80 protein-coding genes (2 of these 80 only partly in view) are annotated in these 51198 nt (G+C 70.8%); 63 read left to right on the plus strand and 17 right to left on the minus strand.

Going from position 1 to position 51198, the window contains the following annotated elements:
- On the minus strand, positions 1-319 hold the 5' portion of the coding sequence (locus tag ACZ61C_RS24020; RefSeq protein ID WP_465310032.1) for a VOC family protein. 71 nt of this gene lie to the left of the window's left edge; only the first 319 of its 390 coding nucleotides appear in the window; it begins with the start codon at positions 317-319; its stop codon lies beyond the left edge, outside the window.
- Positions 320-377: 58 nt separating this feature from the next.
- Positions 378-1769 (minus strand): S28 family serine protease, encoded by a 1392-nt coding sequence (locus ACZ61C_RS24025; protein ID WP_465310033.1) that lies wholly within the window; start codon positions 1767-1769, stop codon positions 378-380.
- Positions 1770-2005: 236 nt separating this feature from the next.
- Between ACZ61C_RS24025 and ACZ61C_RS24030 the strand changes: the two genes are divergently transcribed.
- Positions 2006-2506 (plus strand): SRPBCC family protein, encoded by a 501-nt coding sequence (locus ACZ61C_RS24030; protein ID WP_465310034.1) that lies wholly within the window; start codon positions 2006-2008, stop codon positions 2504-2506.
- Here ACZ61C_RS24030 and ACZ61C_RS24035 read toward each other — a convergent pair.
- Genes ACZ61C_RS24035 through ACZ61C_RS24045 form a run of 3 tightly spaced genes read right to left on the minus strand, consistent with a single transcriptional unit; the run spans position 2503 to position 7053 of the window.
- A complete protein-coding gene (locus ACZ61C_RS24035) occupies positions 2503-3243 on the minus strand; it encodes an enoyl-CoA hydratase/isomerase family protein (RefSeq protein ID WP_465310035.1) in 741 nt (246 codons plus the stop codon). The two genes, ACZ61C_RS24030 and ACZ61C_RS24035, sit on opposite strands and share 4 nt — an antisense overlap.
- Before the next feature lie 19 nt (positions 3244-3262).
- Positions 3263-4186, minus strand: coding sequence for an ABC transporter permease (locus ACZ61C_RS24040; protein ID WP_465310036.1), 924 nt, complete (start codon positions 4184-4186; stop codon positions 3263-3265).
- Complete coding sequence (locus tag ACZ61C_RS24045; protein WP_465310037.1) at positions 4183-7053, minus strand: alpha/beta fold hydrolase; 2871 nt, start codon at positions 7051-7053, stop codon at positions 4183-4185. The genes ACZ61C_RS24040 and ACZ61C_RS24045 overlap by 4 nt, the downstream gene beginning before the upstream one ends.
- A gap of 57 nt (positions 7054-7110) precedes the next feature.
- Here ACZ61C_RS24045 and ACZ61C_RS24050 point away from each other — a divergent pair, with 57 nt between their 5' ends.
- Positions 7111-8619, plus strand: coding sequence for a recombinase family protein (locus tag ACZ61C_RS24050; RefSeq protein ID WP_465310038.1), 1509 nt, complete (start codon positions 7111-7113; stop codon positions 8617-8619).
- A gap of 106 nt (positions 8620-8725) precedes the next feature.
- Here the strand turns inward: ACZ61C_RS24050 and ACZ61C_RS24055 are convergent, their stop codons facing one another.
- Together ACZ61C_RS24055 and ACZ61C_RS24060 are read right to left on the minus strand one after the other, a co-directional pair.
- Positions 8726-9055: a hypothetical protein gene (locus ACZ61C_RS24055; RefSeq protein WP_465310039.1), complete on the minus strand. Its 330-nt coding sequence runs from the start codon at positions 9053-9055 to the stop codon at positions 8726-8728.
- Positions 9056-9281: 226 nt separating this feature from the next.
- The gene (locus tag ACZ61C_RS24060; protein ID WP_465310040.1) at positions 9282-9836 is read right to left on the minus strand and encodes a hypothetical protein; all 555 of its coding nucleotides are present in this window, start codon (positions 9834-9836) and stop codon (positions 9282-9284) included.
- A 190-nt stretch (positions 9837-10026) separates the two neighbouring features.
- Between ACZ61C_RS24060 and ACZ61C_RS24065 the strand changes: the two genes are divergently transcribed.
- The 36 genes from ACZ61C_RS24065 (at position 10027) to ACZ61C_RS24240 (ending at position 26067) form a co-directional block, all read left to right on the plus strand.
- Positions 10027-10377, plus strand: coding sequence for a hypothetical protein (locus tag ACZ61C_RS24065; protein WP_465310041.1), 351 nt, complete (start codon positions 10027-10029; stop codon positions 10375-10377).
- A complete protein-coding gene (locus ACZ61C_RS24070; RefSeq protein WP_465310042.1) occupies positions 10374-10538 on the plus strand; it encodes a hypothetical protein in 165 nt (54 codons plus the stop codon). The genes ACZ61C_RS24065 and ACZ61C_RS24070 overlap by 4 nt, the downstream gene beginning before the upstream one ends.
- Positions 10539-10613: 75 nt before the next feature.
- Positions 10614-11516, plus strand: a complete 903-nt coding sequence (locus ACZ61C_RS24075; RefSeq protein ID WP_465310043.1) for a hypothetical protein — start codon at positions 10614-10616, stop codon at positions 11514-11516.
- Positions 11513-11968, plus strand: a complete 456-nt coding sequence (locus ACZ61C_RS24080) for a hypothetical protein (RefSeq protein ID WP_465310044.1) — start codon at positions 11513-11515, stop codon at positions 11966-11968. The genes ACZ61C_RS24075 and ACZ61C_RS24080 overlap by 4 nt, the downstream gene beginning before the upstream one ends.
- Positions 11968-12327, plus strand: a complete 360-nt coding sequence (locus tag ACZ61C_RS24085; protein WP_465310045.1) for a hypothetical protein — start codon at positions 11968-11970, stop codon at positions 12325-12327. Before ACZ61C_RS24080 ends, ACZ61C_RS24085 begins: the two co-directional genes overlap by 1 nt.
- A complete protein-coding gene (locus ACZ61C_RS24090; protein ID WP_465310046.1) occupies positions 12324-12650 on the plus strand; it encodes a hypothetical protein in 327 nt (108 codons plus the stop codon). Before ACZ61C_RS24085 ends, ACZ61C_RS24090 begins: the two co-directional genes overlap by 4 nt.
- Positions 12647-12886, plus strand: coding sequence for a hypothetical protein (locus ACZ61C_RS24095; protein WP_465310047.1), 240 nt, complete (start codon positions 12647-12649; stop codon positions 12884-12886). Before ACZ61C_RS24090 ends, ACZ61C_RS24095 begins: the two co-directional genes overlap by 4 nt.
- Positions 12883-13617 carry a hypothetical protein gene (locus tag ACZ61C_RS24100; protein WP_465310048.1) on the plus strand — a complete coding sequence of 245 codons (735 nt, stop codon included), beginning with the start codon at positions 12883-12885 and terminating at the stop codon, positions 13615-13617. Before ACZ61C_RS24095 ends, ACZ61C_RS24100 begins: the two co-directional genes overlap by 4 nt.
- Positions 13614-14630 carry a PD-(D/E)XK nuclease family protein gene (locus ACZ61C_RS24105; RefSeq protein ID WP_465310049.1) on the plus strand — a complete coding sequence of 339 codons (1017 nt, stop codon included), beginning with the start codon at positions 13614-13616 and terminating at the stop codon, positions 14628-14630. The genes ACZ61C_RS24100 and ACZ61C_RS24105 overlap by 4 nt, the downstream gene beginning before the upstream one ends.
- Complete coding sequence (locus ACZ61C_RS24110) at positions 14627-15352, plus strand: exonuclease domain-containing protein (RefSeq protein WP_465310050.1); 726 nt, start codon at positions 14627-14629, stop codon at positions 15350-15352. The genes ACZ61C_RS24105 and ACZ61C_RS24110 overlap by 4 nt, the downstream gene beginning before the upstream one ends.
- Positions 15349-15591, plus strand: coding sequence for a hypothetical protein (locus ACZ61C_RS24115; protein WP_465310051.1), 243 nt, complete (start codon positions 15349-15351; stop codon positions 15589-15591). Before ACZ61C_RS24110 ends, ACZ61C_RS24115 begins: the two co-directional genes overlap by 4 nt.
- Before the next feature lie 100 nt (positions 15592-15691).
- A complete protein-coding gene (locus ACZ61C_RS24120; RefSeq protein WP_465310052.1) occupies positions 15692-16045 on the plus strand; it encodes a hypothetical protein in 354 nt (117 codons plus the stop codon).
- Positions 16042-16302 (plus strand): hypothetical protein, encoded by a 261-nt coding sequence (locus ACZ61C_RS24125; protein ID WP_465310053.1) that lies wholly within the window; start codon positions 16042-16044, stop codon positions 16300-16302. The genes ACZ61C_RS24120 and ACZ61C_RS24125 overlap by 4 nt, the downstream gene beginning before the upstream one ends.
- Positions 16299-17015, plus strand: coding sequence for a hypothetical protein (locus tag ACZ61C_RS24130; protein WP_465310054.1), 717 nt, complete (start codon positions 16299-16301; stop codon positions 17013-17015). The genes ACZ61C_RS24125 and ACZ61C_RS24130 overlap by 4 nt, the downstream gene beginning before the upstream one ends.
- Positions 17012-17386, plus strand: a complete 375-nt coding sequence (locus tag ACZ61C_RS24135; protein ID WP_465310055.1) for a LuxR C-terminal-related transcriptional regulator — start codon at positions 17012-17014, stop codon at positions 17384-17386. Before ACZ61C_RS24130 ends, ACZ61C_RS24135 begins: the two co-directional genes overlap by 4 nt.
- Positions 17386-18012, plus strand: coding sequence for a hypothetical protein (locus ACZ61C_RS24140; RefSeq protein ID WP_465310056.1), 627 nt, complete (start codon positions 17386-17388; stop codon positions 18010-18012). The genes ACZ61C_RS24135 and ACZ61C_RS24140 overlap by 1 nt, the downstream gene beginning before the upstream one ends.
- The gene (locus ACZ61C_RS24145) at positions 18012-18224 is read left to right on the plus strand and encodes a DUF6011 domain-containing protein (RefSeq protein ID WP_465310057.1); all 213 of its coding nucleotides are present in this window, start codon (positions 18012-18014) and stop codon (positions 18222-18224) included. Before ACZ61C_RS24140 ends, ACZ61C_RS24145 begins: the two co-directional genes overlap by 1 nt.
- Positions 18221-19327 carry a hypothetical protein gene (locus ACZ61C_RS24150; protein ID WP_465310058.1) on the plus strand — a complete coding sequence of 369 codons (1107 nt, stop codon included), beginning with the start codon at positions 18221-18223 and terminating at the stop codon, positions 19325-19327. The genes ACZ61C_RS24145 and ACZ61C_RS24150 overlap by 4 nt, the downstream gene beginning before the upstream one ends.
- A complete protein-coding gene (locus ACZ61C_RS24155; RefSeq protein ID WP_465310059.1) occupies positions 19324-19512 on the plus strand; it encodes a hypothetical protein in 189 nt (62 codons plus the stop codon). Before ACZ61C_RS24150 ends, ACZ61C_RS24155 begins: the two co-directional genes overlap by 4 nt.
- 124 nt (positions 19513-19636) lie before the next feature.
- Positions 19637-19900, plus strand: a complete 264-nt coding sequence (locus ACZ61C_RS24160) for a hypothetical protein (RefSeq protein ID WP_465310060.1) — start codon at positions 19637-19639, stop codon at positions 19898-19900.
- The gene (locus ACZ61C_RS24165; RefSeq protein WP_465310061.1) at positions 19900-20814 is read left to right on the plus strand and encodes a hypothetical protein; all 915 of its coding nucleotides are present in this window, start codon (positions 19900-19902) and stop codon (positions 20812-20814) included. Before ACZ61C_RS24160 ends, ACZ61C_RS24165 begins: the two co-directional genes overlap by 1 nt.
- On the plus strand, positions 20814-21251 hold the full coding sequence (locus tag ACZ61C_RS24170) for a hypothetical protein (protein WP_465310062.1): 438 nt from the start codon (positions 20814-20816) through the stop codon (positions 21249-21251). Before ACZ61C_RS24165 ends, ACZ61C_RS24170 begins: the two co-directional genes overlap by 1 nt.
- Positions 21248-21421 (plus strand): hypothetical protein, encoded by a 174-nt coding sequence (locus ACZ61C_RS24175; protein WP_465310063.1) that lies wholly within the window; start codon positions 21248-21250, stop codon positions 21419-21421. Before ACZ61C_RS24170 ends, ACZ61C_RS24175 begins: the two co-directional genes overlap by 4 nt.
- Positions 21422-21671: 250 nt before the next feature.
- Positions 21672-21929: a hypothetical protein gene (locus ACZ61C_RS24180; RefSeq protein WP_465310064.1), complete on the plus strand. Its 258-nt coding sequence runs from the start codon at positions 21672-21674 to the stop codon at positions 21927-21929.
- Positions 21922-22377, plus strand: a complete 456-nt coding sequence (locus ACZ61C_RS24185; RefSeq protein WP_465310065.1) for a hypothetical protein — start codon at positions 21922-21924, stop codon at positions 22375-22377. The genes ACZ61C_RS24180 and ACZ61C_RS24185 overlap by 8 nt, the downstream gene beginning before the upstream one ends.
- Positions 22370-22726 carry a hypothetical protein gene (locus ACZ61C_RS24190; RefSeq protein WP_465310066.1) on the plus strand — a complete coding sequence of 119 codons (357 nt, stop codon included), beginning with the start codon at positions 22370-22372 and terminating at the stop codon, positions 22724-22726. Before ACZ61C_RS24185 ends, ACZ61C_RS24190 begins: the two co-directional genes overlap by 8 nt.
- On the plus strand, positions 22723-22893 hold the full coding sequence (locus ACZ61C_RS24195) for a hypothetical protein (RefSeq protein ID WP_465310067.1): 171 nt from the start codon (positions 22723-22725) through the stop codon (positions 22891-22893). The genes ACZ61C_RS24190 and ACZ61C_RS24195 overlap by 4 nt, the downstream gene beginning before the upstream one ends.
- Positions 22886-23050 carry a hypothetical protein gene (locus ACZ61C_RS24200; RefSeq protein ID WP_465310068.1) on the plus strand — a complete coding sequence of 55 codons (165 nt, stop codon included), beginning with the start codon at positions 22886-22888 and terminating at the stop codon, positions 23048-23050. The genes ACZ61C_RS24195 and ACZ61C_RS24200 overlap by 8 nt, the downstream gene beginning before the upstream one ends.
- Positions 23047-23532, plus strand: coding sequence for a RusA family crossover junction endodeoxyribonuclease (locus ACZ61C_RS24205; protein WP_465310069.1), 486 nt, complete (start codon positions 23047-23049; stop codon positions 23530-23532). The genes ACZ61C_RS24200 and ACZ61C_RS24205 overlap by 4 nt, the downstream gene beginning before the upstream one ends.
- Positions 23529-23771: a hypothetical protein gene (locus ACZ61C_RS24210; RefSeq protein WP_465310070.1), complete on the plus strand. Its 243-nt coding sequence runs from the start codon at positions 23529-23531 to the stop codon at positions 23769-23771. Before ACZ61C_RS24205 ends, ACZ61C_RS24210 begins: the two co-directional genes overlap by 4 nt.
- The gene (locus ACZ61C_RS24215; protein WP_465310071.1) at positions 23768-24013 is read left to right on the plus strand and encodes a hypothetical protein; all 246 of its coding nucleotides are present in this window, start codon (positions 23768-23770) and stop codon (positions 24011-24013) included. The genes ACZ61C_RS24210 and ACZ61C_RS24215 overlap by 4 nt, the downstream gene beginning before the upstream one ends.
- Positions 24010-25128: a hypothetical protein gene (locus ACZ61C_RS24220; protein ID WP_465310072.1), complete on the plus strand. Its 1119-nt coding sequence runs from the start codon at positions 24010-24012 to the stop codon at positions 25126-25128. Before ACZ61C_RS24215 ends, ACZ61C_RS24220 begins: the two co-directional genes overlap by 4 nt.
- The gene (locus tag ACZ61C_RS24225; protein ID WP_465310073.1) at positions 25125-25373 is read left to right on the plus strand and encodes a hypothetical protein; all 249 of its coding nucleotides are present in this window, start codon (positions 25125-25127) and stop codon (positions 25371-25373) included. Before ACZ61C_RS24220 ends, ACZ61C_RS24225 begins: the two co-directional genes overlap by 4 nt.
- A complete protein-coding gene (locus ACZ61C_RS24230; protein ID WP_465310074.1) occupies positions 25370-25633 on the plus strand; it encodes a helix-turn-helix domain-containing protein in 264 nt (87 codons plus the stop codon). Before ACZ61C_RS24225 ends, ACZ61C_RS24230 begins: the two co-directional genes overlap by 4 nt.
- 13 nt (positions 25634-25646) lie before the next feature.
- The gene (locus ACZ61C_RS24235) at positions 25647-25817 is read left to right on the plus strand and encodes a hypothetical protein (RefSeq protein WP_465310075.1); all 171 of its coding nucleotides are present in this window, start codon (positions 25647-25649) and stop codon (positions 25815-25817) included.
- 37 nt (positions 25818-25854) lie between these two features.
- On the plus strand, positions 25855-26067 hold the full coding sequence (locus ACZ61C_RS24240; RefSeq protein WP_465310076.1) for a hypothetical protein: 213 nt from the start codon (positions 25855-25857) through the stop codon (positions 26065-26067).
- 64 nt (positions 26068-26131) lie between these two features.
- Here the strand turns inward: ACZ61C_RS24240 and ACZ61C_RS24245 are convergent, their stop codons facing one another.
- The 8 genes from ACZ61C_RS24245 to ACZ61C_RS24280 all read right to left on the minus strand — a co-directional run bounded on the left by ACZ61C_RS24245 (position 26132) and on the right by ACZ61C_RS24280 (position 29132).
- Positions 26132-26611 carry a hypothetical protein gene (locus ACZ61C_RS24245; RefSeq protein WP_465310077.1) on the minus strand — a complete coding sequence of 160 codons (480 nt, stop codon included), beginning with the start codon at positions 26609-26611 and terminating at the stop codon, positions 26132-26134.
- 121 nt (positions 26612-26732) lie between these two features.
- On the minus strand, positions 26733-26921 hold the full coding sequence (locus ACZ61C_RS24250; RefSeq protein ID WP_465310078.1) for a hypothetical protein: 189 nt from the start codon (positions 26919-26921) through the stop codon (positions 26733-26735).
- A gap of 11 nt (positions 26922-26932) precedes the next feature.
- Positions 26933-27331, minus strand: coding sequence for a hypothetical protein (locus ACZ61C_RS24255; RefSeq protein WP_465310079.1), 399 nt, complete (start codon positions 27329-27331; stop codon positions 26933-26935).
- Positions 27328-27459 (minus strand): hypothetical protein, encoded by a 132-nt coding sequence (locus ACZ61C_RS24260; RefSeq protein WP_465310080.1) that lies wholly within the window; start codon positions 27457-27459, stop codon positions 27328-27330. The genes ACZ61C_RS24255 and ACZ61C_RS24260 overlap by 4 nt, the downstream gene beginning before the upstream one ends.
- Before the next feature lie 90 nt (positions 27460-27549).
- On the minus strand, positions 27550-27939 hold the full coding sequence (locus ACZ61C_RS24265) for a hypothetical protein (RefSeq protein ID WP_465310081.1): 390 nt from the start codon (positions 27937-27939) through the stop codon (positions 27550-27552).
- A gap of 20 nt (positions 27940-27959) precedes the next feature.
- A complete protein-coding gene (locus tag ACZ61C_RS24270) occupies positions 27960-28298 on the minus strand; it encodes a DUF6011 domain-containing protein (protein WP_465310082.1) in 339 nt (112 codons plus the stop codon).
- Between the two features lie 93 nt (positions 28299-28391).
- Positions 28392-28754, minus strand: a complete 363-nt coding sequence (locus tag ACZ61C_RS24275; protein ID WP_465310083.1) for a RapZ C-terminal domain-containing protein — start codon at positions 28752-28754, stop codon at positions 28392-28394.
- A 57-nt stretch (positions 28755-28811) separates the two neighbouring features.
- Entirely contained in the window at positions 28812-29132 is a 321-nt protein-coding gene (locus tag ACZ61C_RS24280) for a hypothetical protein (RefSeq protein ID WP_465310084.1), read from the minus strand.
- A gap of 93 nt (positions 29133-29225) precedes the next feature.
- Between ACZ61C_RS24280 and ACZ61C_RS24285 the strand changes: the two genes are divergently transcribed.
- From ACZ61C_RS24285 to ACZ61C_RS24315, 7 genes are all read left to right on the plus strand, one after another.
- Positions 29226-29438: a helix-turn-helix domain-containing protein gene (locus ACZ61C_RS24285; RefSeq protein ID WP_465310085.1), complete on the plus strand. Its 213-nt coding sequence runs from the start codon at positions 29226-29228 to the stop codon at positions 29436-29438.
- Complete coding sequence (locus ACZ61C_RS24290) at positions 29431-29700, plus strand: hypothetical protein (RefSeq protein WP_465310086.1); 270 nt, start codon at positions 29431-29433, stop codon at positions 29698-29700. The genes ACZ61C_RS24285 and ACZ61C_RS24290 overlap by 8 nt, the downstream gene beginning before the upstream one ends.
- Before the next feature lie 134 nt (positions 29701-29834).
- Positions 29835-29972, plus strand: a complete 138-nt coding sequence (locus ACZ61C_RS24295; RefSeq protein WP_465310087.1) for a hypothetical protein — start codon at positions 29835-29837, stop codon at positions 29970-29972.
- A gap of 62 nt (positions 29973-30034) precedes the next feature.
- A complete protein-coding gene (locus tag ACZ61C_RS24300) occupies positions 30035-30217 on the plus strand; it encodes a hypothetical protein (RefSeq protein WP_465310088.1) in 183 nt (60 codons plus the stop codon).
- Between the two features lie 14 nt (positions 30218-30231).
- Positions 30232-30633 carry a hypothetical protein gene (locus ACZ61C_RS24305; protein ID WP_465310089.1) on the plus strand — a complete coding sequence of 134 codons (402 nt, stop codon included), beginning with the start codon at positions 30232-30234 and terminating at the stop codon, positions 30631-30633.
- A gap of 27 nt (positions 30634-30660) precedes the next feature.
- Positions 30661-31428 (plus strand): hypothetical protein, encoded by a 768-nt coding sequence (locus ACZ61C_RS24310; protein WP_465310090.1) that lies wholly within the window; start codon positions 30661-30663, stop codon positions 31426-31428.
- A gap of 3 nt (positions 31429-31431) precedes the next feature.
- Positions 31432-32823 (plus strand): phage terminase large subunit, encoded by a 1392-nt coding sequence (locus ACZ61C_RS24315; RefSeq protein ID WP_465310091.1) that lies wholly within the window; start codon positions 31432-31434, stop codon positions 32821-32823.
- Between the two features lie 210 nt (positions 32824-33033).
- On the opposite strand, the gene ACZ61C_RS24320 is transcribed toward ACZ61C_RS24315, so the two are convergent.
- Complete coding sequence (locus ACZ61C_RS24320) at positions 33034-33420, minus strand: hypothetical protein (RefSeq protein ID WP_465310092.1); 387 nt, start codon at positions 33418-33420, stop codon at positions 33034-33036.
- 67 nt (positions 33421-33487) lie between these two features.
- The gene (locus tag ACZ61C_RS24325) at positions 33488-33727 is read right to left on the minus strand and encodes a DNA-binding protein (protein WP_465310093.1); all 240 of its coding nucleotides are present in this window, start codon (positions 33725-33727) and stop codon (positions 33488-33490) included.
- A gap of 142 nt (positions 33728-33869) precedes the next feature.
- Here ACZ61C_RS24325 and ACZ61C_RS24330 point away from each other — a divergent pair, with 142 nt between their 5' ends.
- The 18 genes from ACZ61C_RS24330 to ACZ61C_RS24415 all read left to right on the plus strand — a co-directional run.
- Positions 33870-34097 carry a hypothetical protein gene (locus ACZ61C_RS24330; protein ID WP_465310094.1) on the plus strand — a complete coding sequence of 76 codons (228 nt, stop codon included), beginning with the start codon at positions 33870-33872 and terminating at the stop codon, positions 34095-34097.
- A complete protein-coding gene (locus tag ACZ61C_RS24335) occupies positions 34090-36237 on the plus strand; it encodes a phage portal protein (RefSeq protein ID WP_465310095.1) in 2148 nt (715 codons plus the stop codon). The genes ACZ61C_RS24330 and ACZ61C_RS24335 overlap by 8 nt, the downstream gene beginning before the upstream one ends.
- Entirely contained in the window at positions 36237-37307 is a 1071-nt protein-coding gene (locus ACZ61C_RS24340; protein WP_465310096.1) for a head maturation protease, ClpP-related, read from the plus strand. Before ACZ61C_RS24335 ends, ACZ61C_RS24340 begins: the two co-directional genes overlap by 1 nt.
- Positions 37304-38758, plus strand: a complete 1455-nt coding sequence (locus ACZ61C_RS24345) for a phage major capsid protein (RefSeq protein WP_465310097.1) — start codon at positions 37304-37306, stop codon at positions 38756-38758. The genes ACZ61C_RS24340 and ACZ61C_RS24345 overlap by 4 nt, the downstream gene beginning before the upstream one ends.
- Positions 38759-38852: 94 nt before the next feature.
- A complete protein-coding gene (locus ACZ61C_RS24350; RefSeq protein ID WP_465310098.1) occupies positions 38853-39290 on the plus strand; it encodes a hypothetical protein in 438 nt (145 codons plus the stop codon).
- Between the two features lie 2 nt (positions 39291-39292).
- Complete coding sequence (locus tag ACZ61C_RS24355; protein ID WP_465310099.1) at positions 39293-39919, plus strand: hypothetical protein; 627 nt, start codon at positions 39293-39295, stop codon at positions 39917-39919.
- 2 nt (positions 39920-39921) lie between these two features.
- Positions 39922-40230: a hypothetical protein gene (locus tag ACZ61C_RS24360; protein ID WP_465310100.1), complete on the plus strand. Its 309-nt coding sequence runs from the start codon at positions 39922-39924 to the stop codon at positions 40228-40230.
- A gap of 9 nt (positions 40231-40239) precedes the next feature.
- Positions 40240-40704 carry a hypothetical protein gene (locus tag ACZ61C_RS24365; protein WP_465310101.1) on the plus strand — a complete coding sequence of 155 codons (465 nt, stop codon included), beginning with the start codon at positions 40240-40242 and terminating at the stop codon, positions 40702-40704.
- Positions 40705-40747: 43 nt separating this feature from the next.
- Positions 40748-42589: a hypothetical protein gene (locus ACZ61C_RS24370; RefSeq protein ID WP_465310102.1), complete on the plus strand. Its 1842-nt coding sequence runs from the start codon at positions 40748-40750 to the stop codon at positions 42587-42589.
- Positions 42590-42664: 75 nt separating this feature from the next.
- Positions 42665-43702, plus strand: coding sequence for a hypothetical protein (locus ACZ61C_RS24375; RefSeq protein WP_465310103.1), 1038 nt, complete (start codon positions 42665-42667; stop codon positions 43700-43702).
- Positions 43703-43705: 3 nt separating this feature from the next.
- On the plus strand, positions 43706-44083 hold the full coding sequence (locus ACZ61C_RS24380) for a hypothetical protein (RefSeq protein ID WP_465310104.1): 378 nt from the start codon (positions 43706-43708) through the stop codon (positions 44081-44083).
- Positions 44080-44538: a hypothetical protein gene (locus ACZ61C_RS24385; RefSeq protein ID WP_465310105.1), complete on the plus strand. Its 459-nt coding sequence runs from the start codon at positions 44080-44082 to the stop codon at positions 44536-44538. Before ACZ61C_RS24380 ends, ACZ61C_RS24385 begins: the two co-directional genes overlap by 4 nt.
- Before the next feature lies 1 nt (position 44539).
- On the plus strand, positions 44540-45328 hold the full coding sequence (locus ACZ61C_RS24390; protein WP_465310106.1) for a hypothetical protein: 789 nt from the start codon (positions 44540-44542) through the stop codon (positions 45326-45328).
- Between the two features lie 14 nt (positions 45329-45342).
- Positions 45343-45768, plus strand: a complete 426-nt coding sequence (locus ACZ61C_RS24395) for a hypothetical protein (protein WP_465310107.1) — start codon at positions 45343-45345, stop codon at positions 45766-45768.
- 11 nt (positions 45769-45779) lie between these two features.
- Positions 45780-46187, plus strand: coding sequence for a hypothetical protein (locus tag ACZ61C_RS24400; RefSeq protein ID WP_465310108.1), 408 nt, complete (start codon positions 45780-45782; stop codon positions 46185-46187).
- A 22-nt stretch (positions 46188-46209) separates the two neighbouring features.
- Positions 46210-46620, plus strand: coding sequence for a hypothetical protein (locus ACZ61C_RS24405; protein WP_465310109.1), 411 nt, complete (start codon positions 46210-46212; stop codon positions 46618-46620).
- Between the two features lie 131 nt (positions 46621-46751).
- The gene (locus ACZ61C_RS24410; protein ID WP_465310110.1) at positions 46752-50783 is read left to right on the plus strand and encodes a hypothetical protein; all 4032 of its coding nucleotides are present in this window, start codon (positions 46752-46754) and stop codon (positions 50781-50783) included.
- Positions 50783-51198, plus strand: partial view of a hypothetical protein gene (locus ACZ61C_RS24415; RefSeq protein WP_465310111.1) — the 5' end (the start) only. The gene runs 2929 nt beyond the window's last position; only the first 416 of its 3345 coding nucleotides appear in the window; its start codon is at positions 50783-50785; the stop codon falls past the right edge of the window. The genes ACZ61C_RS24410 and ACZ61C_RS24415 overlap by 1 nt, the downstream gene beginning before the upstream one ends.

Consider the following 51198-nt stretch of genomic DNA (forward strand, 5'->3'; position numbering starts at 1 on the left):
ACGCCAGCCAGCCGACCCCTGGCACCGAGTTCTTCGGCAGCGCCGGCGATCCGCCCGCCTCGGTCACCGCAGCGAGGGCCTGGTCGAGGTCGGGGACGCCGATCGTGTTCACGTATCCGTGGACCGGCGCCGTCTCCTCGGGCGCCGGGCCGACGCGGGGGACGAGGCCGCCGTCGATTCCGTCGCCTTCGCCGGTCGAGATCACCCAGTACGGGACGTCGCCCCAGCGTTCGAACTTCCAGCCGAACACCGCCGTGTAGAACGCCACCGCGCGGTCGGGGTCGCCCGCGTGGATCTCGAAGTGGACGGGACGAGGCATGCCGCCTCCTCAGGCCGGGCCGTCAGGTGCCGTGAGACTACGCCCGGCCTGAGGAAAGTCACAGCGGCGGACGCTGCGCGAGGGTGAGGTCGGTGTCGAAGTCGGGGAAGCCGGCCGGGGCGCTGCGAGCCGTCAGCGCGGCCGTCGGCGGCAGGCCGGCCCAGCGCCGGACCGTCGCCGTGGCCGCCGCGGCGTCGGCCGGGGCCAGCTGCGCGATCTTCGAGCCGTGGTTGCCGCCCTGGACGTAGTACCGGTAGGAGTCCCGGCTGCCGAAGCCGAGTTCGAACGGCTCGGCGCCCCACGGGTCGTTCGAGCCGTAGACGAACAACAGCCGGGTGCCGCGGGACTTCACCCAGAAGTCCACGTCCGGCATCGCCAGGTAGTCGAACCGCGGGATCTTGACCGACGCGGGCACGAACGTCTTCGGCTGGTCGGCGCCGGGGTAGCGGAGCAGGTCGCGCAGGTACCCGTCGTACGCCTCGGGCGAGCCCAGCTGGGCCGCCGCCTGGTAGTAGTACGGGACGAACGGCTCGAGGTCCTGGTCGGAGTAGGTGTTGAGGCTCTCCACCTTCTCGTACCAGGCGTAGACCTCCGCCGCCGGCGCGCCCGCGGCCGGCACCGTCGCGCAGTCCGCCTGCGTCTGGTACTGCCAGAAGGCGAAGTACGAGTCGATCACCGAGATCTCGAGGGACTTGTCGGCCGAGCCGACGATCGAGAACGTCAGCCCGCGTTTGGCCGCGTCCACCGCCGCGATCGCGCCCAGCTCGTCACGCCGCTTCAGCGCGTCTCGCTGGATCGCCTTCAGGGCGTCGCGGCAGCCCGGGTCGTTGCCGACGCGGGAGAGGAACCGGTTGTAGACGTCGAGCGGGTCGATGACGTCGTTGGGCGCGACGTAGGGGACCGTGCCGTCGACGTCGTCGGGGAAGAAGCGCCGGAAGTACGTTGCCGTCATCCCGCCCTTGCTGCCGCCGGTGGCCAGCCACTTGCCCGGGTAGATCGCCTTGAACGCCTGCACCGCGCGGTGCTCGTCCGCCGCGGCCTGCCAGATCGTCAGCTGCTTCGCCCAGTTCTCCGGCTCCGGCCGTGACGGCTTGAAGTACCGGTACTCCATCGAGAGCTGGTTGCCGTTGACGATCTGCGTCGGCTCCGAGCGGTTCGGGGCGGTGCTGACGTTGTAACCGCTGGTGAAGGCGACGGTCGGCGCGGTGAAGTCGCGGTGCAGCAGGGTGAAGCGCTGCTGGAAGGTGCCCGCCTCGGGGTGCCGGTGGTCGGCGGGCTGGGTGTAGGTGAGCTGGAAGAACCGGTAGCCGGCCGGCGCCGGGTTCTCCGCCACGACCGTCAGCCCCGGGATCTTCTGCAGGGCCGCCTTGATGTCGGGGGCGGCGCTGACGGCGGGCGCCAGCCCGGCGAACGCCAGCACGACCGCCGCGGCGGTGAACAGTCTGCGCATGGAAGCACCCTCCCCGGCTCCGGAACCCACCGTGGGACCCTCACAGAATCGGCCCCGGTCGGCAATCGGCTGTCCGGGCGCAGAATCGGTGAGGACCCGACTTTCGGCGGGTGGCGCGGGCGCCGGGTGACGTCCACCGGCCTCCGCGGCCACGCGCATCGTGCGAGTTGTCGCCGTGACCGGCGCCACGTTACGGTCCGAAGCCGTAGGCACCGTCATCGAGCGAGGGGTCCGCCATGAAGGTTTCCGACTGTCCCACGACCCAGGTCGAGGTCCGCATCGACGCGCGGCCGGCCGAGGTCTGGTCCTGGCTGCTGGACGTCGACCTGCCCGCCCGGTTCTCCAGCGAGTACCAGGGCGGCGGCTGGGTCGAAGGGTCCGAGCCCGGTCTCGGCGCGCAGTTCCGCGGCCGCAACTCGCACCCGGTCGCCGGGGAGTGGGAGACGGTCTCGACGGTCACCGGCTACGAGCCCGGGCGGCTCTTCGCGTGGTCGGTGATGGACGTGACCAACCCGGCCGCGTCGTGGAAGTTCGAGCTCGTCCCGGACGGCGACGGCACGCTCCTGCGCCAGTGGGCCCAGATCGGCCCCGGCCCGTCCAACCTCACCACGATCATCGCCTCGATGCCCGAGCACGAGGACGAGATCGTCGCGATGCGGCTGGGTGAGCTGCAGGACAACATGCAGAAGACGGTCGAGGGCATCAAGGCCCTCGCCGAAACCGGGGTGCGCGCCTAACGCAGCACCCGGTCCACATAGGACTTGACGGCGGCCAGCGCCGCGGGTGCCCGCCACAGCCGCTCGACCTCGGGGTCGTCGGCGTGGCGGTACTCGGCGATCCGCTCGTGGTAGGGCTGCCGGATCTGGGCCTTGGTGTGCGCGAACGCCTCGGCCGGCAGCTCGCCGAGCCGCGTCGCGACGGCGAGGGCCCGCTCGAGCACCTCCTCCGGCGGAGCCAGCTCGTCGACCAGACCCGCGGCCAGCGCGTCCTCGCCGCCGCGGGTTTCGCCCGAGTAGGTGAGCGACGGCAGCGGGGCCGTGCCGTAGGCGCAGCGCAGGATTTCCAGCGCGGCCAGCGGGAACGGCACCCCGACCAGCAGCTCGGTCACGCCGATCGTGCCGGCGCCGAGCACGCGGTGGTCGCACGCGGCGGCCAGCACCGCGCCGCCGGCGACGGCGTGCCCGTTCAGCGCCGCGACCACCGGACGCGGGCAGCCGAACACGGCCAGCAGCGCGTCCGACAGCAGCGGCAGGAACTCGGACACGTAGGACGCGCCGCCGTCGTCGATCCGCTTGAGGTCGACGCCTGCGGAGAAGACGCGCCCGGTGCCGGTGAGCACGACCGCGCGGGCCTGGTCGACCTCCTCCAGCCGCAGCACGAGCTCGCGGCACGAATCCGTGTCGAGGGTGTTGCCGCCGCCGTGGTCGATCCGCAGCACGGCGATGTCGTGGTGGCTCTCCAGCGTGATCGGCACGCGCCCGACCGTACCGGCTTCAGCTGGTGATGTCCTTCCGGGCGAACCGCCGCCCGGCGTAGAGGACGAACACCGTTCCGTAGATCGCCGCCGAGAGCAGCCCGCTCGCCAGGTTGGTCCAGTCGACGTCGGTCGAGATCAGGTCCATCCACGAGAACGCGTAGTGCGTCGGCAGGTAGTTGCGCAGGCCCTCCAGCGCCGTGATCTGGTCGAGGATCTGCGACAGGATCGCCACCAGCACCGCGCCGCCGACCGCGCCGAGCGGGGCGTCGGTCGTCACGCTCAGCGCGAGCGCGAGCCCGGCCACCCAGGCCAGCTGCAGGATGATGTACACAGTGGACAGTGCGATGGCCAGCATGCTGTCGCCGAAGGAAACCGCGTCGCCGGTCGGGCTGATCGCGTCACCGGCGCCGTACCAGATCAGCCCGACGATCAGGGACATCACCGGCAGCAGCACCAGCGCCGCCGCCGACAGCAGCCCCGACACGATCGCCTTCTGCCGCAGCACCCGCTGCCGCGGCACCGGGATCGCCAGCAGGTACTTCAGGCTCGACCACGACGCCTCGCTCGCGATGGTGTCGCCGAAGAACAGCGCGACGATCATCGGGAGCAGGAACGTCCCGGACACGAACAGCGCCAGCACGACGAAGTTCGGCGCCGAAGCCGTGGCCAGGTCGACGAACCCGCCGCTGCGCCGGTTCGGGTTCGACTGCCCGGCCTCGAACGCGATCACCAGGATGAACGGCAGGATCGCGACGAACCCGAGCAGGAACTGCGTGCGCCGCCGCTTGAGCTGGCGCCGCAGCTCGACGCCGAGCCGCAGCGTCCGCCCGGCGCGGTAGCCCTCGACGGCGCCGTCCGGCCCGACGCCGGCGTGCTCGGCCGACGCGAGGTCGCTCAGCTCGTCCAGCGCGTGCGGGTCGGTGTGCACACCCTCGCTCATGATTCCTCTCCGACCAGTTGCAGGAACGCGTCTTCCAGCCGGCGCCGGGGCCCGGCCTGCTCCACCGCGACGCCGGCGCGCACCAGCGCGGCCACGCCTTCGGCCCGCGGCAGCTCGCCGAGGTTGGCGTGCACCAGCTCGCCGTCGACGTCGACGTCGGAGACACCGCTGAGCGCCTTCAGCGCCGCCGCGGACGCGGCCGGGTCGTCGACCCGGAACGTCGCCTCGCCGCCGGCCGCGGCCAGCTCGCCGACCTCGCCCGCGGCGACCAGCGCGCCGCGGTGCATGACCACGACGTGCGTGCAGGTCTGCTCGACCTCGGCCAGCAGGTGGCTGGACACCACCACGGTGCGGCCGGTCGCGGCGTAGCGCTGCAGCACCTCGCGCATCTGGTGGATCTGGGGCGGGTCGAGCCCGTTGGTCGGCTCGTCGAGCACCATCAGCTCCGGCAGGCCGAGCATCGCCTGGGCGATCGCCAGCCGCTGCCGCATGCCCTGGCTGTAGGTGCGCACCCGGCGCTCGACCGCCGCGCCGAGCCCGGCGATCTCCAGCGCCTCGCCGAAGTGCGCCTTGTCCGCCGGCCGGCCGGTGGCCGCCCAGTACAGCTCGAGGTTCGCCCGGCCGGACAGGTGCGGCAGGAAACCGGAGCCTTCCACGAACGACCCGATGCGCGAGAGCACCGGGGCGCCCGCGGTGATCTTGTGCCCGAAGACCCGGATGTGGCCCTTCGTCGGCGTGATCAGGCCCATCAGCATCCGCAGCGTGGTCGTCTTGCCCGCGCCGTTCGGCCCGAGCAGGCCGAGCACCTGGCCCGGTTCGACGCGGAAGGACAGGTCGTTCACCGCGACGAACCCGCCCGGGTACTCCTTGCGCAGCCCCTCGATGACGAGCGGGGTGGTGGCGAGCTCCGGGTCGATGTCGGTGGCCCGGCGGCGGCGCAGCGCGGCGAAGAGCACCACGGCCACACCGATCGCGAGCGTCACACCGATGCCGACCAGCTGCCCGGCCGGGGCCGGGGAGCCGACGGACGTCCCGGGCACGACCGGCACGGCCAGCGCGGTCCCGCCGGCGAGCGCGACCCGGAACACCGCGGGCGCGGCCGGCGAGGCGAACGCCTGGTCGGTGGTGCCGACGACCAGCCGCAGCGAGTGGCCGCCCTCGATCGGGCGGACGATGCCCGGGAGCGTCACGGTCACCTCGACCGGCGTGCCGTCGGCGGGCAGCCCGCTCACCCGGAACGGCGCGATGGCGTTCGACGGCAGCACGCGCGAGCCGTCCTGCCCGACGTCGTAGAGCTTCGCGAACAGCACCGCGTCCGGCTGGGGGTGCGCCGGGTCCGCGGCGACCTGCAGCCGCACGGTGGACGAGCCGCTGACGACGACCTGCGAGTCCACCGGGGTCGTGGTGAACTGCGCGGACTGGCCGGGCGGGTCGTTGCTGAACAGCGCGCCGAGCCGCGACGAGCTGCTCGCGACGCCGTTGAGGCCGGGGATCCCGCTCACCGCCGACGGGTTCGCGCCTGCCGGGCGCACGACCGACTGCGCGGGACCGGCCATCGGCAGCAGCCGGCGTTCGGTGGCCGGGCCGGTCAGCCCCGGGTAGGTGTCGGCGGTGACAGTGCGGACCGACGGCGTCCCGTTGGCGCGCAACGTGCCCTGGACGTCGTAGCTGAAGCCGGTGCCGGGGTCGCCGCCGTTGACGGCGTCCCAGAGGAAGTCGCCGATCTTCGTGCGCAGCTGCGGTCCGGGCTTCCCGCCGTCGTGGCCGCCGGTGTACCAGATCGTGCGGACCTTGCCGCCCGCCGCGGTGATCTGCCGGGCGGTGGCGTCGGACTGGTCGAGGCCGAAGAGCGTGTCGCTCTCACCTTGGACCAGCAGGGTCGGCACGGTGATCTTGCCCGTCACCGAGACCGGCGACACGCGGCGCAGCAGGTCGACGCTCGCCTGGCTGGTCTCCCCGGTCGTGCCGAGCTCGGTGTAGGCGCGGCAGACCGCGGCCGTGAAGCGCCCGCAGGGGTCGGCCGCGGCGCCGCCACGGGGCCCGCCCCCGCCGGTCGGCGCGGCCGGGACGGCGGCCGCCGCGGCGCCCGCCCCGGTCGCGGCGGTGGACCCGCTGTCGGTCTCCTGCCCGGCTTCGGGCGCTTCGGCCGACGGCGAGCCGCTCGCCGCCGCGCCGGACCCGGCCGAGAAGAAGATGCCCGCCCAGCTCTTCTTGAACACGCCGTCGGTCGCGAACGCGCCGGCGGCCGGGGTGCCCGAGGGCCGGAGCGCGGGGGTGGCGGCGTTCGGGACCAGGCCCTGGGCGAGGTCGTTGTAGGTGATCACCGGGGCGATCGCGTCGACGCGCTTGTCCGTGCCGGCCAGCAGCAGCGAGAGCGCGCCGCCGTAGGAGGCGCCGGTGACCGCGACCTTCGGGTCGCCGCCGGCGTCGGTGGTGACCTGGCGCTGCGCGACGAGCCGGTCGATCAGGCGGCTCGCGTCGGCGACCTCGCCGTCCGGGTCGTTCAGCCCGATCTTGCCGGTGCTCTTCCCGAACCCGCGCGCGGACCACGTCATCACGACGAAGCCCTTCCGCGCGAGCTCGCGGGCGTCGTCGGCGACGCTGGACTTGTCCCCGCCGAAGCCGTGCGCGAGCAGCACCGCCGGCGCGGGCACGGTGGCGGGCAGGTAGGTGGTCGTGTCGATCTTGACCTGCTCCGCCGAGCCGGGCGCGGCGGGCATGTCGACCAACGCGTCCTGCGTGGGCACGGGCGGGGGCGCCGCGGGCCGCGTGATCCAGAAGACCGCGCCGGCGGCCAGGACCACGACAACGGCGGCGAGCGCGGTGAGGCGGGCTCCGCGGGTGCGTGGGAGCGGGAGTCGGGGCACGGGGTGACCGTATGTGAAGTTTCCTGAGAGTCGCCTCAGTAGGGGTACTCTACGCACGTGCCGCCCTTCGAATCAAGCCCGCTCCCGGTCTGTGACCTGCTGAGAGTCTCCAAAGACCGCCAAGGCCGAGAGAAGTCACCCGAGGACCAGCACGAGCTCAACCAGCGTACGTGCACCCGCGAAAACTGGACCATCGTCCGCACCTACAGCGACGTCGGCAGCGCCTCCGAATTCGCCCGCAAGACCCGCGACAGCTTCGAACGCCTCATCGCCGACCTCAAAGCCGACACCTTCCCCGGCCAGCTGCTCCTCATGTACGAGAACAGCCGCGGCTCCCGACAGGAAGACGAGTGGATCGGCCTGATCAACCTCGCCAAGCAGCGCGGCATCAAGTTCTGGATCGAAGTCCGCGGCCGCGTCATGGACCCCGCCGACCCCCACGACCGCCGCGACCTCGTCCACGCCGCCGCCGACGCCGCCTTCGAAACCGGCCTCCTCTCCCTCCGCGTCACCCGCGGCACCCAAAGCGCCGCCGTCGACGGCCTCCCCCACGGCCAAGTCCCCTACGGCTTCCGCCGCCGCTACGACGAACGCACCAAGAACCTGCTCGAGCAGGAGCACCACCCCGACGAAGCACCGATCGTGCTAGAGCTGTTCGCCCGGGTCGCCGAGGGCCAGTCGATCTACCGCATCGCCGCCGACCTCGAGCAGCGCGGGATCGAGAAGCGCTCCGGCGGCCCCTTCAGCCAGTCCCACCTTCGGTCGATGCTGACCACCGCGGCCTACGCGGGCCGGCGCGTCCACAACCCGGACTGGCGGACCCACTCCCGGCCGGGCGCGACCGCGCGCCACACCGACGCCGTATGGGACCCGATCGTCGACCCGAAGGTCTTCGACAAGGTGCAGCGGATCCTCCACGCCCCGGACCGGAAGAAGTTCCGCGGCGGCTCCGCAGTCCACTGGCTCGCCCGGATCGCGCGCTGCGACAAGTGCGGCGCCGTCCTCGCTGTCCGCCGGGGCCGGAAGGGCGAGCTGCGGTACTGCTGCGACGGCCCCTCGGGGTGTGTGTCGATCCTGCGGGACGACCTGGACGTGTGGACGGAGCGGCTGCTGCTGACGTGGCTGTCCGACCCGAAGTTCTACGGCGTGCTGTCGCAGGCGAGCGAGGACGCCGACGCCGAGCTCGGCCGCGTGCGCGCCGAGCTGGCCGCCGAGGTGCAGGAGCGTGACCAGCTGGCCGGCCGGGTGGCGCGCCGGGAGCCGGGGTTCACGCAGGAGTTCGCCGCGCCGATCGCGGCGGCGATCGCCGAGCGGATCGCGGGGCTGCAGCGGCGCGAGCGCGAGCTGGAGCCGTCGATCCTGGATGGTGTGCTTGCGCCGGGCCCGGACGTGGCGGAGCGGTGGAAGGCCTTGGAGATCGACTCGCGGCGGTTTGTGGCGCGGCAGCTGTTGGTGCCGCGGTACGTAGGGGAGTTGCGGATCAAGCCGTGTGGGCGGGGGAACCGTGGGGTGCCGGTGAAGGACCGCGCGGTGCTGGATCGGCAGAGGAGTCGCGCCCTCGGATAGATTGGGGTGTAAGGAAAAGAGGCTTCAGACGCCCCCCCCCCCCGCAGTTTCAGACTTTCGCCGGCGGGCTGCGGAGGGGCGTGGCCGGGGGAGCGGCCAGCCTCCTTCAGCGGTCCTCGTCGGTGCGGTGAAGCCACGCTTCGAGTTCGTCGACTTCGCTGAGCTGTTTCCGCTGCGGCGGGGTGAGCGGTTTCGCATCGATTTCCCGTGTTGATGTTGCCTGCGTGGCGGTGTCGGGAGGTTGGCTCGTTGCGAAGATCGCACCCAGGATCCAGAGCCCCAGTGAGATGGCGATGTGCAGGTTCACGATCGGGGCGGGCAAGTCGAGGATGAACACCACGATCGCGTGCGGTAAGGCGAGAAGTGTGCTGATGGCTGCTGTGGCGAACATCCAGATGTGGATCGTGCGCGGCGCTTGCTGCGTCTGGTTGCTCACGGTTGGTTACCTCCTTCGGCGGGTACGGGCTAACCCGATTGCAGGAGGGTTATCTCTTTGGTGTGACAAGTCGTTAAGCGGTGTCAGTGAACTTTCTGGGAATTGCGCCGTCCGGTCGAAGATCGTTGTAACGCGGAAGCAACGATCCGGTACGGGGTTCACTTTGATCACCGTTGCTACTACGGTGGCGCGCCGCGACGGTCCTATGGGGAATGTCGCGAGTGGACTACAGCGCGTCACCTAAGCCTTCGGCTTGATCGGTTTTCTCCAGCTTCACCGCGGACGCCTTATTGAGGTAGCGCAGCATTGTCTCTTCGCCGGAGAACTTCCCGATCATCAAGCCCTCTTCGAGGATCTGCCGCCCCGTCATCCGACGCATCCGTGCGATCTCTTCGGGTGTCCAGTCGTCGGCGCCGTGTGCGAGCTGGCCGGACACTTCGACGTCTCGCGCCGTCGTTACGTCGACTCGGTCGGGACCTGCGCGTCCGGTCGGCGGTGCTGGATTGCCTTCGAGGATGTTCCGCGGCGTGTCCTCGGTCCAGTTGGGCAGCGTACGGGCGATCGCGTAGAGGACGCTCTGCCCGACCCCGGGATCGCCTTGCTCGACGGCCTGCAGGCTGCGAAGGCTGAGCTTCTCGCCGGCCGCCTTCGCCGCGTCGACGAAGTCCGTGCGGTACTGCCAGCCGCCGGCTGTTCGCGCCTTGACGACGGCGTCGGCGAGCCAGCCCCGGGCTTCTGACGAGAAGTCACTCGTCCGGATCTGCTTTCGCGAAACCGTCACAACGGCAGTGTGCAGCAGACCGGAGCAGTTTGCTAGTTGCCTGGACCTGCGGACCTGTCGCACCTTGCGCCGATGGCGCCCCTCCCCTGAGTGCATAGATAAGCAGAGTAGGGCAGTAGATATGGATCCGTTACCGCCATTCTGCTGAACTCTGCTTGACAGTGCGCGCAGAGAACAGCAGAGTGTGCTCATGCCCAAGTTGAACAAGATCCCGGTGAAGCACCGGCTGGCCGAGGCGAACATCACCTCGACCCGCGAGTTCGCCAAGGACGTCGACGTTCCCTGGGGCTCGCTCAAGAACGGCCTCGCCGGCCGCGACCCGCTCACGCTCCCGCGGATCTACCGCATCGCCGAGCGACTCAAGCGGCCCGGCGAGAACGTACGCGACGTCGTCGACGAGATCGTCGCCGCTGACGAAGGCGTGCCCGACAACCCGCCGGCCAAGCCGCGGCGCGAGCCGAAGGCGCCGCCGAAACGCAACGACAGCGAGCGCACCACCGGCCCGAAGCGGCCCGACGGCGCGCTGCCGGTGGCGTCATGACCGCCGAGGAGCGGATCGAGTGCTGGCCGGAGGAGTCCGACGAGGACTTCATCGCCCGGATCGTCGCGACCTCCGGCCCGATCGACCCCGAGCTCGCCGACAACCTGCGCCGCGCGCTGCCGCCGATCCGCCGCCCGGCCACCACGGCCGACGCGGCCTGACCACCCACAAAAAAGACGCCCGCCCCGGCCGGTCCAGGGCCAGGGGCGGGCACGACCAGAGAAGTAGGAGTTCTCATGATCGAAGGAAATGTTACGGCGCTCGCCGACGACGCGGTGCACGCCACCGCGCGGATCGGGATCGTCGACGTCAAGCACGGTGAGCTGGCCGTGCCGCGCCGCGTGCTGGACCACCTGCACGACGGCCCGGTGACGGTGCAGCTGATGCGCGCCGGGGTCGAGCTGGACCGGTGCGAGGCGACGCTGGCCAGCAACGCGGACCACTCGTTCGGGAAGCTGTCCGGGATCTCGTGGCCGGACGACGTGGACCGGGGCACGCGGGTGACGGTGCTGTGTGCGCGGGGCGCGGCTGGGCATGACGTGGCGGTGCAGCTGCCGGACCTGCCGGAGGTCGAGCCGACGGTCACGTTCCTCGGGCCGGTGCCCGACGAGGCCGAGCCCGCCGGCATCTGGACCGACGACGTGAAGCCCTTCGTCAAGGCTGACACGGCCGCGTTCGAGAGCGTCGTCGCGACGGCACTCGCAGCCGTGGCCGACGCCGACCCGCTCGCCGACGAGACCGCGCTGCCGGGCCCGGCCGAGTACCGGGTCCCGTCGCCGCAGGCGCGGACCGGGCAGATCGACGTCGTCGACCCGGAGCGGCCGGTCAGCGGTGACCTGCGGGCGTGGCCGGGTGTCGAGGACTCCGAAGACCGGACCGAGGTGATCCCCACGGTCACCGAGCCGATCGTGGTGGTCGAGTCGCGGCCGGTCGCGCGGCGCTGGTACGTCCGGGCGTGGCTCGCGGTCGTCGCGTTCTTCGCCCGGGTGACGGACGAGGTCGCGCAGACGGTGCGGCTGTCGGCCCGGTGGGAGCTGGAGCACTCGCAGACCGTCGCGCGGCTGGTCGTGGCCGGGCTGTCGTTCCTGGTGCTGGGCAGCTTCGGTGTGCTGTGGCTGCTGATCGAGGTGGCCCGATGACCGCCGTCCGCACCGCCGTGCTGCTCACCACCGCGACGCCCCGCGACCAGAACCGCGCGGCGACCTGGGGCCTCTACCTCGCCCAGCACGGCAAGCCGACGCTGCTGCCCTCCGACTTCGGGCTCGGCCGCCACCCCGGCCGGCACCGCGTCGAGGTGCTCGCCACCCCGTGCCACGCCGACACCGCCCGGCCGCGCCCCGACCACCCGACCGCGCTGGAGACCCGCCCGGACCCGTGCAGCCGCTGCAACGAGCTCGGTCACTTCGCGACGGTGCGGATCACGGCGAACCCGGACCGCGGCGTGCAGGGCGCTTACACCGGCGTGCACGAGGTCTGCCAGTGCTGCGCCTTCCCGGCCGGGAAGGCAGGGCTCTACGAGGTGATGCGTGGTCAGGCCAGCGGCCGCCAGGTCGAGGTCGAGCTGCGCCAGCCGACGGGGGAGTGGAACTGATGAGCGTCTTCAAGAAGATCGCCGAGAAGCTCGACAAGGTCGCCGACAAGAGGATCGACGACGTCGTCGAGAAGGCCGGCGTGAAGCCCGCCGACCGGACGAAGCCCGCGCCGAAGAAGAGGTCGGGCGAGGCGAAGTTCGTGACCGGGCTGGGGCAGCGGATCGGGTTCGCCGGGATCGCGTTCGCCACCGTCGGCGCGGCCGTCGTCGGCGGGCTGGGCGCGAGCTGCGAGCCGACCACCAGCCGGCCCGCGCCGACGACCGCGGCCACGTGCGAGGAGGACCAGCCGTGGTGCTGGGACTGCCGCACCATGGGCAACCGCCGGTGCGGGCAGGACGACGGGGCGGTGCAGCGATGACCGCCGTGAAGATCTTGGTCGCGCAGTTGCGTGAACGGGCCAACCTCCTCGAATCCCACCCGGAACTGGAGAAGTTCCCGGAGCTGTTCAAGCCGGAGCCTCTCGGCAAGCACGAGTTCGACGACGACGCCGCGCAGCTCGATGTCTTCGCCGAGCTCTTCGGCGTCACGATCGAGCACCGCGTGCACCGCCCCAAGGACGGCAAGCCGGGCGCCCGCTTCAGCTCCGTCGGTACCGAGATCGACGGCTGCTACGTCTACCTGCAGGCCTTCACCGAGGACTACGAGAAGGCGACCGGCAAGACGGTGGAGGCAACGTCGTGACCGCCACCGAGGACCGCACGATCCGGCCGGAGTTCGCCGCGCTCAACCACTTGAACGGCGTCGGGTACGGCTACGCCCTCGGCCGCGCCGCCCAGGGCGACGTGCGTGTGCAGGGCAACGACGCCTCCGACTTCGGGGACTTCTACGCCGCCAAGCACTCCCGGGCGCTCGACATCGACGAGCTGTTCGCCGAGTTCATCAACCAGCGCAACGATTCCGAGGGGGAATCCCAGTGAGCAACGAACTCGCCGCGCGCCGCACCGGCGTCGCCGTCGGCGCCCCGCAACAGGACCTCGGTCAGGTCATGGAACTGGCCCGCATCATGGCCGTCTCGTCGCTGCTGCCGCAGGAACTGCGCGGCAAGCCGTCCGACGTCCTCGTCGCCATCCTCTACGGCCAGGAGCTCGGCCTCGCGCCGATGCAGGCCATCCAGTCCGTGTACGTCGTCAAAGGCAGGCCGACGATCTCCGCGCAGCTGTGGGTCGCGCTGGCCCGCCGCGCCGGCCACAAGGTCCGCGTCCTCGACGAGCAGCCGGACCTGTGCACCGTCGAGGTCGAGCGCGGCGACGACCCCACCGAGAAAGCGCGGGTCACCTACACGCTGGACATGGCGAAGACCGCCGGGCTGATGACGAACGCGAACTGGAAGAACCACCCGCACGCGATGCTGTACGCCCGCGCCGTGTCGACGGCGTGCCGGCGCGCGTGCCCGGAGATCGCGCTCGGGTTCGGCGACGAGACCGACCGGGAGCCGGTGGCGAAGCCGTCGCTGGCGCAGGTCGCCGCCGAGCGGGAGGACCAGAAGCCGCCCACTGCGGCGGAGGCCGAGATCGTGGTCGACCCGGAGCCGTCGGCCGATGAGCTGGCGGAGCTGGCCGAGATCGCAGAGCAGCACACCCCGGCCGCCGAGGACGACCCGACGTTGCCGGACGACCCGGACCTCTTCGCCCACGAGGCCGAGCGATGACGACGGTCGAGCGGACGGAGGAGCTGACGACGGCTCAGCTCCTCCTCGAATGGGACGCCCGCCGCGCCCGCTCCCAGCAAGCCGAGATCGGCATGTCCGAGCTCGGCGGCTGCCAGCGCCGCGCCGGGTACCGGCTGGCCGGCACCGCGCCGACAAACCGGGGCAGCAGCGTGCAGGCCGTCATGGGCACCGCCGTGCACTCCGCGGTCGAGAGCGTGTTCCGCGAGATGCAGGACGCCGGCCTCATCCCCGCCGACGACCTCGTCGAGTTCGAGGTCCGGTTCGCTGGGGTGCTCGGTCATCTCGACCGGTACGAGTCGCGCACGCTGCGGATCCGGGACACGAAGACGACGTCGGACCGGTGGTTGCAGCACATCAAGGTGCACGGCGCGTCGCAGCAGCACGTGTGGCAGACGCACCTGTACGCGGCCGCGGTGATCCAGACGGGGCGTCGGGTGCGGGAGATCGTGATCGACTACCTCGCGCGCGACACCGGCGACGACTGGCAGGTCGTCGTCCCGTTCGACACCCGGCACGTGCGGGATGCGTTGCGGTGGCTGGAGAACATCCGCACCACGCCGATCGAGATGCTGAATCGGGACTACGAGCCGGGCTCGTCGTTCTGCGGGAACTGCCCGTTCTTCAAGACCTGTTGGGACGGCGCGGTCCCGGACCGTGACTTGCGGTCGGTGCTGCTGGTCGAGGATCCGGACAAGGCGAAGTGGGCGCGGCAGTTGTGGGACGCCCGGCAGATGAAGAAGACCGCTGAGGCGCTGGAGAAGGAAGCGAAGGGCGCGCTCGACGCGCTCCGCCCGATCACCGACAAGGGCGTCTCGGACCTGTTCGACGTCGGGTTCGAGCACCTGTTGCGGTGGAAGGTGTCGACGCCGCAGCGGCTCGACACCGAGGCCGTGAAGCGTGAGTACGCGAAGGCCGGCGCGAAACCGCCGTTCAAGGAGAGCAAGCCGGAAGTGAAGCTGGAGTTCATCTCCAAAGAGGACGGTGCGGAATGACCGGCTGGCACGAACGCATCCTCGTCAGTTTTGACTGCGAGACAACAGGTGTAGACGTCGAGACCGCGCGGATCGTGACCGCTGCCGTGGTCACGATCAATCCGCGCGAGGGCACGGTCGACACGAAGCAGTGGCTGGCCGACCCGGGCGTCGGGATCCCGGCCGAGGCGACCGCGGTGCACGGCATCTCCACGGAGATGGCCCGCGCCGAGGGCCGCCCGGCCGCCGAGGTCGTGCGCGAGATCGCGGTCGCGCTCGACGCCGGCTGGCGGGCCGGGGCGACCGGTGTGGTCTACAACGCGCCGTACGATCTGAGCCTGTTTGGCCGGGAGATGGCCCGCCACGACGTGGTGCTGCCCGGTGCCGGTCGGCTGCAGCTCGGCCCGGTCGTGGACCCGCTGTGCTTGGACAAGCACTACGACCGGTATCGCAAGGGCTCGCGGAAGCTGGTCGACGTCGCGCGGCACTACGGGATCGTGTTGTCCGAGTTGGACGCGCACGGCGCGGCAGCGGATGCGTTGGCCGCGGCGCGGGTCGCGTGGTGCCTGGCCCGGAAGTACCCGGCGCTGGGCGCGATGTCGCACGAGGAGCTGTACGCCAACCAGGTCGCGTGGTACCGCGAGCAGGCGCTCGGCCTCGCCGAGTACTTCCGGAAGCAGGGCAAGTCGGAGCACGTGTCCACCGAGTGGCCGGTCCGGCCGGTCCCGGCGGTGGTCTCGTGACCGCCTGGGCGTCGATCCCGCAGTGCTCCGCGATCTCCGGGGCGCTGACGAAGCACGGCGTGAAGACCCGCGCGCACCGTCTGGAGATCGTGTCCCGGCTCGCCGGCCGCGACCTCGCGTCCACGAAGGACCTCACCCGCGCCGAGGCCCGCTCGATCCTGGAGCACCTCGGTCAGCTCAACCGCATCGGCGAACTGGACCTCCTCGTCGAGCAGTACGCGCCGGAGGTGACGGCGTGACCCCGACCCTCGTGTTCGTCGTCCTGCTCGCGCTGCTGCCCGCTGGCGCGTGGGCCGAAGCCCGCCACCTCCGCTACCTCGTCCGAAAGGACGCCCGCCGATGACCTCTCTCGCCGCCGTCGCGCACCTCGCGCAGCACGCCCGCAACCACCACCTCGGCCAGCGGATCAAGATGCTGTCCGCCACCTCCGTCCAAACCATCCTCGCCCTCCCCGACAACGAACTCGGCGCGTTCGTCGACTGGGCCCGCACCCTCGAAGACCCGCTGTTCACCGGCCACGCACCGGGCCCGCGCGGCTACATCGACGTGTCCGGCCGGATCCTCGCCGGGGACCTGGTCACGATCACCGTGGAGACGTCCGGCACCGCGTTGCGCGCCGCCGGCCTGACCGGGGTGCTGGTGCTCGGCCAGGTCGAGCAGCACGCCCGCCACCTCACGGCGGTGACCGCATGAGCTACGTCTTCTCCCGCGACAACCCCGAGATCGCCGACCGTCTGCCGCTCGAAGACCTCGAGCGGATCCGGAGCATCTCCGAGCACATCGACCGCCTGCACGCCCGCGGCATGCACGAGGACCTGTGCGCCTGCACCAAGGACGTCTGCACCACCCGGGCGAACGTCGAGCTGAGCGAAGCCGGCTCCGAGGAGACCCTGGCCTGGCTCGCTGCCCAGGGCTACCTCAGCGTCAGCGACATCGAGGAGGGCCTGTGACCGCGACGATGCCCCGGGTCCCGGACCCGCTCGTTGTCCTCCGCCGCGCCGAGCAGAAGCACACCGGGGAGGAGCCGGGCGATCTCGACCACCTCGCCACGGCGGTGCGCACGCAGATCATCGCGCCGCTCACCGCAGCAGACCGGCCGGTCGTCGACGACGTCCAGGTCAAGCAGCTGCTCGGCGACAAGCAGCGGCTGGAGGACGTCGCCGCCGAACTGCGGAAGGTCGTCGCCGGCCACGCACGCAGCTACGACCAGGCGACGGCCGCGGCCACCGAGCTGAAGAAGCAGCTCGCGGCCAAGGACCGGGAGATCGACGAGGTCCGCGCCGAACGCGACACCCTCCGCGGCCAGCTCCGCGACCGGCCCGCCGCGGGCGTCGACGCGTCGTTGCTCGAGCAGGCGCAGCGGGACAACGCCCGCTTGGCCGACCAGCTCGCCCAAGCGGAGGAGCAGCTGTCGTTGGCCCGCCGCGACCTCGCGATGGCGAACCGGACCCTCGACGAGATCGCCGACGAACACGACACCACACCGGCCGCTGTGCACCGGCACCAGTTCGAGCTCGACCCCGCCGCCGGGCGGCACGCGCCGTGCGTCTGCGGGCAGCCGTGGATCCGCGACTTCGCCGAGGGTGAGCCGGTCGTGCCGGACGTCGAACCGATCGAGCAGCTCTTCGCCCGCATCCGCGACGAACTCCAGGAGACGACATGACCCGCCGCCCCGTCGTGATCCTCGCGAACACCGACGCCACCACCGAAGCGCTGAAGAGGCTGGCGGACTCCGGGATCAAGGTCACGCTCGCCGGCCCGCCGCCCGGCGTCGACTCGACCCCGCCCACGCATCAGGCCGCCAACGGCCGCCGCTACCAAACAGCCGGCGTGCACCTGTCGGACCGCGAAGTCGAGGTGCTGCAGCTGATGTCCGAAGGCAACTCGAACCAGGAGATCGGTGCTCGGCTGCACCTGGCGCGAGCCACGATCAGCACGCACGCGAAGCGCATCTACCGAAGGCTCGGCGTCGACGACCGCGCGCACGCCGTCGCTGTCGGGCTCCGCCAAGGCCTGATCGAGGAGCCCGCGTGATGCAGTGGCAGATCGAGCCCATGGCCACCTGGCCCTACCCGGACACGACCGGCCGCAAGCCGAACCCGTTCCGGGCGAAGCACGCCGACACCCTGAAGAAGCTCGCCGCTGAGCTGGAGCACCTGCAGGTGCGGGGCGCCGTCGCCGTCCGCGTCGTCGCGACTGAGGCCGACGTCCGCCGCGACGGCATGCTCCGGGCCTCCGCCCGCGTCCAGCACCCCGGCGTCGCCATCAGCTTCACCTCCGCCCGGTACGGCGCGCTCGCCTACCCCTGCGACGCGTTCCAGGCCGGCTACTACGGCGAGTCCTGGCAGGCCAACCTCCGCGCCATCGCGCTCGGTCTGGAGCACCTTCGCGCGCTCGACCGGTACGGCATCGCCGGCCGCGGCGAGCAGTACGCCGGGTGGCGCGCCATCGAAGCCCGACCCGCCAACGGGTTCGGGTCGGTCGACGAAGCGCTGCGCTGGCTCGCCGACCTGACCCAGTCCAGCCGCGGCACCGACCCCGCGGTCCTGCTCCGGGCCGCGTCGAAGGACCACCACCCAGACATCGGCGGCGACCCCGAGATCTGGGCCCGGATCGACACCGCCCGACAGCTGCTGAAGAAAGCGCGGGTCATCGCCTGATGTCCGCGACGTGCGGTCTCTGCAACCGGCCCCTCCGCGCCCCCGACAGCGTCGCCCGCGGCTACGGCCCCGTCTGCGCCACCGGAGCACTCGGCCACGACACGCACGCCACCCCGATCCCGCGCCGCTACCGCCGGAAGCGGCTCCCCGAAGACGAAGTCCTCACCGGCTTCCCCGCCCTCACCAAAGTCCGGAAAGGACAGTCCACTTGAGCATCCGAGTCGAAACCTACGACCTCCTCAACCTCCTCAGCCTCCTCCTCCACACCGCCAGCAACGACCGCGAAGACGGCATCACCGCCGGCATCCTCATCCACACCACCCGCGGCGAACGCGGCACCGAACCCGGCCGCACCGACATGCTCGTCGGCACCAGCACCGACCGCTTCTCCGTCGGCCACACCAACGCCGTCGCCTACGGCCAACTCGCCCACCCCACCCTCTGGGGCATCGACGACGTCAAAGCCGTCATCGCCACCTTCAAGTCCAAAGCCAAGAGCACCACCGACGACGAAGGCCACCAAGTCCTCATCGACGTCGACCTCGGCCACGTCACCGTCTCCGAAGACCCCAACCTCTACGACGACGGCGTCCGCCTCTCCTTCCACGAAGCCCCCGTCGACGACTTCCCCCGCCGCCTCTGGCACCTCCTGTCCCACCTCGACGTCGACGCCTACCTCGCCCGCGAAGGCCACATCGTGCCCGCCGCCAACCGCACCGACATCGGCCCCGCCCGCCTCGCCCCGTTCGTCAAGGTCTCCTCCAAGCTCGGCGCGCCCATCCAGCTGTTCCGCAACCACCAGAACCGCTACCTGCTCATCCAGATCGGCGAGCACTACCGCGGCGCCCTCGCCCCCATCCGCTGGGACCTCGACACCTCACCCGCCGAAGGCGAAGAGCCCTCCGCCGACGTCCACGCCCCCGACCTGCCCCCCGCCCCGAACAGCGTCATCAAACCGGCCAAGCTGTTCACCCCCGACGGCGTCAAGGACCAGGCCGGCGTCATCACCGGCTTCCCCGAACTCCAGCGCGACACCCGCGAACTCGGCCGCGCCGCCGACATCGTCGTGTCCGGCCAGTCCGCGCTGCCGACGCTGCTCATGCGCGGCCTGCGGATCAGCTCGAAGCGCGCCGACGGGCTCCTCGAGGACCTGTCCCGGCTCGGGATCGTGTCGTCGACGCTGACCGCCCGCGTCCGCGACGTCCTCGTCGGGCCCGAGCAGCTCGACGACGTGCTCCGCGCGATCGCCGAACTCAAGACGACCCCCGCCGGCGAGGACCAGGACGTCGACGACGACGAGGAGACCGACGAATGAGCAACGAAATCGACCGCATCCTCCAAGCCGCCACCAAGGCCGCACCCGACGTCGACGACCGCGACCGGCGCCGCATCGTCCGCGCCGTCCTCAACACCCTCGACGCCCTCATCGACGAGAACGACGACGACAGCACCTGGCCCGGACCGGACGACCTCGGGCTGCTCGCCACCAACATCCCCTGACCGCTGCAGCCGGGCCAGGGGCCCCGACCGCAGCACGCCGCTCGCCCAGGACGCCGGACCGGCCAGCCACGGCGCCGGGCGAGCGGCACCACCAACCACCAACCACCTCGAGGAGGCGAACCCCATGAACTACCTCGCACGCCCCGTCCTCGCCTCCCGGCCCCAGACGTCCGACCCCACCCTCATCGACGCCTGCCGCCGCGGACACGAACCCGCCGAACTCCTCACCGCCTCCGAACGCGAACACCTCATCTACGACCTCCACGTCGCCGGCTGGACCGACACCGAGATCGCACAGCACACCCGCCTCACCACGTTCACCACGGCCCGGATCCGAGCACGCCTCGGACTCGCGGCGCACCCGAGCACGAAGGGGGCAGTCGCCTGATGGCTGACGAACGCACCTACATCCGCGTCCACGACGGCATCGAGGACCACCCGAAGACAGCGGCCCTGACCGACAAGGGTTTCCGGCTGCTCGTTACGACGTGGGGCTGGTGCTCCCGACACCGCACCGACGGACGCGTGCCGCTCGCGGTGTGGAAGAGGCGCGGCACCTCGAAGGTCCGCGCCGAACTCGCGGCCGCCGGACTGGTCGAGACCTACGACGACCACGTCGTGATGCACGACTACCTCGAGCACCAGCGTTCAGCCGGCGAGATCGCGGAGAAGATCGAGGCGAAGAAGGAAGGCGCACGGAAGGGCAACCACGTGCGCTGGCACGAGGCCGCCGGCAAGTTCGACCCGGACTGCAAGTACTGCGTCGAAGACAGCGCTCCGCCGGATCAGCCACCTCCCAGCGGATCGCATAGCGATCGGTCAAGCGACTCGCATATGCGATCGGGAAGCGATCGCAAAACATCGCCAGAGACAGAGACAGAGACAGAGAAAGAAGAAGCGAGACTTTTCGAGGCAGCTCCCGTAGGTGACGCGCGGCCACGTGGCCGCGGCGCCACCGGCCCGCACAGCGCCGCCGCCTACCGCCTCGTCGACCGCGTCATCGGCCGCGACCTGACCAGCGGCACCCGCACCGCACTCGCCATCGAGGTCGCGACGCTGCTCGTCGAGGTCGACGAACCCACCCTCGTCGAAGCACTCGAGCGCTGGAACAGCCGCTCCGAGATCGGCCCGCGGCTGCTCGGCGCCCTGGTCGACGACATCCGCAAGGAACGCCGCGGCGCGACCAACCGGCGCCAGACCGCCGCGCCGCCGACCAACGCCACCGACGCCTACGCCGCGCAGTTCCTCGCCGGCAGCCAGCCCTCACAGCCCGCGCTCCGCGCACTCCCCGGAGGAGCCTGATGCTCGACGACAACCAGGTCCGAGCCCTACTCGCCGTCGCCATGGGCTACGACAACCGCCGCCCCGGCGAACTCAACTTCGCCGCCTGGGCCGACGCCGCCAACCGCGCCGGCTGGACCTTCGACGCCGCCGTCGAAGCGATCAAGGACTACTACGCGAACGACGGCCACTTCGTGATGCCCGTCGACGTCACCCGCAAGATCCGGGCTATGCGCGGCCAACCGCCGCGCTACGTCGCACTCCCCGCCGGGCAGCCCGCCAGTGACGAACACCGGCGCCGCATGCGCGACCTGATCGGCGAAGCCTTCGCGCTTCCCCGCAGCGCCCGCGCACGCCGCGCCTGGTCCGCCCGCACCGGCGAACACGACCCCGCTCGCGACGCCGCCCGCGCCGAACTCGACCGCATCCGCCGCGCCGACCCAGGCGGCCCGCCGTGACCACCTGGACCCACGTCTCGTGCGACCGCGTCTGGTCCGACGGCAGCTGCCCACGCCAATCCTGGCCGGCCCGCACCGTCGACGAAGCGCGAGCCCGCGCCGAAGCCGACGGCTGGCACCTCGGCCGCGACCGCGACCTGTGCCCCAGCCACGCCGGAGCCCGACGATGACCCGCCGCAAGCCCCGCGCCAACGGCCGCCAAGGCCTCTGGCAAGAAACCCCCGACCAGCCCTACGTCCCCGCCCACGACCTGCGGATCGAGCAAGAAACCAGCCCGCTGCTGCGGGACTGCCCCGCCTGCCACGCCGCACCGCGCCAACGCTGCACGCGGGCTGGTCGTGGGGGTCGGGTGGCGTTGCGGGGTTATCACCCGGCGCGGTTGGACCCGTCTGCTCCTGAAACCCGTCGACAGGATGTGTGATGACCAGCGGAAACCCTGATTTGATCAAGGCTCGTTCGTATTTGCAGCGGGCTGAATTGGCGATCGATTCCGGCTACCAGGACGCGGCGGGGTCGTTGGCTGCGATCGCGTCGGCGTTCGCGGCGTTGGCTTCGGCGGAGGTGGTTGTGGCGCAGCCTGGGCCGTTGGTGTTGCGGCACACGGGGCCGATCCCGGCGGGGTACGTCGAGGGGTTGGAGCGGGCGGTCCGGGCGGCGGAGGAGGCGGATCGTGGCTGAAGTGCGGCCGGGCGGTGGCGCGGCATCCTCGGTTCCTGGGGCGGATTCGGGTCAGGGCGCGGCGATCGGGTCGGGAATGAACGATCACTCCAACTCGGATCTTGAACGCGGCACAGGCGATCTCAGGGCCGATCTTGTCGAGCGGGTCTTCAAGATCCTCGAACCTCGGTTGCTCGAGCACCTGGGGGTCGAGAAGGGCGACCTGCCGGGCTGGGCCGCCGTGCAGCACACGGCCCGCTGGGACGCCGAGGCAGTCGCCGACGCGCTCCTCGCCGCGGGCTGGGCGCTGCTGCCCGACGCCCAGTGGGGCTGGCGTCTCGGTGGCGTCGAGGGCGCCGTGACCGTCCCCGCGTCCGAAGCCACCGCCCGGAAGCAGGCCGAGCTCGACCCCGACACCGAAGTCGTCCGCCGACCCGTCGGCGACTGGGAGGTGGTCTCCGATGGCTGAAGCGCACGCTCAGATCCGGGTCAGCCCGCCCGGCTACTACGACTACGGCAGCTTCGCGCTCGCCGTGCAGTTCCCGCACCAAAACCACTGGCACCTCGTGCGGCCGTCCTACATCGGCATGGCTGTCGGTGTCGGCTCCGACCTCGAAGCACGCATCGACGGCGAGTGGGCGCCACTCGACACCGCAGCCGCGGCCGGAGCACAGGACCGGATCGGGGCTGCGGCGGCAATCGCCGAACGTCTCCTTGCCCGGCTGCTGTCCGAACCTGACCGGGCTGACATCGAAGCACTGCTTGCCGCGCTGACCGGAAACCCGACAGCGCGCGCACCGAAAGGACGAGCCGCATGACCGAGCATGTGACTGGCGACGTCCCGTACTGCGCCGAAGGTTGCGGCCGGCCCGCCACACACGAACGCCTCGCAGGCATGGTCGGCGACACCGAACTCGTCGAGCTGGTCTGCCGCGTGCACGCCACCCTCGACGAGCAGATCACCGCGGAGGCCAACCGTGGCTGACCACGCCCGGCCGTCCCGCGGGAACCTCTGGGTCATCGTCGGTCCGTCGCTCGCCGTCATCTCGGCCTACGTCGTGAACTCCGGCTCCGACTGGCTCGCTCTCCTCATCGCCGCACTGCTCCTCACCACCCTCAAGCCGTGGAGGTATGGACCATGACCGACCCGCTGACCCGGTTCGTCCCCGGAACCCCTGCGCCGCAAGGGTCCGCGCGGGCCATCGTCCACAAGCACACCCAACGCGCCGTGCTGATCAAGGACAACAACGACCGGCAGAAAGCCTGGCGCGGCACCGTCCACCGCGCCCTCGTCGAGTTCGGTGACGTGCCGGTCGCCCAGTTCGACGGGCCCGTCGCCGTCGAGTTGGGGTTCGTCATGCCCCGCCCGAAGTCGACGCCGAAGACCCGCGCCACCCCACCCGCGATCAAGAAGCCCGACCTCGACAAGCTCGTCCGGGCGGTTTTCGACGCCATCACGTCCGCCGGCGTGATCGTCGATGACTCGTTCGTCGTCGATGTCCGCGCCACGAAACGGATCGCGGAGCTGGGGGAGAGCACCGGCTGCCTGATCACCATCCGCGACACCGTCGCCGTCCGGCCGGAAGGCTCGCCCTACCACCTGAACCTGGAGGTCACCGCATGACCGACGCCCAGACCGCCCGCGCCGCGCTCGACACCTACGCGGCGAAGGAGCTGCCCGACCACGTCGAGGTCGTCAGCTTCGGCGACACGGCCGCGACGTTCGCGCCGGAGGCTATCGCCGCGCTGCGTGCCGTCCTCGACCTCGCCGACCACTACGACAACCTCGGCGATCGCATGTGGACTGAGAGTGCCGCCGACGACATCCGGCGCGTCATCACCACCGCCCTGGAGGCATCGTGACCAACGAAGAGCTCGCCGCGACCATCCCCGACGAACCCGTCCGCGGGTCGGTCGTCGTCGACACCAATGGCCTCGCCTGGCAGAACATCACCGGCAACACGATGTTCGGCATGAACGGAGACGGAACCTGGGTCGCCGCGTGCCCACCCGCCGCTCAGCCGAAGTCGGTGAACTGGACGTACCTGCTCGCGTACGTCGGCCCGGTCACCCTCGTCTACCGCGGCACGGGGGAGGCACCGTGACCGAGCAGCCCACCACCCCGCCGGAACCGCCGCGCCGACCGGGGCCGCGTCTCGGCGGCGGTGTCCGCTGGGGCGCGCACCTCAACGGCCCGCTCGCCCCGACCGAGCCGTGGCAGCCACCCGCCCGCACCCGCCCCGCCGGCGGCTGGCCGAAGACCGGCGACGTCGGCGCGACCGGCAACCTGACCGACGACGAACAGCCGGTCGTCGTGCCCGCCCGGCCGTACACCGCGCCGCCAACTCCCAGCCTGGGCGCAGCTGGGAGTTCGCTGGGAGATCGGCTTCGGACACCGGCCGAGCTGCGCGAGCTGGAGGAGGCGTGCGTCGTCGAGTCGGACGACGACGCCACGATCACGGCCGCGGTCGACGCGGGCATGAACGACCGGCTCGCCAAGCTGCATACGCTCACCGAACCGTGCGGGTTCAGGTCTTCGGCCGACGGCCTGAACCTCGTGCGTCCTGGTTCAGGTTCGCCGCCCGCCGCCGAGCTGCTCGCGATGGCCGACGACCTGAACGCGCACGGCGGCCTCGACGAAACCTTCGTCGCCGAGCTGCTCCGCCAAGCCGCCGACCCCTACGCTGACGCCAAACGCAGGCTCGGCATCGTCGACCCGCCGCCCGCGCCGGTGAAGCCGGTCGAGCCGATCAGCTACGACACGATCATCGACGCCATCAACAAGATCGCGCCCTACACGCCGCCCCCGGAACGGATCAAGCTCACTCGCGAGCAGTGGGCCGCTGTGCCGAAGACAGCGCCTGGTCTCAGTGGCGTGGTCGGCAACCCGTTCGGCGTGCCGGTCGAGATCGTCGAGCTCGTCGAGGACTCGACGCCGTACCGGCTGTGGGTCGAACAGTCCGAGGCGGAGCACGGGCTCAAGGCCGTAGCCGAGATGCCGAGCGGCGTCATCCTCGGCAACCCGGCGTTGCTGACGGACAGGTTCAACCCTCACGCCGACTGGCTGCGCTCGTACGACGCCCGGCCGACGCGGGTCGTGCCGTTCGGCGAGCCGTACCGGCCGCTGGCCGCAGCCGTTGGCAGCGAAGGCGGAGACGCGCCCGCACCGCGCCCGTGGTGGCGCCGCACACTCGACCGCGTGAGGCGGTGGGGGCGGTGACCGCACGCACCTGGGACGAAGGCGACCCCGAACCGGCCGACCGGCCCGCCGTGGTGTGCGACGACGGCGTCACGGCGAGCTGGACCGAGGACGACTGGTGGTGCCGTCAGGAGTTCAAGCACCACGGCACGCACGTCACCGGCGGCAGCATGGGCATGGACTGGCCGGAGCTACTTGCCGACCACGGACCCGTGCGCGAGGCCACGGCCGCCGAAGCCCAGGCCACGATCGTGCGGTACCTGTGACCGCGCCCGCTCAGCCTCGGCGTCGGAAGGACTCCGGCGTCGGGGCCCGCCTCGCCGAACTCCGCAAGGCGGCCGGCCTCAGCCAAGCCGAAGTCGCGCGGCGCATGGGCATCAACCCCGCGAACGTCTGGCAAATCGAACACGGCCGCATGGACCCGCGCCTCTCCACCGTCCTCCGCTACAGCGACGCCATCGGCGCACACATCCACATCAGACTCGACCAACCGCGAGACACTGGCAACACCAGCCCCCACCCGTAGGAGGACGAGCCCGGTGGCCGACCAGACCCCCAAGACCACCGCCGCGAAAACCAGCCTCGGCGTCGAAGTCCACGTCGCCAACGGCCCCTACCACGACGACCACACCTGCCCCTACCGCACCTGCGCCATCTGCGGCAAACCCATCCACCAACTCGCCGGCATCTGGGTCACCCTCGAACTCTGAAAGGACCACCCATGCCCACCAAAGCGATCGAGACCCGATGACCGGGTTCAAGCTCGAAGCCAACGGCCAGCGTGACGACGACAAGATCACCATCCAGAAAGCCGACGGACACGACCACGCCTACTTCGGAGTCATGGCCGACCAGTGGCGCGACCGACTCTGGGTCCAGATCAAGGTCGACCGCGACACGCTACTCCGAATCGCCGCCCTCGCCACCGAAGCGGCCGACGCGTTGGAACACGACAGCTGACCCCGCGCACGACGAAGGCCCCCAGCACACGCCGGGGGCTTTCGCTTAGTTCAACCAGTTGCCGCTAGACCGACCGCGGGTTGTCGGCGGCGGCTTCGATGACCACGGTCAGCCCCATCACAGACCCCTGGATGGCCTCCAGCTGGGTCCGCAGCTGGTCGGCCATGTTCGCGGCTCGGTTCGGGCCGGGCAGGTTCCCCGACACCTGGCTGATCGTCGAGGCGATGTCGCCGAGCAGGTCCATCGCGTGGGTGATCGCGGCGACCGCCTGTCCGGTCGGGGCGACCTGCGCCCGGACGGTGTTCATGTTTTCTTCGGTGGTGCCCACGGTTCCTCCTGTGGTGAGTGCCGGCGGCAGTTGGCCGCGGGCGGTGTGTGCTGACGGGAGCTGGCTCATGTCGACCGGCTCGGCGTCGACGTCTTTGCGCCACTCGGTCGCGCCGAGCAGGTCGTCGTCGAAGTCGCGTTTGTTGCCGACCGCGTCGAGGTAGGCGTCCGCAGCTTCGATTTCCGCCCACTTTTCGGGCGTGGGTTCTTCGGGCATGGTTCGTCCACAAAGGATTATCGGCGAACGCCGGATGATCTCCTAACGGGGAGCCCTAGTCAGGCCGGGTCACGATCCCCGGCGAAGCCCACGCCTCCCGGCGCAGGACGTTTCGGCTCAGCTACAGCGAAGGCCGCTCCGGGAACACCGCCCGGATCCACGCCTCGCCGTCGGCAGCCGACCCGCCACCGCCAGGCCGCGCGTCCAGCACCGCCCGGGCCACGGCCGCGGTGTCCGGCACGCCCCGGTCGATGATGGCGCGCAGCTGCGCGTCCGACAGCTTCTGCAGCTCCTGCTCCAGCAACGCCATCATGTGTCCTTTCAGGACCAGCGGGTCGGGTGGAAGTCGATCCAGCAGTCATCGGAGTCCTCCGCGCACACCGCCGCGCCGTGCACCCCGCGCCCGTCCACCACCTGCGAGCTGTCCAGCACCACGGTGTCGTTGAACACCTGGTGCTCGGGCGCGCCGGCCACCGCGGGCAAGCCGGTGAAGAGCAGGACGGCGACGACGAAGGCGCGGAGCATCGGGTGTCCCTTCCGGGGCAGGTAGTCGGGGTCGGCGGTGACGGCTTCGAACGTGGCGTGCGCCTCGGCGAGCACCGAGCTGCGCCGCCAGCCGGTGACCGTCACGTCGACCGTGACGCCGTCGGCGCGGCCGACGAGCCGGGCACGCGTCTTCCCGCACCAGGTGCGATCGACGGTGACGTCGAGGTCGGTCACCAGTCGTAGCCGGGTTCGTCGTCCTGAACCCACCCTCCGCCGCTGTAGGTGTACGGCGTGCCGTCGACGACCTTCCGGTCGCCGTTCTCCGGCTCGTCCTGCTCGGGCATCTCGATCGAATCCGTCATCGCGGCTTCTCCCTGTCTGATGTGGACGGTGGGTGAGTGCCCCCGCCCGGTCGCGGACCGGCGGCGCCTACGCGCGGCGGGGGCGGACGATCAGTAGAGGTTGGTCATCTCCTGGTGCGTCACGAGGCGCACGACGCCGTGGTCCAGGTGCTCGACGAGGTAGCGGCTGCCGCTCACCGCGGCACGCACGTGCCAGGGGCGGTCCAGCTCGACGACGCGGCCGGCGGCACCGTCCCCAGGCAGGTTGCACAGGCGCCCGACGTTGTTCCACTCGTCCTCGACCAGCACTGTGCCCGCGTCGACGGCCACCAGGACGGCGAGGCCCTGGGGTGCCCAGCCGACAGAGCCGTCTTCGAAGCGGAAGACGAACGAGGCGCTCCCGCGGTAGAAGCTTTCGCCCTCGACGTGGCCGACACCGGCGCAGTCGGTCAGGGTGTAGAGGACGCGGGAGCCGCGGCGGACGGTGAGGGTGTTCGACATGATGTCTCCCTTGTGGACGTTCACGCGGCGGCCAGGGTGGCGGCGGCGAGGTGATAGCAGGCGCGGCCGTGGGTCCCGGCCGGGCAGGTGCACGAGGCGTGCGCGGTGCTGACGGTGTAGCGGTCGACGCCGTTGGAGGCGACGGCCATGAAGGTCGTGCGGCCGGTGCGGGCGAGGCCGCCGTCGGCGAGGAGCTGCTTGACGCTCTCGACCTGCGAGGCCGAGTAGCTGGCGAGCACGAGCTTGGCGGCCTGCTCCTGGCGGTGGAGGCGGTGGCAGTGACGGCCGTAGCCGCGGGCGATGGAGCTGGCGGAGCGGAGGGCCCGGTGGCAGCGGGTGCACTTGGCGGTGGCGGTCATCGGGGCCTCGCTCTCTGGTGTGACACCAGTGTACGCATACGAGTATGCGCAAAGCAATAGGTATGCGCACACTAGTATGTGAAGGTGGTGCGGTCAGCCCTTCAGCACGCGCGGCCGGTGGATGTGCTTGTGCCGCACCTCGATCTCCACGCCGCGCGCCCGGAGGCGACGCGCCAGCAAGATGACCAGGCTCGGCGCACGGTGCCGGCCACCCGCGCACCCGACCGCCACCCGCGCAGGAGCGGGCACCAGGAGGCAGTACGCCACCAGGTTGTCCAGGAGCTCCCGCGCGCCCGGCGTGCCCAAGACGACGCTCTGGACCCGCGGGTGGTGCCCGTCGAGGTCGAGCAGGCCCGCGGCGGCCGCGGGGTCGCGGAGCCGGTCACGGACGTCCTCGACGCGGTCTGCGCGCGGCGGCCGGTCATGCAGGTAGCCGAAGCTGATGAGCGTGATCACGTCGCCTCCTCTCGCGGGGCGGGTGCCCCCGACCGGAGCCGGGGGCGGGGGGCTGGGTCAGCCGGCCAGCTGGAAGGCCACCAGGTGCAGCGGCTGCTTGCCGTTGGGGACGGCGGCGGCGTGGTCGGCGTCAGTGAGGCCGCGGCGGTTGCTGTCGGGGGAGAGCACTCCGTCGACCTGGACCACCTTGTCGCCCTTGACCACGTCGGCCAGGCCGCCCTTGCGGATGTAGTCGAGCGCGGCGTCCTGGTCGGCGCGGGGGATGTCGCCGAGGGCGGCTCGCACGTCGGCCAGGCGGATGAAGCGGGAGAGCTTGCCGCTGGTGAGGTCGAGGTAGAGGGCGGCGATCCGGTCGGCGTTGGTGGTGGTGCTGGCCATGGTGTCCTCCGGAGCTCGTGGTGTGACACCAGTATAGGCACACTGGTATGCGTAGCGCAAGGGGGTGTAGGCACACTGGTGTACGCTGCTGCAATGGACGAGACCGCCATCGAGAAAGAGCTGGTCGCCGCGCAGGCAGCCCTCGACAAAGCGCTCCAGGCGCGCACGCGCCGCCAGGAAGCCGTCGTCAAGGCCCGGGACGCCGGCTGGTCGAAGTACCGCATCGCCAAGGTGCTCGGCGTCGCCGCCCCCACCGTCGACTCGATCATCAAGACGGCCGAGAAGGAGGAGACCCCCGATGCCTGACCTGTTCCAGCTCGGCGTGACCATGGCGGACGCCGAAGGCTTCGCTGACCGCGTCACGGCGGCGTTCGGTGCGGCTTTCACCGCCGTCTCCGCGCCTGCCACGAAGACGTGCACCGTCTGCCGCGACGAGTACGACCCGAGCGACCCGGGCGCCGTCGAGCGGCACACCGTGCCGATCGGCTGCGGCGGCTGCAACCGGTGCGATGGCAAGCCGAGCTGCTACTTCTGCCAGGGCATGTTCTGCACCTGCCTATCGCACTGACCGAAGGAGACACCCTTGAGCGACGAGGCCCCTGCCCCGATGTGTTCGAAGTGCGGCGAGGCTCCGGCCGGCCCGGGCGGGATCTTGTGCCCTGGCTGCGTGTCGGTGATCAGCGCGCAGAAGCTGCCCGCGCCGTGAGCGGCCGAGCGCTGCTGTTCATCTGCGCTCTCATCTTTGCGGTGCTCCTGGCCTGGTTCATGTCGGTCGACGACGAGGTCAACTCGCCGGACGGGCCGTGGAACGGCCACCTCTACGACTGGGACGACCGGTGACCCGCCCGGAGGACCTTCCGCGGTTCCCGGTCGGGACGAAGTTCAAGTCGACGATCTCCGGGGTGGTTTCGGAGATCGTCGCGGATCACTGGCCGCACCCCAACGTCGTGCAGACCGCGCAGATCACCGACAACCGCTATTACGTGGTCGAGACGATTGGGCACCGCTCGGTCGAGTTCCACGATGTGCTCGCGCGGTACAGCGAAGTGATCGAGCCCGGCGCGACGGAAGAACCGGAACCATGACGCACACTGGACCCATGAGCACCCCGCCCGCGCCGCTGGAGTGGCACCCCGCCTACCGCGACCAGACCTGGCTCGCCGACTGGCTCGAAGGCCGCGGCAACTACCGGGCTGACGAGATCCACCTGCCGATCCCGCAGCCGGTCCGCGCGAAACTCGTCGACCCCGACGCGTCGATCACCGCCGAGCCGCGCCGCGAACGCGTCCTCCGGAAACATCGCGCGGCCGGGCTCGCGCCGTACGTCGGACACCCGTTCCGCTACGAGTGGTTCTTCGCCACCGACGGGCTCGGCCGCGCGATCGCGGGCGACGTCCGGATCCGCCACGCCAACCCCGACGCGCTCTTCTGCTACGGCCCGGCCGAGTACACGCACGAGGCCCGCAACGGCCACGACCCCAACACCCCGGTCTGGCCATGACCAGCCCCTCGCGCGAGGAGTAGCCCGATGACGCCCAGGAACCCGACGCACAGCAAGCCCGCCGGCTCACCCTCCAACCCCATGTGCGTCGGCACCGTCAAGCTCAAAGGCGACGACGGCGAGTACCTCCGCGACGACGACGGCGAGATCCAGCGACGCCCGTGCGACAACCACGCCATGACCGGTGCCACCGTCTGCTGGTCCCACGGCGGCCGCACCCCCCAGGTCCGCGCCAAGGCTGCCGTCCGCGCCGAGCTGATCTCCTGGGGTCTCGGCGACTCCACAGTGGACCCCGGCGAGATCCTGCTCCGGATGGTGTCGCAGTCCGCCGCACGCTGCGAGCTGTACGCCGAGCTGCTCCGTCAGGCCTACGACGCCGCCGACCGCCTCAAGGACGCCCACGACGCCGAAGAGCTGATCCAGACCGGCGAGACCGGCGACGAACGGCCCGCGCTGCAAGTCGCCCGCGACGACCTCAAGAAGATCTTCACCACCGGCGGAGTCGCCGCGCTCGTCGGCAACACCTACGACGCCGCCAACGGCTCCGTCTACGCCACCGGCGAAGCCATCCGCGGCCTCGCCCAACTCGAAGCCACCGAACGCGACCGCTGCGCCAACTTCGCTGCCAAAGCCGTCGCCGCGGGGCTGGCCGAACGGCAGGTCCGGCTCGCCGAGAAGCAAGTCCAGGTCGCGCTCGCCGCCATCGACGCCGCCCTCGAAGCCGCCGGCGTCGCCGTCAACGCGCGCGGCCCCGCGAAGATCGCCGCCGCCCGCCACCTCCAGCTGGTCGGGTAGACCGTGACCGCCGCGACGTTCGAAGCGATGCTCGCCCAAGCCCTCGAGGAGCAGGCCGACGAGGCCGACGCCGCGCTCCGGCTGCACACCTACGAGCCCCGCGGCGCCGCGAAGAAGCTCCTGGACTGCGACGAGCCCGAGGTGCTGATGTCCGGCCCGGCCGGCACCGGCAAGTCGAGGGCGTGCCTGGAGAAGCTGCACCAGATGTGCATCCGCAACCCCGGGATGCGCGGCCTGATCGTCCGCAAGACCCAGGTGTCGATGACGTCGACTGCGCTGGTGACCTATCGGGAGCACGTCGCGCAGGAGGCGATCGAGCACGGCGTCGTGCAGTGGTACGGCGGTTCGGCGCAGGAAGCCGCGTGCTACCGGTACTCGAACGGGTCGCGGATCAACGTTGGCGGCATGGACAAGCCCACGAAGATCATGTCGTCGGAGTACGACGTCGTCTACGTGCAGGAAGCGATCGAGCTGACCGCGACCGACTGGGAAGCGATCACTACCCGGCTCCGCAACGGCAAGACCGACGTGCAGCAGCTGATCGCCGACACGAACCCGGACGCTGAGACGCACTGGCTGAAGCAGCGCTGCAACTCCGGCGCCACCACGATGATCGACTGCAAGCACTCCGACAACCCGGTCCTCGTCGACGACGCTGGCCGGCCGACACCGCGGGGCGCGGCGTACCTGGCGAAGCTGGACGCGCTCACCGGCGTCCGGCGTCTCCGGCTCCGCGACGGCCTGTGGGTGTCGTCGGAAGGCGTGATCTACGACGGGTTCGACCGCTCCGTGCACGTGATCGACCGGTTCGACATCCCCGACGACTGGACCCGCTGGTGGGCGGTCGACTTCGGGTACGTGCACCCGTTCGTCGCGCAGTGGTGGGCCGAAGACCCCGAAGGCCGCCTGTACCTGTACCGCGAGCACGTGATGACCCAGACGCTGGTCGAGGACCACGCGCGGATCATGCTCGGCGCGGTCCAGCGCCCGGACGGGACATGGAAGGAGCCGCGGCCCCGCGCGATCATCTGCGACCACGACGCTGAGGACCGCGCGACTCTGGCCCGGCACCTGGGGATGTCGACGACCGCGGCGAAGAAGACCGTGTCGGACGGCATCCAGGCGCTCGCCGTGCGGCTCCGCCCGGCGGACCACGATGGCCGGCCGCGGCTGTTCCTGCTCCGGGACAGCTTGCTCAAGCGGGACCAGGCGTTGGTGGACGCGGCGGCACCGACGTGTCTGGCGGAGGAGATCCCGGGGTACGTGTGGGACACGGGGGCGGGGAAGAAGCTGAAGGAGGCTCCGTTGAAGGAGCAGGACGACTGCTGTGACACGGCGCGGTATGTGGTGGCGCAGCGGGATCTCCGCGGCCGGCCGGGCGTGCGGTGGCTGTAGAGGGCTGGGCGCCGGAGTTGTAGGGCATCGCCCAGATCCATTCCGGAACGGCGATTCACGCACGGCGTGCGCGGTGGTTGCCCCGCAGGCTCCGGCGGACCAGCTGTCCGGCACGGTAGCATCGCTGTGCAGCGGTTGGCGCACTCCGGGACGAGCGGCCAGCCGGGGGAGGCCCCCGTCGAGCGCCGTGCTCCGGGGGCCTTCCGCTGTTCAGTGGCTGTTGCCGACGACCACGACGGTGCTGGCCTTCACCATCCACGGGCCCTTCGGGTCACCGTCGGACACCCACGCGGCGTCGGCGGGCGGCGCGGCACCGGGGTGGTCGGTGCGCGGCACGTAGCGGCCTTCGATGGGGTCGTCGCCGTGGTAGGAGATGGCGCGGACGAGGACGCCGCGTCTGGGTTTGCCGAGCCAGTCGCGGATGGTGGCGCGGGTGAGGGTGGTGGCGCGGGCGATGGCGGCTTCGGCCATGCCGGCGTCAGCGGCTTCTTGGATGGCGTCGCGGAGGGCGCCGGTGCGTCGGTCGAGTTCTTCGGTGGCCTGGCGGCGGGCGACGGCGAGCTGGCCGAGGCGGAGGTTCATGCTCTGCTCGTTCATGTATAGCACTATACAGACTGTAGGGTTCTATACAAGAGGCATGCTCACTGGCATGTGAACTCGCAAGCTAGTCAGCATGCTCCGCCGCGGCAGAGCTCGACTCGGCTCCTTCGAGCAGCGCCACGAGCCCGGCCGTCACCACGCGCACCGAGCCGCCCATGTGCAGCACCCGACACGGGAACTGGCCGTCCCGCGCCAGCTGGTAGCCGTGCGACTTCGAGATCCCCAGCGCTAGCGTGGCCCGCGCCATCGGTACGGTCGCCGGCCACGCCCGGACGTCGTCCAAGGTCACAGTTCGACCGTCCATTGTGTCCTCCTGATCCGGCGCGTTCGAGCGCTGTACAGACTGTACAGCTAGAGCGATGAAACAGCCGTATTCCGCCTAAAATGCCTGGTCGTGGGCGTGCACAATGTGTCCACGTGATCGGGTTGGGCTGTACATTGTGCCCATGCTGAAGACCATCGGCGCGTTGCTCAAGCCCGCCGCCACCAGTCTCAGCCTCGTCCTGCTCACCCTCATCGGACTTGCCTGCCTCGTCACCGCCGCCTGGCTGCACGGCCCCACCTGGGGCCTCATCGCCACCGGCGTCGCAGCCTTCCTCGTCGAAGCCCGCTTCGACGTCGAACTCGCCGAACGCCGCGCCGCCACCGACGCCGCGGACGACGGCCGTGGCTAGCCTCCTCGGCGGCACCCGCCGACCCACCCGGCCCGCAGCCAAAGCCCCCGTCCCCATCGTCGGCCGCTCCGCCACCGGCGCCTCCACCTGGTTCAACCGCCGCGACGCCATCGGCGAACTCGGCACCATGGCCACCAACGGCACCGTCTTCGGCATCGTCAACCGCACCTCCACCGCCGTCGCCAAAATCGACTGGCAGCTCTACCGGCCGGCCAAGTCCGGAAAGGACGAAGACCGCACCCCCATCACCGTCCACGCCGCACTCGACATCCTCCGCGAGCCGAACCCGTTCATGTCCGGCATGGAGCTGTTCGAGATCGAGCAGCAGCACCTCGACCTCACCGGCGAAGCGTTCCTCGTCGTCACCCGCGACAAGCGCTACAAGGTCCCGCTCGAACTCTGGCCGATCCGCCCGGACCGCATGAACCCCGTCCCCGACCCGTACAGCTACCTCGCCGGCTGGATCTACACCTCGCCGGACGGGGAGCGGGTGCCGCTGAACAACGACGACGTCATCCAGGTCCGGATGCCGCACCCCACCGAGCCCTACCGCGGGCTCGGCCCGGTGCAGGCCGTGCTGACCGAGGTCCAGTCCGCCGCGTACGCCGCCGAGTGGAACAAGAACTTCTTCCTCAACTCCGCCGAGCCGGGCGGCATCATCGAAGTCCCCGAGTCGCTGACCGACGACGACTTCAACCAGCTCCGCGACCGCTGGAACGAGCAGCACCGCGGCGTCGCCCGCGCCCACCGCGTCGCCATCCTCGAGCAGGCCAAGTGGGTCGACCGCAAGTACACCCAGCGTGACATGCAGTTCGCGGAGCTCCGCGGCGTCACCCGCGACGCGATCATGGAAGGGTTCGGGTTCCCGCGCGGGATGCTCGGCATCACCGACGACGTCAACCGCGCCCAAGGCGAGTCCGGAGAGCGGATCTTCGCGAAGTGGCTGACCGTCCCGCGGGCCGACCGGTGGAAGAACGCGATCCAGACCAAGCTGCTGCCGCTGTTCGATGAAACCCGCCACACCGCCGAGGTCGACTACGAATCGCCGGTCCCGCAGGACGAAGCCGCCGAGAACGCCGAACGCACCTCGCGTGCCCAGGCCGTCGCGTCGCTCGTCACCGCCGGGTTCACCGGCGACTCCCTCGCCACCGCCTACGAGCTGCCCGCCGGCCTCGTGTGGGAGAAGCCCGCCACGCCTGCGCCGCAGCCCCCCGTCGTGTCCGACCCGGCCGGCCCGACACCGGCCGAGCCGGACGCCCCCACCCCGCCCAGCACGGAGCCACAAGTGCCTGCCGAACCCCCGAACGTCGGGAACCTCCTCGCGCGGCTGCTGGTCGAGCACACGCCGGGCCTGCGCAACACGGCCGACTGGCCGGAGACCGACGAGGACGCCGTCGACGCGGTCGACCTGGCCGGCCTGCAGGCGTCGTGGACGTCCGCGCTCGCTGCGCTGCTCGAAACCTGGCAGGCCAGCGTGGTCGCGCAGTGGATCAGCCAGCTGATCGCCGCGGTCAAGGACATCCTCACCGGCGACGACCGGTCCGGGCTCGCGACGCTCGACCTGGACGTCACCGACGCCGTCGCCACGCTGTCGTCGGCGATGGCCAGCTTCGGGGAGACCGCCGCGGGGCACGCCGTCGACGAAGCGGCCGCCGCGGACGTCGAGCTCGGCGCGAAGTGGCCGACCGCCGCGGACCTCGAGGACGCCGCCCGGCAGGTGGCCGAGTTCGAGGCGCGTCGGTACGGCCTCACCGCCGGCCGCGAAGCCGCCCGCGTCGCCGGGCCCGAGCCGGACGTCGACGTTGTCGGTGACCACCTCGACACGTTCCTCAACGAGATGTCCGACGCCGGCGCGAAAGCGGCGCTCGGCGGCGCGCTCACCGAGGCGCAGAACCGGGCCCGCGCGGAGACCCTCGCGGCCGGGCCGGTCGGCGCGCTGTACGCCGACGAGCAGATGGACGGCAACACCTGCGCGCCGTGCCGCGAAGTCCACGGCCGGTTCATCTGCACGACCGACGACCTCGCCGCGCTGTTCGCGCTGTACCCGACCGGCGGCTACATCGACTGCCTCGGCACCTGGCGCTGCCGCGGCACGTTCGTGGGTGTCTGGCGCCCGGAATCCACCAAGGGAGGCCAGTGATGTCCAAGAGCCAGCGGCTGCGCGCGCAGCGGCAGCGGCAGCGGATGCAGGCGCTGCGCGTGACCGGCAAGCAGGCCACCGAGATCGCCGACGGCCGCACCTGGTACCAGATCCGCAACCTCGTCGAGCAGCCCTCGGTCGCCGCGATCTACCTCTACGACGAGATCGGCTACTGGGGCGTCACAGCCCAGGACTTCGTCCACGACCTCATGGGTCTGCGGGTCGACCACATCGTCTTGCACCTCAACTCCCCGGGCGGGGATGTGTTCGACGGGCTCGCGATCTACCACGCGTTGCGTGACCACCCCGCGACCGTCGAGTCGCGTGTGGACGGTGTCGCCGCCTCGGCCGCCAGCTTCATCGCGATGGCCGCGGACACCGTCGTCATGCAACGCAACGCGCAGCTGATGATCCACGACGCGTCCGGGCTGTGCTACGGCAACGCCGCCGACATGCAGAAGATGCTCGACCTGCTCAACCAGGCCTCGGACAACATCGCCGACATCTACGTCCAGCAGGCCGGCGGGACCGTCGCGCAGTGGCGCGCCGCGATGCAGGAAGAGACCTGGTACAACGGCCCGGAGGCGCTCGCGGCCGGGCTGTGCGACGAGGTGAACAACGCCGACGAGCCGACCGAGGAGCCGGTCGCCGCGGTCCCGGGCGAGGACGACCCGGCCGACCTGATGGCGAAGGCCTACGACCTGTCGGTGTTCGCGTACCACTACGCGGGCCGGGAGAAAGCGCCCGCGCCGAAGCCGGTGGACGAGCTCGCCGCCGCCGAGCCGGAGCCGGCCCCGGAAGCACCGGTGGTCGAGCAGCCCGCGGCCGCGGAGCCGGCCGCCGAGCCCGCGCCGGAAGAGCCGGAAGAGCCGGCCGCTCCTGCGGCGCCCGAACCGCCCGCGCCCGAACCTCCGGCCGTCGAGCCGGAACCCGAACCCGCCCCTGTCGAGGCCGCGCCCGCGGCGCCGACGGACAGCTGGTCCGCCCTCGTCGGCGGCCTGCTCAAGCCTGCTCCGTCCACGGTGGACGAGCTGTTGCACGCCCTGTACAAGGAAGGAACACCGGCATGACCACCGCCACGCTCTCCCCGGGGCAGCGCACGCTCACCCCCGGCCAGCACGACCGCCTCGCCCGCCTCGGCATCCCGGCCACGCGGCTCGGCCGCGTCGTCAACACCCTCGCCATCCCGGCCAACGACGAGGAGCTCGCCGAGACGCTCACCGACCCGGCCCGCGCGAAGGACGTCCTCAAGGACACCGACACCCTCGTCAACTTCATCAAGGCCTACCGCGACAAGGCGCAGCCCAAGGACGGCGACACCGAGCAGGACCTGCAGGCCCAGATCCAGAAAGGTCTCCGCGACTTCCTGCTCAGCAACAAGGTCAGCGAGGACGAGGCCGCGCAGATCAACCGGCTGAACCTGTCGCCGACCGCCAAGCGCGGCAGCATGCTCACCAGCCACAAGCAGGCCACCGCGCACAACCCGCAGGCGCCGGGTGCGGTCCTCGACGCGCACTTCGAGAACAGCGTCGACTTCGCGCAGACGATCTGGCACAAGAACCCGAAGGCCAGCGCCGACAAGCTCGCCGCGCTGCGCAACGCCGCGTCGTCGGTGTCGCCGTCGGACGGCGGGTTCCTCGTCCCGGAGACCCTCCGGTCGCAGCTGATGCAGATCGCGCTCGAGCAGTCGGTCGTTCGGCCGTTGGCGACGGTGGTGCCGATGGAGTCGGCGCGGGTGCCGTTCCCGATGATCGACTCGACCACGAACGCCGGCACCGTGTTCGGCGGCATGATCGCGTTCTGGACCGAGGAAGCAGCGATGCTGCAGGACGCCTCGCCGAAGTTCGGTCGGATCACCCTCGACGCGAAGAAGCTGACCGGCCTGTCCGCGGTGCCGAACGAGCTGCTGCAGGACAGCATCGTCAGCTTCTCCGCGCTGATCGAGACGCTGTGGCCGAAGGCCCTGGCGTTCGAGGAGGACAACAAGTTCCAGATCGGCTCCGGTGTCGGCGAGCCGAACGGGTTCCGCGGCGCCGGGAACACCGCGGCGGTCACGGTGACCCGCGCGACCGGCAACAAGATCACGTTCCCGGACATCGCCGCGATGTACGCACGGATGCTGCCGAGCTCGCTCAGCAACGCGGTGTGGATGTGCTCGCCGGACGCGATCCCGCAGCTGCTGCAGATGAGCCTCACCGTCGGCACCGGCGGCAACAGCGTGTTCGTCGTCAACGCGGCGGCCGGGATGCCGATGACGATCCTCGGCCGGCCGCTGATCATCACCGAGAAGGGCGGCCAGCTCGGCTCCCGCGGCGACCTCTGCTTCGCCGACCTGTCCTACTACCTCATCGGCGACCGCCAGACCATGTCCGCCGACAGCTCCACGGACTACAACTTCGGCACCGACAAGACCACCTTCCGGATCATCCAGCGCGTCGACGGCCAGCCCTGGCTCAAGTCCGCGATCACCCCGGCCAACGGCAGCGCGAACACGCTGTCCCCGTTCGTCGAGCTGCTCTGACCCACCCGGCCGCCGCCGGCATTCACACCCCGGCGGCGGCCTCCACCCGGGCCGGCAGTGTCGCCCCGGCACGCAACCCAGACAGGAGAAAGTCATGGCACAGAAGGCCCTTGGTCGGCTGCTCAACTGCACCCCGGCCGCGGACGGCGTGTGGATCAACCTCCGGAACGCGGGCGGGGTGGCGTTCCTCTGCTACCTCGGAGGCGCTGCGGGGGACACGTACACGCTGCAGGAGGCGAAGGACTCCTCCGGCACCGGCGCGCAGAACCTGGCGTGCATCACCACGTTTTTCACCAACACCGGCAACGGCTCGGACGTGTGGACGAAGCGGAACCAGGCCGCGGCGGCGACGGTGGTGACGGCGGCCGCGGCGACGCAGAACGCGATGGTCGTCGAGGTCGAGGGCACGCAGCTGTCGGACACCTACAAGTACGTGAAGCTCACCTCGACGGGCGCGGGCACGGTCAACGCGGTGACGCGGGACCTGATGGTCGCGCGGACGCCGGAGAACCTTCCGGCGATGGGGGTCTGACGGTGACCTGGGAGTGCCGGGGCTGCACCGCCGCGTATGCGGTGGGTGCGCCGAAGTGCCCGCAGTGCGGGGAGAACGACCCGATCGACGAAGCCGAGCAGCTGGAGAAGGAGCGCGAAACCATGCCGAAGATCACTCGTCACGAGGGGCCGACGATCGAGCCGGTCGAGGGCGCGGCGCCGGGGTTCGACCCGGCGAAGGACGTCGAGCCGGCGGTGGATCAGGCTCCGCTGCCGCAGGTTCTGCGGGACGCGGTCGCCGAGGACCAGGCGGCGCGGCAGGCTGAGGGGGACGGCCCGACCGGCTGGGACCCGGACAACGTCGTGCACCCCGAGGACGGCGGCGACCCTTACACCGAGGGCGCGGACGGCACGCGCTACTACGAGCCGAAGACGCTGGAGAACGACGCCAGCTCAGCGGAGCTGCACGCGGACAGCGAGCAGCGCGAGGCGCCGCAGCGTCCGGACCCGAACGCCCGCAAGGCGGACTGGGTCGACTACGCCGTCGCGGTCGGTCACGAGCGCGCGAACGTCGAGCCGCTGACCCGCGCGCAGATCATCGAGCTCGTCGACAACCGCGACGCGTCGGCGCACGCCGAGCCGGCCGAAGGCTCGGGCGAAGCGTCGTGAACGTGCCGCTGCTCTCCCCGCCGGAGCAGCGGTGGGAATGCCCTCATCCGAACTGCGACGTCACCGACGTGACCCGCGAGGCCCGCCCGCACACCCGGATGCACCGGTGCAAGGGCCTCGCGGGGCTCGACGTCCCGCTCGTCCCCGCCGGCACGCGCGCCGAGCTGCGGGTGAACGAGCGGGAGGACTACGTCGGCCGTGACGTGGTGCGGCTGCACGAGGGCCGTCCGGTCATGAACGTCACCACCGTCCGGGATGAGGGGCAGGACGTCACCGTGTTCGCGCCGACCGCGCGCGGCACCACCGACTAGGAGAAGGCGATGGCCTGGTCCAACAGCAAGATCTCGTCGGCGTTCATCACGGACGCCCTCAACCGCACGAACGCGTTCGACCTGAACTCGGACGCGTTCAAGGCCGCGCTCTACAACAACAGCATCACCCCGGACCAGACCGCCGCAGCCGCGAGCTTCGCGTACAACGCGGGCCAGTGGGCGAACACCAACGAGCAGTCCAACGGCGGCTGGGCCGCGGGCGGCGTGTCGCTCGGCTCGATCACGTCGTCGTTCGCCAGCAACGTCTTCACCTTCGACGCCGCGGACACCGCGAACGGCACCGCCGCGACGCTCGCGAACGTCTTCGGCGCGTTCGTGTACGACGACACCCTCACCACCCCGGTCGCCGACCAGGGCCTGTGCTTCAACTACTTCGGCGGCACCCAGTCCGTCACCGCCGGCACCTTCACGATCGTGTGGAACGCCGCCGGGATCTTCACCCTCACCCTGTAACCCGCCCTGCTCGACTGTCCACTTCGGAAGGAGGTGAACCCGCATGGCCGTCCGCTTCGACGCCGCCACCGACCGCGTCTCGTACACCGCGTCCGCGCCGCCCGACCCGCAGTCCGGGTTCACCTTCCTCTGCTGGGTCTACCTGTCCGTCGACCAGAACACCAACTCGACGATCCTCCGGATCCACGCCAGCTCCGGCACCAGCACCCGCTTCAACCTCGCCACCGCCACCGACGGCACCACCCCCGCCATCTTCACCCCCGGCAACACCGGCGGCGTCTCCGGTGTCGACCAGCTCACCGCCGGCGGCTGGCTCAAGGTCGCCGTCACCCAGACCGGCACCACCGCCACCATCTGGACCGCCACCCCCACCGGCGCCACCCACTCCGCGTCCGGCACCTCCTCCGGCGGGTCCACACCGGACGGCCTCACCCTCGGCGGCCGCGCCCCGTCGGACGCCACCGAGTGGTTCAACGGCCGGCTCCGCCGCGCCCGTTACTACTCGGCCGTCCTCACCCAAGCCGAGCTTGAAGCCGAGTGGGCGTCCCCGACGCCGGTCCGGTCCTCCAACGCCTGGGCGAACTGGGCGCTCGCGTCCGCGTCGGACCTCACCGACTCCGTCGCCGGCCGGAACCTCGTCGCCGGGACGACCGCGGTCACCACCGAAGACGACCCGCCGTTCGCGTTCCCCCCGGCCGCGACCGGCGCCGGCGCGGCGTCGAACGCGACCGTGTCGACCGCCACGGGTGGTACCTCGGCCCCGGCCGGGAACGCCACTGGCACCGGCGCGGCCGCTGCCCCGGCGGCGAAGGTCAGCGCGGGCGGCGGCGCAGCTGCCGGGACCGGCGCGGCCGCGGCTCCTGCCGCGGGTGTCGCGCCGGCGGCGGGGCTCGCCGCGGCCACTGGCAGCGCCCTGGCGCCCGCGCCGCGCGTCAGCCCCACCGCGTCGGCCGCGGCTGGCACAGGCAGCGCGTTCGCGGCGACCGTGACGACCTTCACGACCGAGACCAGCGCGCCCGCCGGTCTCGCCACCGGCGCCGGAGCTGCCAGCAGCGCCACCAGCTCGATCTCCCCGGCCGCCGAGGCGGCGACCGGGACAGGTTCGGCCGGGACGGCGCGCGCGAGCGTGTCTTCGGCCGCGGGGGCGGCCAGCGGAAGCGGCGCCGCTGCCGCCCCCACCTCCAACGTGGCCCTGGCGGCGGGCCGGGGCTCCGGAACCGGCACGGCGAGCACCCCCCAGCTCGCCGTGTCGGCCGGTTCCGCCACCGCGACCGGCTCCGGCTCGGCGGGGGACGCGACCGTCACCGCGACCGGCGCGGGCACCGCGCAGGCCGGCCTCGCCGCCGGGACCGGCACTGCCGGCGCGGCCAGCACCGGGGTTCGGGCACCCGCCGGTTCCGCGGCCGGTGCGGGCGCGGCGGCTCAGCCGCAGCCTGCAGTCGGTCCGCGCGCCACCGCCGCGGCCGGGATCGGTGCCGCAGCGTCGCCGAGCGGCGCGATCGCCGCCGCCGCCCAGCCGGCCACCGGTGCGGGCACAGCGGGCCAAGCGACGGTCGGCACCGCGGCCGGGTCGGTGTTCGTCCCGGCGCAGCGCGCCGCGGGCACCGGCGCCGCGCATAACGCGACCGTCAACGCCGCGAGCAGCGGCACGCCGCGGTCGTCCGGCTGGGACGGGCTGCTCGGCATCTTGCGGGACTACAACGCGGAGCGGCGCGCCGAGGAGACCCGGGTACCGGTCGCGTGTCCGCAGTGCGGGGAGCCGCTGACGGTGAACACCCGCGGGGAGCGGGTGTGCCGGTTCGACGGGACCCAGTGGGAGACCGGCGGGCGCCGGGGCTACCGAACACCTCAGCCCGTCACGGCGGGCCGCAGCTTCCCCGAGTAGCTCGGGGCCACAACTGAAGATCCGTTCCACCCCAGTCGCTCACGGGCGGCTCGGCCGAGAAAGCAAGGGCACAGGATGGACAGCATTCCCTACTGCACCAGGGAGGACGTCAAGTCCGCTCTGGACGTGGCGGAGACCGCGCGGCGCAACCCGCAGGTCGACCGCGCTGTGGTTGCGGGTGCGCGCGCCGTCGACCGGCTGTGCCACCGCACCTTCGCCCCCGTCATCCGCACCATGACGTGGGACTGGCCGAGCTCGCAGTCCCCGGCCCACAACCGGCTGTGGCTCGACGCGAACGAGCTCATCTCCCTCGACTCGATGGTCGCCGGCGGTGTCACCATCCCCGACGCCGAGGCGATGCTCCGCCCGGACGACGGGCCGCCGTTCACACACCTGGAAACCGACAACAGCACCTCGGCCGCTTTCGCCGCGGGTGCGACGACACAACGCGCGATCAGCGTGACGGGCTTGTTCGGGTACACCGACGACTCCGCGCCCGCCGGTGAGCTCGCGGCCGGGATCAACGCGGGCCAGCGCACGATCGACGTGACCGACGGCGCCGCGGTCGGGGTCGGGTCGCTGCTGCGCGCCGGCTCGGAGCGGCTGCTGGTGACCGGCCGTTCGCAGCTGGACACCGGCCAGACGCTGCAGGCCCCGCTCGTCGACAAGAACAACGCGGTCACCGTGCAGGTCGACGACGGCACCGGGTTCGCGGAGGGGGAGCAGATCCTCGTCGACGGCGAACGCATGCGAATCGACGACGTCGCCGGGAACACGCTGATCGTCGCGCGTGCTGTCGATGGGGCCCCGCTCGCCACGCACGACGTCGGCGCCGCGGTGTTCTCGCCGCGGCGGCTGCTCGTGGACCGCGGCGCGGCCGGCACGACCGCGGCCGACCATGCGGCCGGTGCGCTGTCGGTGTGGGTGCCGCCGCCGCTGGTGCGGCAGCTGAACATCGCCGAGGCGATCGTGACGCTGAACCAGGAGACCGGCGGGTACGGGCAGCAGATCCGGGCGGGGGAGTCGGCGATGAAGCTCGTCGCGTCCATTCAGGACTTGCGTGAGCAGGTGTATGCGGCGCACGGCCGCAAAGTTCGAACGAGGGCGGTGTAGTCGATGGCGAGCGTGACGATCTCCGGGCCGTTCTTCGATGGCCGCAACGACGACGCGCGGCGGCAGCTGAAGGACGACGGCTTGAACCGGCTCGGCGGGCAGGGTCTCGCGGACTGGCACCAGCTGCTCGACGCGTCCATCCGGAACCCGACGCCGTACTACGAGACGCAGCTGGCGACGGAGCGGGCCGGGGACATCCAGCTGATCCACGACCGTGACGTGATCTACGGGCCGTGGCTGGAAGGCGTCGGCTCCCGCAACGCCACGACCCGGTTCAAGGGGTACCACGCGTTGCGGGCGGCGGCGCAGCAGCTGGAGTCCGAAGCGCCGGCGGTGCTGGAACCGCTGATCGATGTGTGCGTGGGGAGGTTGAACGCATGAGCGGGTTGGACTACTCGGTGTTCCAGGAGAGCCTGATCGATCACGCGAAGCGGACGGGGATCTTCGACAAGGTCGCCGGGCACGAGATGAAGAACGGCCCGGGCCTGGGCGTGCACTGCGAGATCTTCACCGACACCATCGACCCCGTTCAGTCCTCGGGGCTCGCGGCGACGTCGGTGCGGCTCGGCATCAAGGTCCGGGTGCGGACGGACATGCTCGGTGACCCGCAGGACGGCATCGACCCGCGGATCATCCGCGCCGCGGGGGAGTTCATGGAGTCTGTGACGCGGGACTTCGAGGTCGAGGGTCAGGCTCGCTTCGTGGATCTCCTTGGCGCGCGCGGGATCCCCCTGTCGGCCCGGGCGGGTTACGCCCCGCAGGACGGGAAGCAGTACCGGGCGATGGACATCATCGTCCCCATCATCATCTCCGACGTTTGGGACCAGGAGGCCTGACGTGGCAAAGCAAAGCGGTCTCGGGGACAACCTGTACGTCTCCGGCTACGCGATCAGCAACGACGTCCGCGAACTCGGAAAGATCGGCGGCGGGTTCTCCCCGATCGAAGTCACCGGCATCGACAAGTCCGCCATGGAACGCATCGGCGGGCTCCGCGACGGCGGCATCGACCTCACCGCCTACCTCAACCCGGAAACCATCGCGGGCGGCGGCACTGTCGACGGCGCGCATAAGGTCCTCTCGCCGCTGGCGACCGCAGACCAGCTCGTCACCTACTGCCGCGGCACCAGCCTCGGCGCGCCGGCCGCGTGCTGCACCAGCAAGCAGCTCAACTACGACCTCAAGCGCGCCGCGGGCGGCGAGATCACCCTAGACGTGTCCGCGGCCGCGAACGGGTACGGCCTGGAGTGGGGTGTCCAGCTCACCGCCGGGCGCCGCACCGACGCGACCGCGGGGAACGGTACCGGCGTCGACATGGGTGTCGGCTCTCCGCCGGGGTTCACCGGTTCGGCGAACTTCGGTGCGCAGTTCTATCTGCACGTGTTCGCGTTCACCGGCACGTCGGTGACGGTGAAGATCCAGGAGTCCAGCGACAACGGCGTCGGTGACGCGTGGGCCGACGTCGTCGGCGGCTCGTTCACCGCGGCGACCGGGCGGACGTTCGAGCGGATCCAGACCGCGCGGAACCAGACCGTCGAGCGATACCTGCGCGCGGTCACCACGGGCACGTTCACGAACGCCGTGTTTTCCGTCGTCGCCGTCCGCAACGACATCTCGACCGTCTTCTAGAAAGGCCCGCCGCCATGACCCAGCCCCACGACCACTTCCAGATCTCCGCGCCGCTCGACACGCACTGGCGAGTCCGGTCGTGCGAGGAGGAGATGTGTCCGGCCCACGTGCACGGCTGGATCAGCCGGTTCGACGAGAACCTGGAGATCGGCCGGCGCCAGGCCGCGTACGTCCGCACCAAGGCCGGCCGCCGGTTCACCGAGCGCCGCACCGAGGAAGGTTTGACGGAGTTCACGTTCGCCGCCGGCCAGGACTGCTTCAACACCGTCATCCACCAGGGACGCCCGCAGCACGGCCACCTCGCGCCGCTCGGCCGGCCGGAGCTGTTCCTCGTCACCGACGACGCCAACGAGGTCCGCGTCAGCCACTCCGGGCCCGACGCGTGGGCTGACCACCTGCACACCACAACGACCGCGCTGGCGCGGCAGATCAACGGATAAGGAGCACCACCATGGCCAAGATCTCCGGTCTCGGGATGACCACCCTCAGCGTCGACGACGCCGCAGCCACCCCGCGGGACATCCGCAACGACATCACGAACTTCGACTTTGCGACCCCTCGCGCGGTCCAGGACGTGACCGGTGTCGACAAGTCCGCGATGGAGCGTCTGCTGCTCCTGGCGGACTTCTCCGGCACGCTCACCGGCGTCGTCAACCCGACCACCAACCGGTCGCACGACGTGCTCAAGACCGTGCCGTCCACCTCCGTGCAGCGAACGGTCGCGATCACCGTCGGTGGCCTGACCCTCAACAACGAGGTCGTGATCACCGACTACAGCCTCAAGCGCGCCGCGTCCGGCGAGCTCACTTTCGACGCCCCGTTCTCCCTGGCCGACGGCACCGTGCCGACCTGGTCGTAAGTCCAGAAAGGACACCGCCGCGATGGGATTCAGAAGGACGCAGACCACCTACACGCTGGAGTTCCCCGGCGAGCCCGACCCGCTCGTGGTCAAGCTGCGCCGCGGCTCGATCCGGGAGCGCATGGCCTTCGAGGCGCTCGGTGACTGGAAGAAGGGGATCGACGAGCTCCCGAAGTTCATGCTGTCGTGGAACCTCACCGACGACGACAGCGACGAGACCCTTCCGATGACCGCGGAAAACCTGTGGTCGCTGGAAGAACCGGTGCTCACGGCGCTCGTCAACGCCTACACCGAGGCGGTCTACCCGAGCGCCCCTTTAGAGCAGCCATCGACCGATGGCGCGACCGAACCCGAGCCCGCGCAGCCGGAGGCTCCGGAGAGGGACCTCGAGCTGGAGGAGTCGATGCAGCAGATGACCGTCCTCGCGAGCTAGCCCACGCCCAGACCCTCGTCGAGCTCGGCGAGCGGTTCGGGATGTCGCCACTCGCGGTGGCGGAGGAAAGCGAAGAGCTGCTCGAGTTGGTCGAGATCGTGAGGTACGCGTACCGGAAGGAGGCAAGCTAAGTGGCGAACGACGTCCGCATCCAAGTCCACTGGGACGACCCCGATGGCGCGAGATTCGCCGCGTCCCAGAAGGCCAAGGCCAAGCGCGCCGGCGAGCAAGCCGGTGACGCGTTCGCGGGCGCCACCCGGCAGAAGGCCAAGAAGGCCGGTGACGACGCCGCAGACAGCTTCAACGGCAGCTTCTCCGGCAAACTCACCAAGACGTCGATCACCGCGGCGCAGAAGGCCGGCCAGGAGGCAGCGAAGTCGTTCTCTGGCAGCTTCTCCGGAAACCTCGGCGACGAGCTCGGCAAGGCCGGCGAGGACGCGGCGAAGAAGACCCGCGAGGGCTTCGAGAAGGAAAGCAAGAAAACCCCGGCGAAGCTGCCGGTGACGGCCGACAACCCGATCGACGCGGCGTGGCGGAAAAACCTCGAGGCGTCGATCAAACGGACCGCCGGTGCGGCGCTGAAGATCCCGGCCACGCCCGACATGGACGTGTTCCGGACGGACCTCGAGGCGTCGCTGAAGAAGGCCGCAGCGCTGCTGAAGACCGAGATCCCGGTCAAGCCGGAAGAGGCAGCGGCGTTCCGTGCGAAGCTCGAGGCGATGGTCGACGCCGCCGAAGCTGGCGTGGCGGCGCACATCCCGGCGGAGGTCGACGAGGCGAAGGCTCGCGGCTCGGTGCGGAAGGCGGGCGCCGGGGTCGAGCAGGAGATGAACAAGGTCGCGAAGCGGTCGCAGGCCCAGTTCGAGGCGCTGAAGTTCGTCGGTTTGGATGTCGGGTTGCCGGCCGCGGCTGCGGTGGGTGCGGCCGGGACGACGGTGGCGTTGGCGGCGGCGGGTGCGGCGTTCGCCGGGCTTGCCGTGTACGCGGTTTCGTCGTCGGAGAAGGTCCAGACCGCGGCGAAAGGGATGGCGAACAACGTCCTCGACGACGTCAACGGGATGGGCCAGGCGATTGAAAGCGACGTCGTCGAGACGCTCGGCGACGCGGGGAGGGCGTGGGACCGGCTGACGCCGCAGGTGCAGGCAGCGACCGCGGCGACCGGGCCGGCGATCCGGGAGCTGGGTGGGTCGGTCACGGACTTCGCGGAGAACGCGATGCCGGGGATGCTGACCGCGGTCCAGAAGTCGGAGCCGGTGTTCAAGGGGCTCCGGTCGTTCCTGGGGCAGACGGGGTCGGGGCTGTCGCAGTTCTTCGCGAACGCGTCACAGGGCTCCGATGCTGCAGGTGCGGGGATGTCGCGGTTCGGTGGGACCGTGCAGCTGCTCGCGGCGCGGCTGGGGACTCTGTTCGCGAACCTGGCGAACGGCTCGTCGGGGCCGCTGAACTCGCTGCATGTGCTCGTCGACGAGGCGACGGGCGCGCTGGTCCGGATGACCGCGCAGGGTTCCGGCGTGATGGGGTTCCTGCAGGGGTTCTCGACCGCCGGGTCGGGGCTGATGACGGTGCTGTCCGGCGTGGTCAACCTCGCGTCGGCGCTCCCACCCGGGCTCACCCAGATCGGCGGGTCGCTGACGGCCACGTCGATGCTGATGTCGAAGTTCGGAGTTGACGCCACCGCGGGGTTCGACGGGTTCGGCGGCAAGGTGAAGAACCTCGCCTCGGACCTCGCGAACGCCCGCAACCCCATGAACTCCCTCAAGGCCGCCGGGACCGGACTGATCGCCGGCGCGCTGAACCCGGCCGGAATCGCGACCGGCGTGCTGAGCGTGCTGCTGATGGAGCTCGGCCGCCGACAGGAAGAGGCCGCGGCGAAGGCGCAGGCGCACGCGACAAACGTGCAGAACCTGACCTCGGCGCTGCGCGCCGACGGCGGCGTGATCGGCGCGTCAGTGCAGCAGACCACGGCGAAAGCGTTGGCGGACAAGAACGCAGCGGAGAACGCGCGCGCATTCGGATCGGACATCGGCGAGCTGACCGCCGCGGCGACCGGGCACGCCGGCGCGATGGAGAACGTGGTCGGCAAGGGTAACGCGCTGATCGATTCGTGGCAGCAGCAGGGGAAACTGTCGCAGCAGGAAGCCGACTGGAACAAAATCAACATCAAGGGGCTGGCCGACAAGGGCGGCGCCGCGGCGGACGTCGCGAACATGTACGGCAATCTGAGCGCCGCCGAGCAGACCCAGTTGCGCCAGATGGAAAACGGCATCGGCATAGCTGGCGAGCAAGCGAAGTCACTCCGCGAAACTCAGGAGTCAGCTCGCAACTTGAAGGCTGCACTGAGTGGGGTCTCGTCCGAACAGCTCAAGCTGAACGAGAGCTCGACCGTCGGGCAGGCGGCGGCTGCGAACCTGAGCGAGGCGTTCAACCAGCTCGCGAAAGCCGGCGGTGACGTCCAGGCCAAGGGCGCCGCGATGGTCGAGGTATTCGACTCCCTGCACGGCTCGCAGCTGCGCGCGGAGGACGCCCAGCAGGCCTGGAACGACCAGATGCGCACCGCGGGTGACCTGCTCAAGGGGTTGAACCTGCCGGTGCACAACAAGGACTTCCTCAACGCCGCCGGAGCGATCAACACCACCTCGGAGGCCGGGTCGAAGCTGCAGAACTGGGTCCAAGAGGCCGCGCAGCACATGGGGGCGTTCGCGCAGTCGATGCACGACCAGGGCAAGTCGGCCACCGAGATCACGCAGGCGCTGGAGCCGATGGAAGGCCAGCTCCGGAACCAGCTGAAAGCGTGGGGCCTCAACGACAAGCAGGTCCAGGCGGTGCTCGAGCACTACGGCGCGATCCCGGAGTCGATCGAGACGGTGCTGAAGGTCTCGGGTGGCGAGGCGTCGAAGGTCCAGGTCCAGACCGTGCTGGAAGAGCTGCTGAAGATGCCGCCGGAGAAGGGTGTGAAGGTCTCGACGCTGACCGAGGACGCGAAGAAGAACTTGGAGGACCTCGGGTACCAGGTGGTGGCGTTGCCGGACGGCACGTTCCAGGTGTTCGCGAACACCCAGGCCGGGAAGAACGCCGCGGACGCGCTGATCAACGAAGTGAACCACTACGAGGGCACGGTGACGGTCCACGCGGACACCGGGTCGGCGGACGGTTCGGTGCAGGTGTGGCAGCAGCGCGCGGACGGCACGGTCGGCATGACCACGACGGACACGCGGGTAGACCCGGCGACGAACAAGATCCAGACGTGGTTGCGGCAGGCGAACGGTTCGTGGGCGTGGACGAACACCGACTCCCGCATTGACCCGGCGACGGGGAAGGTGCAGCTGTGGGTGCAGAGCACGAACGGGAAGTGGGCATGGGTCAACGCCGGCGCGAACACCGCCTCGGCTGAGGGCGCGCTGAACTACGCCGCCCGCACCCGCACCGCGACGATCAACGTCGGGGTGAACTACCGCGAGTCGGTACGTGTGCCGAACACGAACCTTCGGATGTTCGCGAAGGGCGGCACAGTCGGGTACGCGTCGGGCGGCGAGGTCCAGTCGGTTCCGCGGTTCGCCGTCGGGGGGATGCGCGCGGTCGATATCCGTGGCGGTGGGGTGCTGCCGCCGATCGGCACGGGGACGTCGGACTCGATCCTGGGCCTGTCGTCGCGTGGGCTGATGCGCGGCGCGGCGGGGGAGATGGTGATCCGCGCGTCGCAGACCCGGAAGCACCGCCGCCTCCTCGAAATGATCAACGCAGGTGTGGATGGGTTCTCCGGCGGTGGCGCCGTCGAGTCGGGCACCGTGTCCCGCGCGACGTGGGAGAGCTTGCTCGCGGCCGGCTGGAAGGGCGACCCGACCGACGGGATGGAGGCGCTGTATCCGCCTGGCGGGTCGGCGGTTTCGGGTTCGGTGCCTCGGTCGACGTGGGATGCCCTGTACGCGTCGGGGTGGCGTGGGAACCCGAACGATGGGCAGGAAGCCTTGTACGCCCCGGCCGGTGGCAGCAGGACGGCTTCGGCTGGTGGCGGCTACCGCTCGGCGGCGGCCGCGCCGGTGGTTCGGCTGGAGTGGGCGACGTCGGGTAACTCGTCGCTGGAGAACCTGCTCATGGAGGTCATCCGCAACTTCGTGCGTGTGCAGGGCGGCGGCGACGTCCAGACCGCGTTCGGGAGGTCGTGATGGTGTTCCCGTACGACCCGCTGGACGTCGTGGTGGAGATGAACCTCGGGGGCTGGCGGAACGTCACGTCGGACGTGTACGCCCGCGACAAAATCAAGATCACGCGAGGGCGGCAGAACGAGCAGGGCGCGGTCGGGCCGAGCAGCTGCCAGCTGACGTTGAACAACCGCACCGGCAAGTACAGCCCGCGGAACCCGACCTCCCCGTACTACCCGATGCTCGGCCGGAACACCGCGCTGCGGGTCGGGGTACGCGTCGCCAAGGACGCGTTCGGCCGGACGACGTCGAACGGGCTGGGCACCGCCGACGTCGGCGGCGGCTGGACCACGGTCGGGACCGCGTCCCGGTTCGCGACGAACGGGTCGGCGGCGACGCTGTCGTTCCCGACGGCCGGGGACAGCCTGATCGCGTACCA

Source organism: Amycolatopsis sp. NPDC104587, from assembly GCF_055583645.1.

What these genes read in the sequence shown, in the direction of transcription:
- ACZ61C_RS24025 (WP_465310033.1), bottom strand. Translation starts at nt 1,769, where the DNA reads ATGCGCAGACTGTTCACCGCCGCGGCGGTCGTGCTGGCGTTCGCCGGG.
- ACZ61C_RS24030 (WP_465310034.1), top strand. Translation starts at nt 2,006, where the DNA reads ATGAAGGTTTCCGACTGTCCCACGACCCAGGTCGAGGTCCGCATCGAC.
- ACZ61C_RS24040 (WP_465310036.1), bottom strand. Translation starts at nt 4,186, where the DNA reads ATGAGCGAGGGTGTGCACACCGACCCGCACGCGCTGGACGAGCTGAGC.
- ACZ61C_RS24065 (WP_465310041.1), top strand. Translation starts at nt 10,027, where the DNA reads ATGCCCAAGTTGAACAAGATCCCGGTGAAGCACCGGCTGGCCGAGGCG.
- ACZ61C_RS24070 (WP_465310042.1), top strand. Translation starts at nt 10,374, where the DNA reads ATGACCGCCGAGGAGCGGATCGAGTGCTGGCCGGAGGAGTCCGACGAG.
- ACZ61C_RS24075 (WP_465310043.1), top strand. Translation starts at nt 10,614, where the DNA reads ATGATCGAAGGAAATGTTACGGCGCTCGCCGACGACGCGGTGCACGCC.
- ACZ61C_RS24080 (WP_465310044.1), top strand. Translation starts at nt 11,513, where the DNA reads ATGACCGCCGTCCGCACCGCCGTGCTGCTCACCACCGCGACGCCCCGC.
- ACZ61C_RS24085 (WP_465310045.1), top strand. Translation starts at nt 11,968, where the DNA reads ATGAGCGTCTTCAAGAAGATCGCCGAGAAGCTCGACAAGGTCGCCGAC.
- ACZ61C_RS24090 (WP_465310046.1), top strand. Translation starts at nt 12,324, where the DNA reads ATGACCGCCGTGAAGATCTTGGTCGCGCAGTTGCGTGAACGGGCCAAC.
- ACZ61C_RS24105 (WP_465310049.1), top strand. Translation starts at nt 13,614, where the DNA reads ATGACGACGGTCGAGCGGACGGAGGAGCTGACGACGGCTCAGCTCCTC.
- ACZ61C_RS24110 (WP_465310050.1), top strand. Translation starts at nt 14,627, where the DNA reads ATGACCGGCTGGCACGAACGCATCCTCGTCAGTTTTGACTGCGAGACA.
- ACZ61C_RS24120 (WP_465310052.1), top strand. Translation starts at nt 15,692, where the DNA reads ATGACCTCTCTCGCCGCCGTCGCGCACCTCGCGCAGCACGCCCGCAAC.
- ACZ61C_RS24125 (WP_465310053.1), top strand. Translation starts at nt 16,042, where the DNA reads ATGAGCTACGTCTTCTCCCGCGACAACCCCGAGATCGCCGACCGTCTG.
- ACZ61C_RS24135 (WP_465310055.1), top strand. Translation starts at nt 17,012, where the DNA reads ATGACCCGCCGCCCCGTCGTGATCCTCGCGAACACCGACGCCACCACC.
- ACZ61C_RS24140 (WP_465310056.1), top strand. Translation starts at nt 17,386, where the DNA reads ATGCAGTGGCAGATCGAGCCCATGGCCACCTGGCCCTACCCGGACACG.
- ACZ61C_RS24145 (WP_465310057.1), top strand. Translation starts at nt 18,012, where the DNA reads ATGTCCGCGACGTGCGGTCTCTGCAACCGGCCCCTCCGCGCCCCCGAC.
- ACZ61C_RS24155 (WP_465310059.1), top strand. Translation starts at nt 19,324, where the DNA reads ATGAGCAACGAAATCGACCGCATCCTCCAAGCCGCCACCAAGGCCGCA.
- ACZ61C_RS24160 (WP_465310060.1), top strand. Translation starts at nt 19,637, where the DNA reads ATGAACTACCTCGCACGCCCCGTCCTCGCCTCCCGGCCCCAGACGTCC.
- ACZ61C_RS24165 (WP_465310061.1), top strand. Translation starts at nt 19,900, where the DNA reads ATGGCTGACGAACGCACCTACATCCGCGTCCACGACGGCATCGAGGAC.
- ACZ61C_RS24170 (WP_465310062.1), top strand. Translation starts at nt 20,814, where the DNA reads ATGCTCGACGACAACCAGGTCCGAGCCCTACTCGCCGTCGCCATGGGC.
- ACZ61C_RS24180 (WP_465310064.1), top strand. Translation starts at nt 21,672, where the DNA reads ATGACCAGCGGAAACCCTGATTTGATCAAGGCTCGTTCGTATTTGCAG.
- ACZ61C_RS24190 (WP_465310066.1), top strand. Translation starts at nt 22,370, where the DNA reads ATGGCTGAAGCGCACGCTCAGATCCGGGTCAGCCCGCCCGGCTACTAC.
- ACZ61C_RS24195 (WP_465310067.1), top strand. Translation starts at nt 22,723, where the DNA reads ATGACCGAGCATGTGACTGGCGACGTCCCGTACTGCGCCGAAGGTTGC.
- ACZ61C_RS24205 (WP_465310069.1), top strand. Translation starts at nt 23,047, where the DNA reads ATGACCGACCCGCTGACCCGGTTCGTCCCCGGAACCCCTGCGCCGCAA.
- ACZ61C_RS24210 (WP_465310070.1), top strand. Translation starts at nt 23,529, where the DNA reads ATGACCGACGCCCAGACCGCCCGCGCCGCGCTCGACACCTACGCGGCG.
- ACZ61C_RS24240 (WP_465310076.1), top strand. Translation starts at nt 25,855, where the DNA reads ATGACCGGGTTCAAGCTCGAAGCCAACGGCCAGCGTGACGACGACAAG.
- ACZ61C_RS24245 (WP_465310077.1), bottom strand. Translation starts at nt 26,611, where the DNA reads ATGCCCGAAGAACCCACGCCCGAAAAGTGGGCGGAAATCGAAGCTGCG.
- ACZ61C_RS24250 (WP_465310078.1), bottom strand. Translation starts at nt 26,921, where the DNA reads ATGGCGTTGCTGGAGCAGGAGCTGCAGAAGCTGTCGGACGCGCAGCTG.
- ACZ61C_RS24260 (WP_465310080.1), bottom strand. Translation starts at nt 27,459, where the DNA reads ATGACGGATTCGATCGAGATGCCCGAGCAGGACGAGCCGGAGAACGGC.
- ACZ61C_RS24265 (WP_465310081.1), bottom strand. Translation starts at nt 27,939, where the DNA reads ATGTCGAACACCCTCACCGTCCGCCGCGGCTCCCGCGTCCTCTACACC.
- ACZ61C_RS24270 (WP_465310082.1), bottom strand. Translation starts at nt 28,298, where the DNA reads ATGACCGCCACCGCCAAGTGCACCCGCTGCCACCGGGCCCTCCGCTCC.
- ACZ61C_RS24280 (WP_465310084.1), bottom strand. Translation starts at nt 29,132, where the DNA reads ATGGCCAGCACCACCACCAACGCCGACCGGATCGCCGCCCTCTACCTC.
- ACZ61C_RS24285 (WP_465310085.1), top strand. Translation starts at nt 29,226, where the DNA reads ATGGACGAGACCGCCATCGAGAAAGAGCTGGTCGCCGCGCAGGCAGCC.
- ACZ61C_RS24290 (WP_465310086.1), top strand. Translation starts at nt 29,431, where the DNA reads ATGCCTGACCTGTTCCAGCTCGGCGTGACCATGGCGGACGCCGAAGGC.
- ACZ61C_RS24305 (WP_465310089.1), top strand. Translation starts at nt 30,232, where the DNA reads ATGAGCACCCCGCCCGCGCCGCTGGAGTGGCACCCCGCCTACCGCGAC.
- ACZ61C_RS24310 (WP_465310090.1), top strand. Translation starts at nt 30,661, where the DNA reads ATGACGCCCAGGAACCCGACGCACAGCAAGCCCGCCGGCTCACCCTCC.
- ACZ61C_RS24320 (WP_465310092.1), bottom strand. Translation starts at nt 33,420, where the DNA reads ATGAACGAGCAGAGCATGAACCTCCGCCTCGGCCAGCTCGCCGTCGCC.
- ACZ61C_RS24325 (WP_465310093.1), bottom strand. Translation starts at nt 33,727, where the DNA reads ATGGACGGTCGAACTGTGACCTTGGACGACGTCCGGGCGTGGCCGGCG.
- ACZ61C_RS24330 (WP_465310094.1), top strand. Translation starts at nt 33,870, where the DNA reads ATGCTGAAGACCATCGGCGCGTTGCTCAAGCCCGCCGCCACCAGTCTC.
- ACZ61C_RS24340 (WP_465310096.1), top strand. Translation starts at nt 36,237, where the DNA reads ATGTCCAAGAGCCAGCGGCTGCGCGCGCAGCGGCAGCGGCAGCGGATG.
- ACZ61C_RS24345 (WP_465310097.1), top strand. Translation starts at nt 37,304, where the DNA reads ATGACCACCGCCACGCTCTCCCCGGGGCAGCGCACGCTCACCCCCGGC.
- ACZ61C_RS24350 (WP_465310098.1), top strand. Translation starts at nt 38,853, where the DNA reads ATGGCACAGAAGGCCCTTGGTCGGCTGCTCAACTGCACCCCGGCCGCG.
- ACZ61C_RS24365 (WP_465310101.1), top strand. Translation starts at nt 40,240, where the DNA reads ATGGCCTGGTCCAACAGCAAGATCTCGTCGGCGTTCATCACGGACGCC.
- ACZ61C_RS24370 (WP_465310102.1), top strand. Translation starts at nt 40,748, where the DNA reads ATGGCCGTCCGCTTCGACGCCGCCACCGACCGCGTCTCGTACACCGCG.
- ACZ61C_RS24375 (WP_465310103.1), top strand. Translation starts at nt 42,665, where the DNA reads ATGGACAGCATTCCCTACTGCACCAGGGAGGACGTCAAGTCCGCTCTG.
- ACZ61C_RS24380 (WP_465310104.1), top strand. Translation starts at nt 43,706, where the DNA reads ATGGCGAGCGTGACGATCTCCGGGCCGTTCTTCGATGGCCGCAACGAC.
- ACZ61C_RS24385 (WP_465310105.1), top strand. Translation starts at nt 44,080, where the DNA reads ATGAGCGGGTTGGACTACTCGGTGTTCCAGGAGAGCCTGATCGATCAC.
- ACZ61C_RS24395 (WP_465310107.1), top strand. Translation starts at nt 45,343, where the DNA reads ATGACCCAGCCCCACGACCACTTCCAGATCTCCGCGCCGCTCGACACG.
- ACZ61C_RS24400 (WP_465310108.1), top strand. Translation starts at nt 45,780, where the DNA reads ATGGCCAAGATCTCCGGTCTCGGGATGACCACCCTCAGCGTCGACGAC.
- ACZ61C_RS24405 (WP_465310109.1), top strand. Translation starts at nt 46,210, where the DNA reads ATGGGATTCAGAAGGACGCAGACCACCTACACGCTGGAGTTCCCCGGC.